Genomic DNA, 57,671 nt, shown 5'->3' with positions numbered 1-57,671 from the left:
CTCTTTACCCGCAGGAAGCTGAGTCCACGCACTGACAATTGGTTTGTCGTTGCTGCCTTGCACATCGATAACGATTTTATGAGGGACTGTCGCTCCTGTTGAATCGGTAGCGGTGATCCAGAATGATTCAGACTGATGTTCACCAGCCGCGAGTTTATCTGCCGCGCCGCCGGTTGAATTGTCTAGCTGATAGTGCCAATGACCATGCTGATCAATCGACAGCGTTCCCCATTGGCCTTGAGGTTGATTGATTGCCCAGGTAATTGTGTCTGACTTATCTATATCAGTTGCGATTAAACTCCCTGTCGCATCGGGGTTTCCTGCCGTACTCAAACCTTGTTCGATCACTGCGCCACTTGAGGTTCCTGAGATAGTAGGGCGGTCATTGGTGCCGTTAATTGTGACGGCAACTTGATGTTGCGTGCCGTCTGCCGAATGAACGGTAATCGTATCGGTGGCAGTGGCGCCTTTACCCAAGGCTTGCACTTTAGGATTGGTGTTATCGAGATCGTAAGTCCATGCTCCATTATCTTTGAGGTGTAGAGTACCGAGTGTGCCAACTACATCAGTATTGGAGAAGTGTGCTTCACCGGTATCGACGTCAGTAATCGTCAATGCACCGGACGTTTGAAGTTGAGTTTCTTCCGTTACTGCGCCGGAACTTGTGCCACCAATGACGGCTTTGTCGTTGGTGCCATTGATAATGATAGTAATTTGATGTGGCGTACCGTCGGCAGAGTGGATGGTCATGATGTCTGTTGTTGCTGAGCCTTTGCCCAAGGCCTGTACTGCTGGATTCGTGTTATCCAGATCGTAAGTCCATGCACCATTGTCTTTGAGGTGGAGTGTGCCTAGGGTACCTGCAACATCGGTATTGGAGAAATGCCCTTCTTTTGCATCGATATCACTGATGCTTAATTTTCCTGAAACTGTGAGCTTATGATCTTCAATAACTTGATCTAAGTGGGGGCTTTTTCCAACAACGAAGAATGAATTTGGTGAACCTCCTGTGTTGTTGGTGATCACAGCTGAGTCATTGGTACCATTGATAGTAATAGTGACTTGATGTGCAGTTCCGTCAGCGGAATGAACCGTGATAATGTCTGTTGCAGTCGAGCCTTGGGCAAGCCTTTGCACGTAGGGGTTATAGTTATCTAGATCGTAGGTCCAAGCTCCATCCTTAGTGATAGTTAATGTCCCAAAATGACCATTAACTTGAGACGCTTGAAAATGATCTTCTCCAAGATCTGGGTCAGTTACCGAAAGCTGGCCTTGTACTTGTGTGGTTAGATCTTCTATAACCGAGCCTGCATCCACACCGGTGATAACCGCATTGTCATCGTTACCACCAATGGTCATATCAATGGTTTGTGGGGTGCCATCTTTTGTGTGGATTGTAAAACTTTCATGTAGTGACGTTGCTCCGGTTAACGCTTGAACGTTGGAAAGCGAGTTGTCTACTTGGTACTGCCAGTGTCCATCAGCGTCTATGGTTAATGAGCCATATTTACCTGAGATAACTTCTGGCGTTACCGAACTTTCATCTTGGTCAGGGTCAATGACGTCAATCTTACCGTTTGCATGGAGTAAACCTTGTGAATCGATATTGTGATCTTCGGTAACGACCCCTGTTAAATCACCAGAAATACTTGGCAAGTCTTGCTTACCCGTTACCGGTATCTGAACAACGATGCTCGCACCATTAGATAGGTGTAACGCAAAGTGATCAGTACCTTGTTGGTGTTGATTCAGCAAGATGTATTGAGGTGAGTTGGGGTTTAGAACGAACGTGTATTGGCCGTTTACATCGACATGAAGCTCTCCGTACGTCCCCTTGATCACTTCTGGAATAAAAGTGACGGGTGTAGTTGGTGTAGGAGGCGTGTTTGAATGACTAGGCTGACCGTTACCTCCTGCTGAAATGGTTGGCATGGAGACCGAAGGGATGTAATGAACTTGCGGGTGTGAAAGCGTCGATAGGTGATGAGAAGGAACTAAATGCGTGTTTGCCCCGTGAGGGACCTGACTTTCATTGGTATTAGGGCTTTCTTGGCTCTCATTTGTTTGAGTGTTTGGATGAGTAGCTTCGAAGGAACTTGCACCTGCGTGTTTATCGACGATGGTTTCATCTGCAACAGGAGTTGTCGCCGCTAAATCCATGTCATGGGTAGAATCACCTGACCCCTCGTTAGCTTCAGCGTGCTTAGCCAATGAGGGTAAGATCATCATGAGAGATTGGAAGAGTGGGATGTTAACCCTAAGGTGTGAATGCAGTCTGAGCTTTTTCTTTTTTGTTGTTTCTTTTGGCTTTAGCTCGCTGCTTTTTTTATTCTCTATTTTTGTATTTTTCTTATGTGTTTCGACGTTGTTGTTTTTAGCCATTTTCTCATCCGTGAATCTTGGTTGCATTCTCTTAAGTAAAATACACAGATCGAGGTTTCGCGAGGTAATCAGATAATTTTTAAAGAAAATTTCCTTAAATCAAACGACTCTCTCACTTTAGTGTAAGGCGTGTTGAATAATCCTTGGTCAATTAGTTAAAAATTTCGTCGATTAGTTAAAGATAATGCTCAACTAGCTTGACCTTACCCTAAGGGTAACCTTTATAGTCGTCTTATAAATTTAAAGGTTAGCTATGACAAACACACTCCGAACAACTTGGATTACTGTTTTCAGCATCATCGCGATGTTGATGTCTAGCTATGCTTCAAGCTCATCAGCAATGATGACTGACATTATGATGATGGAAATGAGTTCGGGTAAATCGGCTTGTTACCATAACGACAAGTCAACTAATGACTCAATGGCGGGATGCCATGTGATGAGTCAAGAAGTACACGCCGAACACTCTAATATGAGTGCCCATGATTTGATGGATCAATGCGATATGTCTTCAATGAGCGAAGACGGCAGTCAGACGATGGGTAACCATTGTTCGAGTGCCGACTGCTGCGCCTCAGTGTGCTCTGCGACTTCTTATCCGATTCAGGCTGTTCAAGCCGCCAATCCATTTGTCTCTTCACTAGCTCGTTTTCAATCTGTCATTATTGGGCAGAAAGTCGCACGCGCTCAATCTTTGTTACGCCCACCTACCGCATAAATCTATATCTAAAAACATAGCGATATCAGACTCATAAACCTGATACGCCAATCTTTTATATGCGTTATTTAACGCTAGATATGGACATTCATTGTGAATATAAAACCAACAAACTCCGTGTTTGAAATAAACGCGAGTGTCGTGGTTGCTGCTGCCTTTATTTCAAGCTCTGCTTTTATTTCAGGTAGTGTTTTAGCTGCGGCTCCTGTTTCTACACAAGTTGATAAACAAAGCTCGTCTCAGCAACTCAATACATTGATTGAAATAGCATTGAGCCAAGACAGTAATCGCAAGCAGTACTTTGCTCAGTCGCAAGCGATGAGGGAAACTGGTATTGCGAGCGCCACGCTGATGGATCCGAAACTCAAAGTCGGATTCGGTGGCCTGCCAGTCGATAGTTTTCAATTCGACGAAGACCCGATGACCAATATTTCGGTTGGTTTAATGCAGCAATTCGAGCGTGGCAATACGCTTGATCTTCAGCAGAAAAAGGCAAGTCAGCAAGCCGATGGACTCGCTCTTCAAGTTGAGGCTCGTGAATTGACGGTTGCTAACAGCATGACGCAGCTATGGCTTGAGTTGGGGTACCAGCAAGTCGCAGAAGGTGTGATGCGTGAAAACAGACGCCTTTTGGTTGAATTAGAGAACTATGTGCAAACCAATTACTCGATTGGCAAAAGCGAAGCGCAAGATCTGCTCAATGCCCAGCTTCAAGTCAGCAAACTTGATGAGAAACTGCAAGCTAACCAGCAAGTCCAGCGTCGCTTAATCTCTCAGCTTTCTGAATGGTTGGGTTCGGGTTGGCTAGGGACTCAAGCTGTTGGTTCTCCGGCTACTGATGCTCAAAGCGTACTCAATGCGACTAACCAAATTGATTGGTCGTTATTGGAAAATAAATTAGCAACCAATATTGATTCAACTAAGCACTATCAACTGTTGATGGAGCATCCGCTCGTTAAGATAACAGACGCGACTATCTCGTCCAATCAGACACAAGTTGAATTAGCAGAACAAGCTTACACACCTCAGTTTGGTGTAGAAGTCATGTATGCCCACCGACAAGCGAATAACATGGCAGGTGAACCTGCTTCTGATCTTGTCAGTGCATATCTAACAGTCGATATCCCTTTATTTACGGGTAATCGACAAGACAAAAACTTGTCTGCTGCTCAACACCAAGTTGGCGCTGCTAAATCTCAAAAAGACACCTTACTTGCCCAAATGAATGCTCAAGTGAATGCATTATTGGTGGATAAGACGAATCTCACCCAGCGCCTAGAGCGTTACCAAAGTTCCTTATTACCTCAGACATCGGCGCGAATCCGTGCGGTTGAAAGAGGTTATCAAAACAACACGGCACAGTTTAACGATGTGATTTCAGCAACGACAGATGAGCTGGCTTTGAAGCTAGAGCAACAGCGCTTGATTACTGACCTCAACATCGTGAATAGCAAGCTCGCGTCACTCCTGAGCGGCTTTGATTATCAGGTTGAGCAACCGCAACTAACTGCGACAAACCATCAATAAGGAACGAATAATGAAATCAGTAAAAGTAGCAACAATCGCTTTGTTGGTCGGTGGCGCATTAGGTTTTAGTGCGAATCATTTTCTAATTAACCAGGCACACGATATGTCAGCAATGGCGGGGGCGATTGAAGGAAACTCCTCCTCACAGGCGAGCGATGACCCCTTGTATTGGGTTGCACCGATGGACCCAAATTATCAGCGTGACAAGCCGGGTAAATCCCCGATGGGTATGGATTTGATTCCTGTTTATGCCGATGACTTAAGTGGTGGTTCAGACAAAGCTGGCACTGTATCTATTGATCCGTCAGTAGAGAATAATCTCGGCGTTAAAACAGCAAAGGTTGAGTTGGAGTCTTTGTCTCCACGGATTGAAACCGTTGGTTATGTGGCATTCGACGAGAGTGCATTGTGGCAAACCAACGTTCGCGCTGCGGGTTGGGTAGAAAAGCTGTATATCAATGCGGTTGGTGAGAAGGTAAACAAAGGCGATGTACTCTTCACGCTTTATTCCCCTGAACTTGTTAAGGCGCAAGAAGAGCTGCTGAGTGCCTACAAAACCGGTCGCAAAGGACTGATTAAAGGATCGACTGAACGCTTGGTTACCTTGGGCGTTGATAAAACTCAGATTCGATCTATTACTCGCCAAGGTAAAGCTTCACAAACCATTGAAATCAAAGCGCCTGCCGATGGTGTTATTGCAAGTTTGAATATCCGAGAAGGTGGTTACCTTGCACCTGCACAAGCGGTAATCAGTGCCGGGCCACTAGACGAGGTGTGGGTTGATGCGGAAGTGTTTGAACGACAAGCGCATTGGATATCTACAGGTAGCAATGCCGAAATGACACTTGATGCGATTCCCGGTAAAGAATGGCAGGGAACTGTCGATTACGTGTACCCGATTCTTGATCCTAAAACACGAACCTTACGCGTTCGTTTGAAGTTCTCTAATCCTAATGGTGAGCTCAAACCCAACATGTTCGCCAATATTGCACTGAAACCCATCAGTGACGAACAAGTTCTTACCATTCCTCGATCATCGGTTATCCATTCTGGTGGCATGACTCGTGTTGTGATGTCAGAAGGTTCTGGCAAGTATCGCTCTGCTCGTATTGAGGTTGGTCGTGAAGCTGGCGAAAAAATAGAGGTGCTTCAAGGGCTAGAGCAAGGTGAGAACATTGTCACTTCTGCGCACTTCATGTTGGATTCTGAATCGAGCCAATCCGCTGATCTGTCACGCATCAATGGTGTTGAAGAAGAAGCTGAAACCGTATGGGCGAACGGTGAAATTTCCGATGTTATGCAAGGTAGTCGCATGGTGACGATTAACCATCAGCCTGTTCCAGAATGGGATTGGCCGGGCATGGTGATGAATTTCACCTTTGCGGAAGGCTTGGACATGAGTGACGTCCAACGTGGTAAGGCGATTGATTTTGAGATGAGAAAGACAGAGTCAGGGCAGTACGAGGTTGTTGATTACAAGGTCAACAAACACAAGATCGCTGGTGAAGTTTGGGTGAAGGGCGACATCACTATGTTGATGGCAGATTTTGGCATGATCACCGTAAAACATCAGCCAGTCCCTGAGTGGAATTGGAAAGCGGGTGAAATGAATTTCCAAGCCAGTGATGACCTTGATTTATCTGAGTTTGCCGAGGGTCAAACCATTCGGTTTCTAGTGGCGAAACAAGGTTCTGATTATGTGCTCAAATCTCTCGAACCGACGAATAGCACGGGTGAGGGCGAACTATGATCAATGCAATTATTCGCTGGTCTATTAGCAACCGTTTCTTAGTGCTGGTTGCCACTGTCGCCATCGTATTTGGCGGTTTATACAGCGTTAAAAATACGCCCGTCGATGCCATTCCTGATCTGTCTGATGTGCAGGTGATCATTAAAACCAGTTATCCGGGTCAAGCGCCACAGGTCGTTGAGGACCAAGTAACGTATCCGCTCACCACGGCAATGTTAGCCGTGCCGGGTGCCGAAACGGTACGTGGTTACTCGTTCTTTGGTGATTCGTATGTGTATATCATCTTCAATGACGATACCGATATGTATTGGGCGCGCTCTCGCGTGTTGGAATACCTTAGCCAAGTAGCACCTAACTTGCCACCAAGCGCGAAACCAACGCTCGGGCCTGATGCAACGGGTGTAGGCTGGGTTTATAGCTATGTTTTACAAGACAAAACTGGTAAGCACGACTTAGCCGAACTTCGCAGCCTGCAAGACTGGTTCTTGAAGTATGAGCTGCAAACCGTTGAGGGTGTCTCTGAGGTGGCAACCGTGGGTGGCATGGTGAAGCAGTATCAAGTGCAGATTGATCCTGCCAAGTTACGTGCTTACGACCTGACGCTTCAGCAAGTCAATAAGGCAATCCAAGATGGTAACCAAGAAACCGGTGCGTCTGTTGTTGAGATTGCGGAAGCCGAGCACATGGTTCGTACGACCGGTTACCTGACAAGCATCGAAGACATTCAATCTCTGCCGCTAAAAGTGACCGACAAAGGTACTCCGCTGCTATTAGGTGACATTGCTGACATTAACCTTGGCCCGCAAATGCGTCGTGGTATCTCGGAGCTCAACGGTGAGGGTGAAGCGGTTGGCGGCGTTATCGTGATGCGCTTTGGTGAAAATGCCAGTGAAGTGATTGATTCTGTTAAGAGTAAACTTGCAGAACTACAAGCTGGCTTACCTGATGGTGTCGAGATTGTCGCGACTTATGACCGCTCGACTTTGATAGATTCAGCCGTTGAAAACCTTTGGAAGAAGCTGGCTGAAGAGTTCATCGTGGTCGCCGTGGTGTGTGCGCTGTTCTTGTTCCATATCCGCTCGTCATTGGTTATCGCACTAAGTCTGCCTGTTGGTATCTTAGGCGCATTCATTGTGATGCATTGGCAGGGTATTAACGCCAATATCATGTCTCTTGGCGGTATAGCTATTGCGATAGGTGCTATGGTGGATGGGGCTATCGTAATGATAGAGAACGTCCACAAACACATCGAACGAACGCCTCTGACCGATAAAAACCGTTGGCAGGTGATTGGTAAGGCTGCAGAAGAAGTTGGCGCACCGTTGTTCTTCTCACTGATCATAATTACTTTGAGCTTTGTTCCTGTATTTGCATTAGAAGGCCAAGAAGGCAAGATGTTCTCGCCACTTGCTTTCACTAAAACCTATGCAATGGCGGCGGCTGCAGGTTTGGCTATCACGCTTGTGCCAGTGCTAATGGGTTACTTCATTCGTGGCAACGTGTTACCTGAACACAAGAACCCCGTGAACCGCAGCTTAGTCGCGATGTATAAACCATTGCTCAACTTAAGCCTAAAGTATCCAAAAGTGATGATTGTGATTGCACTGGGTTTGATGGCTTCTGCGTATTACCCAACCAGTAAGCTTGGCAGTGAGTTCATTCCTCCTCTGGATGAAGGTGACTTGATGTACATGCCGACCACTTATCCAGGCATTTCGATAGGTAAGGCGCGTGAACTGCTTCAGCAAACCAACAAGTTAATCAAAACCATCCCGGAAGTTGAAACTACATGGGGCAAAATCGGGCGAGCAGAGACGGCAACCGATCCTGCACCACTCACCATGATTGAAACAGTTATTCAGTTGAAACCTCGCGATGAATGGCGTGACGGTGTCACTACAGAGTCGTTACGCAAAGAGTTCGATGATCTGATTCAGTTCCCCGGTTTAACAAACGCTTGGGTTATGCCAATCAAGACACGTATCGACATGTTAGCGACCGGCATTAAAACGCCAATCGGAATCAAGATAGCAGGACCGGACTTGAGTGTTATTGAGGATATCGGATCTCAACTGGAACCTATCTTGAATGGTGTGAGTGGTACCGCTTCTGTGTATGCCGAACGTGTGGCTGGTGGTCGTTATGTCACGATAGACATCAAACGTCGCTCTGCTGCTCGTTATGGGTTAAGTATCAAAGAAGTGCAGCAGGTGATCTCTACGGCCGTAGGTGGAATGAATGTTGGTGAAACTGTTGAAGGGCTTGAACGTTACCCAATCAACGTCCGCTACCCGCAAGATTACCGTGATTCTGTCGTCAAGCTGCAGAACCTACCGTTAGTAACACCAAACGGTGCTCGTATCGCTTTGTCTGATGTTGCGGATATTCGTTACGAAGATGGTCCTCCGATGATCAAAACAGAGAATGCACGTCCTAACGGTTGGGTATTCGTAGATATTGATGGTCGTGACCTTGGTTCTTATGTGGCAGAAGCACAACAAGTGGTTGCTGAGCAAATCGTATTACCTGCGGGTTATTCACTCGCATGGTCAGGTCAATACGAATACATGGAACGCGCCAAAGATCGACTAAGTGTGGTAGTGCCTATCACCATCGCCATCATTATGTTGCTGCTGTATCTGAGCTTCCGCCGTGTCGGTGAAGTGATGATGATCATGCTGACATTGCCGTTAGCCATGGTTGGTGGTTTGTGGTTGATGTATTACCTCAATTACAACTTTTCCATTGCGGTTGGTGTTGGCTTCATCGCGCTAGCGGGCGTTGCGGTAGAGATTGGGGTAATCATGTTGGTGTATCTCAACCAAGCGTGGCACTTCAAAAAGCTTGATGCCGAACAGAACCAGCAAATACTCCAACAAACCGATCTCACTGATGCCATTCGTGAAGGGGCAGGGCTTCGTGTGCGTCCAGTCATGATGACAGTGCTTACCGTAATCATTGGATTAATCCCAATTATGTACGGAGAAGGTACAGGCTCAGAAGTGATGCAACGAATCGCCGCGCCAATGATTGGGGGAATGGCGTCTGCGCTACTGCTCACTCTATTGGTGCTTCCTGCGATCTTCAAGCTGTGGAAGCAGCGTGAGATCACTCAGATCCAAAGCCGAGACAAGTAAATAACGTACTGATTATAAAAGCCCTTGCTTGCGAGATAGGAGTAGGTAAGGGCGCACCACATAAACATGTGAAACCAACAAAAAATAGAATCAATTTAAGGAAAGACCATGAAAAAGACACTAATTACTATCGCCCTAACAATCACCGCTTCAACAGCGTTTGCTGCAATGGATCATTCAGCTGGTGACCATTCAAATATGGACCATTCAGGTATGGATCACTCAATGATGAACAGCGGAGACATGGACCACTCGAAGATGAATCACAGCATGATGAAAGGTGGAAAGATGGATCATTCAATCATGATGAACATGGACGGTATGTCTGAAGTAGGCATGCCTGCGACGGGCGCAAAGCCGGATAAAGTGGTTCATGTGCTACTGAGTGACGATATGAAAATCACCTTTAAGAACAAAGTGAACATTGAGCCGAACGACGTGGTGCAGTTCGTTGTGATGAACACAGGAAAGGTCGATCACGAATTTTCGATTGGTTCTTCCGAGGAGCAGTTAGAGCATCGTGAAATGATGAAAAATATGGGTAATCATGCTCATGATTCTGGCAGTACAGTGACAGTAAAACCGGGCAAAGCGAAGCAGATGCTTTGGCATTTCCATGGAGACAATCACGTAGAATTTGCCTGTAATATTCCAGGGCATGCAGAAGCGGGTATGGTGAAAAGTGTAACGCTTTAGACGTTAATCATTAGCTCTTTGTTTAATTAGAAATTCAATCAGGGCTAAGAAATCAAAGATAAGTCTTAACTCATACTCATTCGTTAGCTAAGACTTATCTTTCTTGCTCATCACTGTAAAAGAATCGATGTTTCCAGTAGGTGTTGCGCCTCGCCACTTAGATGAGGGAGCTCTGACATGATTCTTTTCAGCTTGTCGTCGATAGACTCCACTTCACTCAAAGAACGAAACGCAAGAATAGCTTGCTCAGGCTCACTGCTCACATAACCTTTCAACGTATTAAGTTGAATTTTGTTCGCGTTTTCGACTTTGGACAGGGCGATATTGATTGTCTCAATATTGATAGTTAACTCATTGCTTTTAAACATTTTTATTATTTTATGGTTGTTTCCAGTTGAGCGCACATTAACACAACGAAGGATTTGAACATTGACCGAGATTATAAAACTAGAACAATTCTGAGAGACAGTAAGAGTAGTAAAGGGGAAACTAAAGATAATTTAAGTAGTTAGCGTACTACTTCAAAGTATGAAAATTATCTTTGAAGATTGAGTTTGATCTAAGGGGATAAACGATGAACTTGAGTTGGAGCGTGCAGCGGGAATCGAACCCGCATCATCAGCTTGGAAGGCTGAGGTAATAGCCATTATACGATGCACGCACACTGTCTTAAGAGTAAGACTGAAGCATTAAGAAGATTTGGAGCGTGCAGCGGGAATCGAACCCGCATCATCAGCTTGGAAGGCTGAGGTAATAGCCATTATACGATGCACGCACATCGTCTTAACGAGTTTGATAATGCCACATCTAACTGAAAACGAAACCTTTTTCTTCCATTTTTATTCTAAGTGCTCGCATAACCACCACTCCGCTAGTTTTTCAATCACGTCTGGTGTTTTGTGGTTGCATAAAGTGTGACTAAACTCTCGTTAAGCGCTCTGTGCTTAAATGTTATGACTACCGCTAGCTTTGGATGAATTTTAACCTTGCTTTATAAACCGCCGCATTGTTTGGTCTTTGTTCTGTATTTGACCTGAATTTTATGAATAATCTCGTTAACACAAGCGGTTTTTTTGAGCAGACTTAACGGTCTGTTTATAACAATATGGATGCATATATTTAACTTGTGAACAATTCTTATTATTCATAGGTTTAATCCTAAATGAGTAGAGTCATTCGTACTTTTGAGTGTTCGGAGAAAAAAGTGACGAATCTAGTTGATAAATTACGCAAAAACCTCGTCATTCCGTCTATCGTCTGGTACATTTGCCGCACATTTTGTTTCCCCTAAAATACCCATGCCTTCTCAGTACCGAATTAACAAAATTGTTGAAATTGGCGATACACTTCACCGCAGTGGTTGTGCTCCTTATAAGCTTGAAAAATACACACAATATTATGCGAAAAAGCATGGTGTAGACGTCATGATTCAGGCAACACCGACCGCGATTAATTATCAATTTCCAGACGATAACAATGCCGTTATTCTCAAACGTCTAAAGCCAGCTTCAATCAACCTGAGTTTGTTGGCAAATACCATTATTCGTATCAATCAACCAAGCAGTGAACCGGTCCCAGAGCCGGTTGGTTATTCTAAATGGATTACTGCACTGGCGAATATGGGGATCCCACCTGCCTATCTGATGTTGGTCGGCAGTACTTTGGAAGCGGTAGGCTTTTCTGCGTTACTTGGCTTGATGGTTTGGGTATGTCAGCAAGTTCTCCATTCACGCCGCGCGATTGCAGTTGAATTCATCTCTGCACTATTAACCGGTATTGCTGTGGCATTTTTGGCAAGCACAGGGCTACCGATCCCTGTCTGGGCGCTGTGTATTGCCTCGATCGTTTTGTTTGTCCCCGGGTTATCCATAGCCAACGCACTAGAGTGTTTGGCCTTTAACGATTTAGTCTCTGGTACCAGCTTGCTAGGGCAGAGTGCCTTAACACTGATAAAGCTGTTCGTTGGCATCATCATGGGGCTGAACATTGGTGAAGCAGTATGGGGGCAAGCGGTATCCATTGATTACACCAATGCCGTGCCGACTTGGATGCATATTTCCGGATTGGTGCTGATTTCTGTCTCTATCGGTGTGATGTTTAATGCGCGCCCAACCGATATTCTATTAGGCTTGCCAGTTGCGGTTCTAGGTATGTGGGGCCCATTCTATCTAGGTTTTGATAGTGGCTGGGTAGTTGGCACTTGGGTAACGACTGTATTGATCACGCTCTATGGAACTTGGATTGCGAAGAAGATGGATCTAACGGGTTCTATCTATATTGTTCAAGGAATCATTATCTTAGTTCCGGGTAGCCGTGTTCTAGTAAGTGCCAGTCAATCGGTATTTGAGCAGTCTATCTTACCGATCCCAAGTATCGGTTTATCGGCACTGTTTATGTTCTCGGCGATCGTCGCTGGTCAAATTACGGCGTATTCCATTTACTCGCCTAAAGTTGAACGTTAAGCCGTTTTACTTATCGGAACCTTCTAAACAAACACAGCTCACTGCTGTGTTTGTTCGTTTTGAAGCCGCTCTTTCTTATCACCAACTCATCTTGATGCAATTGATTCGATTTGTGCTCGCTAACCATGGCAAGAGTCATTAAGATGACACAAATTCCATTTAAATGAAGTAGTAACGTATGTCTTTACCTCCTTGCCCGCAATGTCAGTCTGAATATGTTTACCCGGACCAAAACAACTTAATCTGCCCTGAGTGCGCTTATGAGTGGAATCCAGAAGAAGAACGTTTGGAAAGAGAAGCTGCGCGAGTGAAAGACGTTAATGGCGTTGTGCTAGAGACTGGCGACAAAGTCACCTTCATCAAAGATTTAAAAGTAAAAGGCAGCTCTAGCGTACTAAAAATTGGTACCAAAGCTGTGATTCGACGCATCAATGAAGGAAAAGATCACCAGCTAGATTGTAAGCTTGATGGTGGCGGTGAAATGTTGGTGACTGCGAAATACGTTAAAAAGCAGTAATCGGGATCTCAAAACGATATGGATATAGTCAAAGCTGATTTATCGCATTCAACAGCCTTTCATCATTATGTGAATGAATGTGCTGAAGATGGGCTTGATATCTACACTGGTATTTCTGATAGCAGTGACGCTTATTTAAAAAGACGTATTGCTTATTCTAGAGGTGTAGGTTTGCCAGAAGGTTGGACTCCAGCTTCTACCTATTTCTGTATCGATTGTGGCGAGATCCTTGGTGTGATTCGAGTTCGTCATGGAACGACTGAGTACATCCATGATGTCATCGGACACATCGGCTATGAAACTTTACCTCAAGCTAGAGGGCGAGGTGTTGCTAGCTATATGTTGTCTTGGATACAACATCACGCGTTAACAGAAAGCGCTATCATTACTTGTGAAAGTGGCAATATCGCTTCGAAGAAAGTGATTGAGAAGTGCGGTGGTCGGTTCTTGAGTACATTTTATTCAGAGCACGACAGACACGAAGTATTGCGATATCAATTAGACCCTAAATGAACCTTATTGAAGTAAGAAGCCCTAGTTACTTATGGAGATATTTTGAAGCATTCAACAAGGCCTGCTCAGTCATCAGATTATGAATTCCTGTTCGAGCTAAAAAAGGCGGCTGAATTTGAGCCAATCAAGGCTGTTTTTGGCTGGGATGAGCAAGTTCAACGAGACATACACGCCGAAGAGTGGGAAGAAGAAAGACCTGAAATCATTGAATATCAGGGCAAAGCGATTGGCAGTGTGTTGTTGCAAGACAAAGGTGATCACTTCTACTTTTGCCGGTTTTTCTTGCTGCCTGAATATCATGGTAAGGGGATTGGAAGCCAAGTCCTAACCGATTGCTTAGCTCACGCAGATAAGCTCAGTAAGCCAGTTGAGTTATGTTACCTGCAAGGTAATCGAGTTGGAGAGCTGTATCTCCGATTTGGTTTTGAAGTCACCACGCAAAACGACCAGTTTGTATATATGTGGCGTAAATAGACATCCATTCAAAATGATCACACTGTGTCTGTAACTTGATAGGCACCTGACACCCATCTAACGTAAAACCTTGTAAAGCTCCCTATGCTTGATGACTAAGCGATTACACTTAGAACAGATCGAGCGTAAGGGAGTGTGCAATGAATTATTACCCAACTTCAAAAATAGTGGGTGAGCAAAGGTTTGGTTTTGGGCCCAGATTAGGTCAAACAGCCTATTATTCACCTTTAGAACAGTTGGATAAAAAGCCATTTATTCATCAGTCTATTCAAGCTCTACCCACAACCGAATCTATTCTCATAACTATTGGTGAAAATCGTGAACAGCGAAAGAAAGCCAAGGGTGATGAGCAAAAGATGCAAGCAATGAAGAAAGAGGCACAGTCGTTTCTTCGAACTCATTATCGACAACAATCTCAAGCTCGCCACCTGCAAAGCGTTGAAACGCCATATGGTTTCCAAGAACGCATCATTCAGTTTTGGAGCAATCACTTTGCCATTTCGGTCGATAATCGAAAATTGATGCCCTTAGCCGCAAGCATTGAAAACGATATGGTTCGCAAGCATTGGAATGGCAACTTTGGCGACATGTTGATGGCATCTTCAAAGCATCCAGCCATGCTTTTGTATCTTGATAATTAACTCTCCATTGGACCTAACTCAAAAGTTGGTAAGCGCCTTGATAAGGGGCTCAATGAAAACCTCGCTCGTGAAATTCTAGAGCTTCATACTCTTGGTGTTGATGGCTCCTATACCCAACAGGATGTGATTGCCTTGGCAAAAGCGATTTCGGGGTGGGGTATTAAATTCCAATCCCCAAATGCTGGTTTTCGATTCGCCAATAACCTGCATGAGCCAGGCCGCATACCTTACTTGGAAAATCCTACTCCCAGTCAGGTGTCTTGCAAGGGGAGTCGTGTTTACAAGCCCTAGCTACCCACCAAGACACAGCCAAACATTTGGTTGATAAGCTTTGCCTGCATTTTATTGGTGACACACCTAAAGCTCTCTCAAAACAGATGGTTGCTGCATACTTAAAAGGTAATGGTGACTTGCTGCCTGTTTACCGCTTGTTACTGAGCAGCGAGCAGGCGAGTGAGCCTAATCCTAATCGATTTAGACCTCCGAAAGAGTGGCTATTTGCCGTCCTTCGTAGTGCCGATATTTCTTAAACCAACGACTGACATGCGAGGCGTAATTAAAGGTGTGCTTGGCGAGCACCTATCTATAAATACGAAGCAGTTAAACACCATCTTCCCTGATAGTGAAATGGTAAAGCCACTTCAAATGATATGAAGTGGCTTTGAATTTTAGATTGTGGTCTTAGGGGCACAGTTTTGCATGTGGTTTAAGACTTAGCCGCCAATAATGCCCCGAATGTTAAAAGGCCAAATCCACACGCTTGATTGAGCCTTTTCTTGGCTTTCAACAAGTGTTTTTGGAGCGTATTTGAAGTAAATAACACTGCAACAATTCCAAACCACAAGCCGTGAAGGACAATCATGTAAAGCCCGTAACCGAGTGCGATATGTTGGTTTTCAGCGTCAGGTGAAATGACCTGACTGAAGATGCTCAAGAAGAACAACATGGTTTTAGGGTTGAGTACGTTACACAAAAAGCCTTGGGCTAAATAACGCCAAACACTGATGCTCTGCGTCGTTCCTTCCATAGGGGCAAGTTTGTTGTCTGCGCTTATAATTCCTTTAATCCCTAAGTAAACAAGGTAAGCGGCACCTGCGTATCGAATGATGTCGAAAATCTGTTCATTCTGTGAGATTAAGTAACTAATACCTAGCATCGAATAGCTAATGTGAACGCAAATTGCTAGGCTAACCCCTAATGCTGTCCAAATACCGGCTTGTCTTCCTTGGTTGACGCTGTTCTTCAAAACCAAAACGAAATCAGCACCAGGACTTATAACAATTAATAGCCCTAACACCGCTAAGCTCAACCATTCCATAAATACTCCAATTCTCTTATTTGATGAGCGGCCATTGTATGGTTTTTATTTGCTACCTATAATCGAAATGAATTCCATTAACCTGTGAGAAATAATCACACATGAGGCATCTTAAAGCATTTCATGTTTTTCATGTCGCCGCGCATTCGATGAGTTACAGCGAAGCGGCAGAAAAGCTCAATATTACCCATGGTGCGGTGAGCAAACAGATCAAGGTTCTGGAAAATCACCTGGCTCATACTCTGTTTTATAAGCAGGGGCGTAATGTATGTTTGACCAAAGAGGGTGAGTTACTCAAGGGCTACACAGAGCAAGCGTTTCAGGCTTTGGATACAGGCGTAACAAAGCTTAACCAACTGAAAAACCATGCGCTCGAGGTGTCGTGTGAACCAACATTAACCATGCGTTGGTTGATGCCTCGTTTAGGCGACTTTTACGCTGAGTCAGGTATTGATGTTCGTTTGTCGACTGCTGGTGGGCCTGTGAACTTGAATGCGACAGGACTCGATATGGCGATTCGCCGAGATGACTTTAAATTAACCGAGCGTTACGAACAGATACCGCTAGTTGAAGAGTGGGTAGGCCCTGTGTGTTCCCCGGGTTATTGGCATCAGGTAAAAGATAACTTAGATGATGTGAAATTACTGCATAGCAGTACACGGCCAGATGCTTGGAGTCATTGGGGTGCTATCACTAAAGATAAAGTTAATGGTGGAGAGTGGTCTAATGCTCGAGCGAACCAAACATTTGCACACTTCTACTTTTGCTTTCAGGCGGCTGTCGATGGGTTAGGCATAGCGCTTGGGTCTTATCCACTTGTCGCCGACGATCTTGAAAGAGGTAACTTGATCGCGCCGTTTGGCTTCGTACCTTCTGGTCACCAGTACATATTGCTCACGCAAGATAGCAATCAGGATGAGTCAGGCAATTCATTCGTAGCTTGGTTGAAGAGCGAGTTATCGCAGTGTGTTCCAGTTATTAAAAACAAATAGATTCTTTACGTCAGAAGCTAATTCCCCCTTGATGCAGAGTGTTTCGCAAGCGCATGAGGCGGAACACCGAACGCTTTCTTGAAAGCATTGGTGAAGTTTGAAGGGTGCTGATAACCCGCTTCATAGGCGGCTTCGGTTACTGATACCAAGCCTCGTTCTAAGTGTTGTCGCGCGATATCTAAGCGTCGGTGTCGGATATAGCCGTTGATCGTCAGGTTGTAAGACTGCTTAAATCGACGTTGTAAGTTGGAGATACTCATCGAGAATTGACCTGCGATGCTTTCAAGGCTGAGTGGCTTATCTAGGTTGATTTCAATGTAGCTGATGATGTCTTCAATCTTGGCATCGAACCCTTTTTCAGCCGACACTTGGTTATCGTTTTGGTCCAAACCAACGTTCATATCCGTGCCATTTGGACTCGCGTTAATGTCCTCAGAAGTGCACTCTTGGCAGCATTGAATCGGCATCTGAGACAAGGTTTGAGCAAGCAACTGCTGGGTTAACGTCTCTACGACAAGCTTGGCTTGAAAGTTGGTCGGTGTAGCTTGGCTAGTGAGTGTATTGGCGAGTTGAATGATGTCAGCGTTGAACTGCACATCGTAAAACGCCTTGTGTGAATCTAAGAATGATTTGCTTGAACAGTGGTCACTTAAACGTGGTTTTACCCATTGTGGCTTAACCAAGATGTTGATCTTGTTCATCTTGTTATCTTGAATTAACGAGCGCCTAAAGTTGGCAGGTTTAGCTAAGTTTACCACCACGCCTTGTGGTCCATTGCTGGCATCGAGATCGAACTCAAGATCATCGTAGCCAAAGGTGAGTTTTCCTTCGAGAATAATGGTAATCAAGATCGCTGAGTGGGCTGTTGAGACGATGTTGCTGTCGACCAATTCAATACAGCGGCCGCCATGCACGAAAATTTGGTCATTGTATTGATAAGAAAGGAATTTACCTTCAGCGAGCGAGGTCTGCTTGGTTTGACCTTGTGTCACAATGATCTGCTTTTCAGTCTGTTCTAGCTTTTTGGTTAGAGCGACTTTTTTCGTTAACACTGGTTTATTCGCTGACACAGCTTTCTTGTTTAACTCGACTCTTCCAGTCATAGCCGTTTCGGCAAGTTTAGTTTGCTCTGACGCTACTTCACCCATTTGACCTTTCCTCATAACAGCTGTGCGTTTTCGCATAAGCAAATCATCTGTGCATTTATAAATTACAACTCTATCATGTTTGCGAATTATTATCATTTACATCTAGGATTGAATTTATGGAAAGCCCAGTCAGCTCAACAATCAAGCTTTCAGCCCTCTGTATTGCAATAGCCAGTGCGGTTAGTAGCCCTGTGATAGCAGAAGAGAACACATCGCACTTTGACGAAGTGGTGGTGTGGGGAACGAAGGTATCTAGTAACACAGAATCGATCATTGCCGATGATATGTCACTCAAACAAGCTGACCATATGTCGGATCTACTGCGTGAGATTCCGGGAGTTGATGTTGGGGGAACGCACTCGGTGAATCAAAGAATCACGATTCGTGGCTTGAGCGAAACGGATCTCGATATTCGACTTGATGGAGCATCTCAGCACGCCAACATGTTTCACCACATTGGCAACCTCACGCTTAACCCAGATATTTTGAAATCGGCCGATATTCAAGTAGGTAACAACTCAGTCACGCAAAATGGACTCGGTGGTTCTGTGTTGTTTGAAACTAAAGATGCAAAAGACCTGCTTCGTTACGACGAGAGATTCGGAGCTCGTGTTTATGGAGGCTATGCCACTAACGCAAGTCAGCAAGGCTCTTTAACTGTGTATGGCTTACTATCGGATAACGTTGATGCCATGCTCTACAGCCACTACATGAGCCGTGACGATTTTAAGGATGGCGATGGCAATGAAACCTTTGGTTCAGAAGGGGATGTATACAATATTCTAGGTAAGATTGGTTTTGAACCGAGCGACTTGCACCGTTTTGAACTCGCTTATGATCTCTACCGCGATAGCGGCGATTACAGTCCGCGCCCGGATATGTCGGGTGGCGCGAATGAAGGCCTGTCTAACGATATTCTGATCCCAACCGATTACGACCGTGACACCGTCACTGCAAGCTATGAGCTTCGTGGCGATACTCACCAAGGGGACGTGACGCTTTACAACACTCAAACTGAAATTAAGCGCGATGAAAGTGTCATGGCACCACGCTGGCCGTCGAATCGCTTGTCTAACAACACGGCGAAGAACCAAAACTTTGGCTTGAATGCTAAGTTCCAATCGGACTATCGCTTGATGTCGTTTGATAATGTTGCGACCTACGGTTTTGATTACATGGACAAGTCATCAAGCAGTTATTACGGCAGCAGTAAGTTTATGGATGAGTCGGCCATTTCTACCGCGCTTTTTGTTGAAGACCAGTTCTACTTTACTCAAGCCTTCTCGATCACAGCGGGTATTCGCTTTGATGATTATCAGCGTAAAGCAGAGACAGGAAATGACGATTTCGATGACGTAACTTGGTCTCTAGCGACGCAATGGGACGTTACACAAGATTGGACGCTGTTTGCGAGCACACGTTCGTTATTTAAAGGCCCAGAGTTGATGGAGACCTTTATTGCGTATCAAGATGCTGCGTACTTAGCGGATGATATCAAAGCTGAAACAGGGCAGAACACACAAGGTGGCGTGCGTTTCGACAAGCGTATTGATGATCACTTTGTTGGCGCGAACCTAACTGTATTCCAAACCAATATTGATGATTACATTGCCGAAGAGTACCAGCGTGCTAGCCAAAGTTACTTGATTTACAACTTAGGCGACGTGGAGATCAAAGGCTTTGAAGCAAGCTTGTCTTACGGCTACGAGATGTTTAACAGTAAACTTTCTTATGCACGTTCAGATACTAAAAACAAAGACACAGGCGGCGCTGTCGCAGGTGGAAATGGTCGTAGTATTGATATGGGCGATAGCATCACTTTAACACTGGACTATCAATCTGAAGCGTTGGAAACGATTTTTGGTTGGAATTCGATGTTTGTTAAGGATGAAGACAACGTATTTGATGGTCAGCCAATCAAAGAAGGTTACGACGTGCATAACCTTTACGCACAATGGGTGCCATCTACCGTGGACGGATTGTCTGTCACCTTTGGTATCGACAACGTGTTTGACGAGCAATATACCTCACACGCATCTCGTTCAGGTACGGCGAGGGGCTTTACCCTCGATGACTATGAACCTGGTCGTAACTACAAGCTTTCTGCCGCGTATCAGTTCTAGGAATGAGGAACGAAATAGGTTCAGTCAGAGTGACAAACCAGCGGTCGTAGGGAGCCGCGAAGTTTATAATCTGAAGCTGAAGCTATCCGTTTAAGCCATTCGTTGAAGTGAATAGTGAAAACTAAAGCGCCTCTCGAGCAAGGAATCGAGAGGCGCTTTAGTTTTTGATTGCCAGAACGGTTACTCAGGCTCCAAAACACTACTCAATGGGCAGGGATAACACACCACCATTTAGCTCGACTTGCTTAAGCCATTCTTTTGGAATCGCACCGTCTTCTTCGTAGAAACAAGCCGCTAATACTGCGCCAATCACTATTGCCCGCCCACAGCTGTCACCGCCACATAAAATGTTATCTCGAATACCTTGCTTAAAGCTCTGAGCGCCAGCAATGATGCGAATCAGCAAGGGGAATGCGGCACTCAATTCACAATGCAATCCAAATTTCTTTGCCGCGTCAGTTATTGAAAGCTCAGGCTCTGCGAGGGCTTCATCGATTTGATCGTGTATAAACCTGCTGCAGGTCTGTCTTACCATTTCTACGGATTGTAATGGCGAATTACCTTGTATCGCAGCTTGAATCAGTAGGGTGATGGCTTGTGCCCATTCTACTGCTTTATCGTTGTTATTAGTGACTCGAACCGCGCTTTCAACCATTGCTGGTAAGGTGTGAGACGTATAGGTACAAGCCACTAAAGGGATGATTTTTGAAATTGCAGGCAATTGCGTGTCGTCAGCGCCACACGAAGTAATAGGGGCGTTTGCTAATTCTAATTGATGGATGTTCAGCAAGCTCATGCGCGTCGCTTTATCTATGTAACCTTGCCAACTGCCGCCGAAATCAAACCAGAAGCGGAAATGTTTGATGTAACTTGCTTCATCGTAGTGTTGATTGTCGACTAGGCTATCGACCATTGCTAATAGTTGAGCACCGTATTGCGATTGGTCGCCTGCGGATTTTCCTTGGTGAGCAAAATAACCTTTATCTTGATAATCGGATTCGTTTGGCGAACGAAACTCAGGCTCGAAACCCGCTACCTGTATGATCCTCTCTTGATCATATAACCAATGCAGCCCCATAGAGGCAGCGTCCCCAACTAATGCGCCGACAACGGCATAAAATGCTCTTTCTTTATGATTATCCATGTTGGTTTGACCTTTGAGAGAATCCGATGGGATTTAGTATTCAAAGTATAGTGTTTAAATGAAGGGTTTGCTGTGCTTTAGAAGAGAGTTTTGAAACGATTAATCCTGATTGGTCAATGAGTTAAACCAATCAGGAAAAGCTGATGAATATTATAGGCTAAGGGCAAGCAGAGGTTACTGAAGTACCACAGAAGCAACCGAATGACTAGTGCAAATTAGCGGTTGAGATAAGCACTTGAACGGTGCTCTATGGTTCTGAAAATGCGCGAGAGAGTGAAGCATAACGCGAAGTAAACCGCGCCGACAATCAGCCAGATCTCAAAGATCAAACCGGATGAGTTGGCCATCTCGGTGCCAATGAAGGTCATTTCTTGAATCGAAATCAGAGAGACAATCGATGTATCTTTTACCAACGAAATTGCTTGGCCAGCCAAAGGTGGGGTAATCGCGGTTAATACCTGCGGACCAACCACATATCGATATTTTGAGAAGACGGACAAACCAAGTGAGTCCGCAGCTTCCCATTGCCCTTTCGGAATGCTTTCCAAGCCAGCGCGAATCACTTCAGCGATATACGCCGAAGAGAGCAAACCAATACAGATAACGCCAGAAGCTAAGTTTTCCCAAAGGTTGGCAGGGCCAAATAGAAAAGCTTGCAGTTGGTTGATGTCGCCATTGTGTTCACGCAAAAGGGTTTCTAAACCAAGTAAAGGAATCAGTTGGTTAGAGACAAAAAAGTAAAAGATAAACACAAAAACCAGTGGTGGAATATTTCGAACCAATTGGATGAAAAGCAGCGCCGGTGTTTTGAATAAAGCGATCTTAGAGTGTCTTGCTACTCCTAACAGTGTGCCGAAAGAGAGCGCTAACACCATGCTCCATAAGCTCAAACGCAATGTTGCGACCAAGCCTTGGAAGAAATATGGAATATTGCCTTGAGAAGGTGGAATAAAGATTAACGTGAACGCGTCTTCCCATCGCCACTGATAGTTAATGCCGACAGCAGAGCGATAATAAAGCCAACCTGCGAACGCACAAATGATGGAAAACAACACTCCATCTAATAGATTGAGGCGTTGATACCAAGGCTTGGTGTGAAGGTTGGGCTTGGGCGTTGATAATGCGCTAGTACTACTCACGTCATTCCTGTTTAAACAATGATAATTAATATGCTGTGAGAGTGGCTATGAGTTTATAGCTATCTCGGGTGTTTCTTAAAAGGCAGTACCAGCAAGGTACTGCCTTGATTGGTTATTTAGCGTCTAATTAGCTATCAATTACTGACCTTGAGCAATCTGGTCTTGCCAATCTAGAGTAGAGAACCAGTACTCGTAACGCTCTTTCAACCAACCGTCTTCAGTACGAGCTTTGATCCACTCGTTGAAGAACTCAGCTTTGTCCGTTTCACCTAGGCGAACAGCAAATGCCTCGTTACCTTTTGATAGACGTTCATCAAATGGAATGAATAGCGTGTCAGCGTTCTTGATCGCTTCGTGCTCTGGCTTAGGGCTTGAAGCGATAACCGCGTGTGCATTGCCGTTTAGTACTTCTTGGAAAGCTTGAGCGTCGTCATCGAACTGAAGTACTTTCGCTTTCGGGAAGGTTTCACGAGCCACTTGAACTGTGAAGGCACCACGACGAGCTGCAATTTTCACTCGGCGAGAGTCAAAATCAGAAATCTTGCTGAAGCCTTCTGCTAGCTCTTTGTTAGCCGCCAGTTGAACACCAGAGTGAGAGTATGGTTCAGTAAAAAGAACACTCTTAGCGCGCGCTTCAGTGATCGACATACCGCCAATGATTACGTCAAACTTATTCGATAACAGTGAAGGGATAATGCCATCCCATGCTGTCGGTACAAATTCAACTTTCCAGCCTGAATCTTCAGCAAGGCGTTTTGCCACATCGATTTCAAAGCCGACAAGGTCGCCTTGTTTGTTACGCATTGCCCAAGGAACAAAAGTCGACATGCCAACACGTAGGGAACCACGATCGTTGATTTTGTCTAAGTTAGGCGTTTCAGACGCAAGTGCAGGCAAACTTACGGCAAGCGCAAGTAAAGCAGTGATAGCGGTTTTAAATAGCTTCATGCTGATAAATCCTTATTGTGTTCGCCAGTTGGCTCCGAGCTTATGCTCAAGCCAAGCTGCAACGGCAGAAAGTGAAAGTGTAAGTGCAAGATAAATGATCGCCACAGAGAACCAGATCTCAAATGGCATCGCAGTTTCAGAAACAATGTTTCTGGCCTCGGTTGTCAGGTCGAAAATAGCCATGACACTCACAATCGAAGAGTTTTTGATAAGGGAGATCACTTCGTTGGTAAGAGGTGGCAGCGTACGTTGCACCACTTGAGGAAGAATCACATCCCAATAAGTATAGGTCTTTGATAAGCCCAAAGATTGAGCAGCTTCAAATTGTCCTTTAGAAATACTATTTAACCCAGCACGAAATATCTCAGCGGTGTATGCCCCTTGAAAAAGTGCCAAAGCTAAAACAGCTGTGCTAAAGCGATCCAGACCGATTACAGGGCCGAATACAAAATAGAGCAGGTAAATTTGTACCAACAATGGTGTATTACGAATCAATTCCACATAGCTGGTAGCGAGGGTGCGACCAACCACTGAATTGGAGTTTCGCAATAGGGCTGTGGTTAAGCCAATCACCAGCGTTGCAACTAAAGAAATAAGAGAGATATTGATGGTAACGAGTAGTCCTTCCATCAATTCTGCAGGCCACCATTCACCATCTTCATAGAAAGCGATGTAGTCAGGTACTCGATCCCATTGCCAGCTGTATCCCATCGCCTGAGCACCAGAATCGAGGATCCAAACAACGGCTGCCGCAAGCACCACAATTTGTACCAAGGCAGAGAGGGCGGGTTTCACTATCTTCAGCAGCATCAGTAAGTCAGAATCTGATTTAGGAACGCTTGAGTACGTTCGTGTTGAGGATTTTCGAACAGACTTTGTGGTGTATTTGATTCCACGATCTGTCCCTCGTCCATAAAGATGACTCGGTCGGCAACGCGTTTTGCAAAGCCCATTTCGTGTGTCACGCACACCATGGTAATGCCTTCACTTGCCAGTTCGACCATTACATCCAGTACTTCATTGATCATTTCCGGATCAAGGGCAGATGTCGGTTCATCAAATAGTAGTAGTTCTGGCTTCATACAAAGAGAGCGCGCAATTGCTACACGTTGTTGTTGGCCACCTGAAAGCTGAGCCGGGTACTTATTCGCTTGCTCTGCGATGTGTACACACTCGAGATAATGCATGGCGGTTTTCTCTGCTTCTTCTTTGCTTTTTTTGAGCGTGCGAATAGGAGACAGAGTCAGGTTTTCGAGCACAGTAAGATGAGGGAATAAATGGAAGTGCTGAAACACCATTCCAACTTGGCCTGGTGTGTTGAACTTGCAGGGAAGTGACTGTTCTAACACGGAAAGTTCGCCACTTTCGAACGGTTCTAGCTGATTGATACAGCGGATAAGAGTGGATTTACCAGAACCAGATGGTCCGCAAATCACCACAATCTCTCCCTGTTCAATATTAAGATCGATATCCTTTAGGGCATGAAAATCACCATACCACTTGTTAAGTGACTTAAACTTAACCATTTCCTTAAGATTGTTCAAATCGTTGTTCATACCTAGTAAAGAGACAGGTTTACCTTAACAATATAGAAATATGATTGCACATAAAATTAGGAACTTATGAGAATTTAATAGCATCTTGTAGGGCAAATAAAAAGCAGCGCCGGATTAGGACGCTGCTTGAGGGTATACGCAAGGTCAAAGAATTTGGTTCAGTTTCGCTACATAAATTTTTAAATTATCGCGATTTTATTTAAAAACCTGATTTCTTTGCTTTAATTTTAACCATTAATGGATTGCAGACTCTAGAATCTCGCGAGTTTTCTCTAGCGTGATCGCTTGGTTCTCACCAAGTTGTAGGTAGCCGTGTGATTCTAGCTGTGCAATCACATTGTCGATAGCCGTTTCTTTATTCGCCTCGTAGCCATCAAACATGGTTGCTACGTCAAGGCTGTGATAGAAGGCTTCGATAGCGTCGATAGTGCGCTCTGCTAAATCTGCGCCCGCTTCTAGGCCAAATACGTTACGCCCCATCTGCTCTAGCTTAGTGCGTTTCGCTTCAATCTGGTTACGAAGCAGTGAAGGTTGAACGATAGCTAGAGAACGCGCGTGGTCGACATGCCACAATGCAGTGAACTCATGACCAATCATGTGCGTTGCCCAATCTTGAGGAACGCCAGTACCAATAAGACCGTTTAGCGCTTGGTTAGCCGTCCACATTAGGTTTGCACGCCATGTGTCATTGTCACGCTCGTCGTATTGTTTACCCAGTACAAGAAGGTTTTTCAGCAATGTTTCTGCGTATCCGTCTTGAACCATCGCGTTAGCAGGCATAGTGATGTATTGCTCACACACGTGAACCCAAGCATCAACCAGACCATTCACCAATTGGCGCTCTGGTAGAGACTTCATGACATCTGGGTCCATAACTGCAAACTTAGGTTGGACCGCAGGGTTAAGGAAAGCCAGCTTCTCTTGAGTCGCTTTACGAGTGATTACTGCGCCCATGTTTGATTCAGAACCTGTGGCAGGAAGCGTCAGTACCGCACCGATTGGCGTTGCTTCGGTGACTTGGTGCTTGCCTGTTAGGATGTCCCAACCGTCACCGTCGTATTTCGCTGCTGCTGCAACGTATTTCGAACCATCGATTACTGAACCACCGCCAACAGCGATAATGAATTCTACGTTTTCTTCTTTAACGATAGCGACTGCTTTGTCTAATGTTTCTTTGGTTGGGTTTGCTTCAACACCAGAAAACTCAATCCAAGCGTGATCTTTAAGAGCTGCGACTACTTGGTCGTAAACACCGTTGCTTTTGATTGAACCGCCACCGTAGATGACAAGCGCTTTCTTTGAAGTATCAACGGCTTGGCTGATAGCGTTGATTTGGCCTTGGCCGAAGTGAATAACAGTAGGGTTAACATAGGTAAATTGCATCGTCAGTTCCTTGTGTAAAGCTAAAATTTTTATTTTGTTGTAGTGCTCAATTTCTATATTTGCATATTAGTACACGGAATTAGGGGGGTGAAGGTCAATTTCTCCAAACTAATTGCCTATTTCTACATAATTGATATTCTCTTTGGGCTTTTGTGCAAACCAACATCACCCTTTGAATGGAACATCACCTGTTATGAATACACTCGCTCAGTTACTGCAATCTTACGTTGAACTTAAAGGTTGGGATGATCTTGAAGGGATCAGAGAAACAGAGATTGAGGGTGTGTGGTTGTATCGCAGTAGTGGTGGGAATCAGCGCCAACCATTCACTTATCAGTCAGGTATCATCATGCTTGGACAGGGTAAAAAGAATATCTACATAGGCGACAGGCCCGTGACTTACGCGGCTGGTGATTACCTTGTGGTGGGGGTGCCAATGCCACTGGAATGTGAAGCGTTACCGGTTGATGGTGAGCCGTTATTGGGTTTGTCGATCAACATAGATTCTCAGCGTTTACATAGCTTAGTGAAAAAGCTCGAAGAGCAAGGTTTTCTGGAGAGTTACTGTAACAAGCACAAACAGAATTCGAGTGGCTTAGAGTCCACTCGAATGGAAACGGCGATGCTAGAGAGTTTCACTAGGTTGGCGAAGACACTGCATTGCGATATTGAAGCCAACATCTTGGGTGATGCAATGGTGACGGAGATTGTTTATCGCGCTTTAACAGGCTCTGAAGGCCGCGTACTCTTTGATTTAGCCCATCATGATGGCCATTACGCACGCGTCGCCAAAGCATTGTCTAAAGTGCATGAAGAGTATGACCAAACCATTACTGTTCAATCGCTAGCCGATGAAGCGAATATGAGTGTGTCTGCTTTCCATAATGCTTTCCGCAACGTAACTTTCGAGTCACCACTCCAATATTTGAAGAAGGTAAGGCTCAACAAAGCCAAAGAACTGATCCAGTTAGAAGGTCTGCGAATCAGTGATGCCGCACGCCGAGTTGGCTATTCCAGTCCATCTCAATTCAGCAGAGAATTTAAGCGTCACTTTAATACAACACCAAGAGCTGTATAGTTTTCCTTCCTCGAAAATCTATATTCTGAAACAGGTGGTGTTTTTATTAAACATATTATTAACGTGACCATATAAAACACGTTATTTAAAATAATTAGTTAGATAGCCTAAACATTTATGCATGGATATAAGCCCGTAACTTATAAAACTTATCGGTTAAGGGTATTTTAGTGTGAACAAGTTAACAAACACGATCTAAATTTTAAAAGTTACCCATCATATTTTGTGGGAAAGTATTCAATATTGTTGGATATACTTAAAAATAGAGAGAGATGAGTAGTCCTCCAACCTAAGTTACGTGGATAATTAGTCTTTCGATGACTAATTATCCCATAAGTCAATGAATATTAGTTGAGTGATAGTCTGATGCATGTCACGTTCAACCCAAAGTTATTCACCTAACATGGCGCTACTTTAATTATTCATTCCAATACGATTGTTCAATATAAATACGTATTCTTATTCTATTAAAAGGATCACACCGATGAGTAGCGATATCATTAAAATTTCAAGAAATACTGAAAATGCTCCGCTAAACAATGTATCTACACAAACAGTTGCTTTTTCTCATTATAATAACTTTTCTGCTCAATTACCTATTGACCCTAAAACAGGTGAAATAGTCATCGGTGATATTAAAGATCAAGCAATGCAATGTTTGAATAATATTAAAGCGATTGTTGAAAGCATCGACCATGTAATGGATGATGTGGTGAAAATTAATATCTTCGTTAAGAACATTTCCGATATGGAAGCTATCGATGAAGTTTATAAGGGCTTCTTTAGTAATAGCCTTCCGACACGCACTGTGGTTGGTGTTGCCGCTCTACCAATGAGCGATGTGCTAGTTCAAATGGACGCTCTTATCTCAAATGGTGAAGGTACAACACCACAGGCACCATGTGCGTTAGTTAAGGTATCAAGAAACACGGATAAAGCCCCTCAGAGTGTTTTATCGACTCAGACTGCGGCTTTTTCTCACTACAATAATCTTTCGGCTCAATTACCGATTGATGTGAATACTGGTGAGTTGGTTTCAGGTGGAATCACAGAGCAAACAACTCAATGTTTAGCAAACATTAAAATGATTCTAGAAAGCATTGGCCATGTTATGAATGATGTGGTGAAAACCACGATTTACCTAAATGATATCGAAGATGCAGAAAAGGTAAACGAAGCTTGTGCCAAGTTCTTCCCAAGTTATGTTCCGGCGCGAACGGTTGTACAGGCATCTGAATTACCAATGGGCGCTTTAGTACAAATTGATACCTCGGTTTCACATGGCGATGGCACACCGCCACAACTACCAGAGGATACTTGCTTACTGGTTATTGAAGCAAATAACACTGCTGACGCACCATTTATGCCTTATTCACACACCGTTGCTTTCTCTCACTACAATCATATTTCAGGTCAACTTCCTGTAGATCCGAAAACCAATGAAGTGGTTGCTGGTGGTATTAAAGAGCAAGCTGAACAGTGTCTTAAGAATATTAAGGCGATCATTGAAAGTGTTGAACATTGCATAGACGATACGGTGAAAATCAATATTCAACTTAAAGATATTTCAGATATTGACGCGGTAAACGAGGTCTATGCGACATTCTTTAAGGCTGACTTACCGGCAAGAACGGTGGTTGGGGTTTCTAAGATTCCTATGAATGCTTTAATTCAAATTGATGCCGTCGTTTCTAACTGCGAAGGTACACCTCCACAAGACATTGTTGCTTAAACATCGTTACATACATCGATAACAGTGTTGAAATTTCGGCTCTAGTTCCTAACTTGGAATTAGAGCTGATTCAGTTTGAAGGCCTGCGATCAAACGACATTGTATACCGAATAATTCATCACAAGTTGGGCGCGAATGTAAGCGTCACCTCAATACATCACCACGAGCGGTGTAATGCTTCCTATCAGCAATAAAGGTTGTTAAACATGCGGCACTTCATATAGTGCAATCTTGCGCATAATTTTTGATTGACCGAGAAATCTAAATTTTATAAATACCTGTTACTGGATACTAAGATTCTGGAGGAGGTTCATTTGCTCGATTTGTTAAAGAAAGTGGTGCTTATCAATTTGATGGCTGCAATGGTCGTTTATGTGCTGTCGCAGTTTTTTCCTTTCTTTGCTTCTACTCAACTCGTCGACTTCTTATTTTTTGTCGTTATAGTCATTTGGATTTTGGCAAAACTTCTGTGGGAAGGAGGGGTTCATAGCAAAACAACGCGCTTAGATGATCCTATTACAGACAAAGTCTACAAAATGGTCGACGGGCACGATTTTGCTAAAGACCAACAAGAACACTACCGAATGAATTATCATACGGGCTTAGTGTTATTCATTGCTGGCTTACCGGCGTTTATTGCGTGTTTTGTTCTGCAATTCTTTTAAGTACAGGTAAGAGGCAGTAATGCAAGAATATTTAGAACTGGACGTGATGACATTGGAGTCAATTTCAAAAGAAGCGGGCTTTCCAATAGATAGAGATGTGTATTTAGCATCGCGCACCCAATCGATGGAACAAGGACTGCTTGTCGAATATCGGCGACATAATAAGCTAATTGGCTACACCACGTTAAGTGATTTAGGCGATGGCAAGTGGTTTGTCCCTATGTTTGTGGTGCACCCAGACTACAGAAGTAAAGCCGCTTTTCTTGCTCTATTTCGTGGCATTGTAAACATACTGAAAGATCGTGATTCAAGGGTATTAGTAAGCAATGTTTTACGCTTAAATGAACTGTCGGTGCAGTTTCATAAGCGATTAGGGTTTGAAATAACACGTGAGAATCACTTAGGTTATGAGTTTACTCTAGCGTTGACTCCCGAAGTCAAAAGAAAATGGTCTAATTTCGTCGCTGTTACCTAGGGGCCATAAATAATTGTGGTTCGAGTTTGACCTCAAGTATGTGGTGGTTAATATCACCTTTCTATGAATCGCTTCACTATTAACGCTTCTCATCTATCGAGAGTAATCAACAAGGGCATGTATTATGTACAAAGTCGGAATCGTATTATTTGATGACTTCACCGATGTAGACTTCTTCTTGATGTATGACTTATTAGGAAGAACGACAGACTCTTGGGAGGTTAAGGTTCTTGGAACCAAGCCTGAGCATCGCTCACATTTGGGGATGACGGTGAAAACCGATGGCCATTTGAGTGAGGTTGCGCAGCAAGATGTAGTGCTGATCACAAGTGGTTATCGCGGTATTCCGGCTGCATTGAAAGAGCCGGAGTTCATGAACTCATTACAGCTGGATCCGAGCGAGCAGTTAATCGGGTCGATTTGCGCGGGATCTTTTGTGTTGCACGAACTCGGTTTACTTAAAGGTAAGAGGCTTACAACAAACCCGCATGCAAAACCAACATTAGAAGCAATGGGTGGCAACGTTCAAGATCTGCCTTTAGTCATCGAAGGCAATATTGCTACAGCTGGTGGGTGTCTTTCTCTGGTCTACTTAATCGGCTGGGTGGCAGAGCGGTTATTTGATTCAAACAAACGTAGGGCGATACAAAATCAACTCATCCCCGCAGGGCAGTTAGATCTCTTCGAAGACCTTATCTCTGGAACCATCCAGTCCGCAGAGGCTGACAACTTACACAATAAATCACTAGAAGCTGAGCTGAAAGGCGCAGTGGTTTGAATCATCGTCATGGTATTTTTACAAAAAAGCGTTTAACGAGAGAACGAAAAACAAGTTTATGCAATTTCGAATTATTTTAATGTTGTGCCTAGCTCTAATGGGCTGCGCGTCCAATGAAGCTATACAACCTGACCCAACAAGTATCACGTTGTTTTATGGCGAGACATCCATCTCCGCAGGCGTATTAGAAGATAAAACATTTAATTCAGTACTCGCCGATAGGGCTGAAAGTGTGACTTTTTCGGGCTTAGTACGAAAGCAAGACTCTGGCTACTTGGTCGATATGCTTGTGATTCGAGAAACGAAAGAGCCACGTTCGACTCGACAATTAAACACGTCAATTCATATGAAAACTGGAGAGTTAGTAGATGTGGGTGGCGTGAACAACGACATTTTTAGGGTGATTTTGGAGTAACTCGTTTAACGATGTGAATTAACATGATTTTTCGCTTTACCTCAACCTAACTTCAAGTCTTAAGCTTCTCTTAGTTATTCAGAAGGAGCTTATTATGCAAAGTAATTACGTTAAGGAACTCTCCGTTAAAACTTACCAAGAAGCGATTGAGAGAGAGGTCGTTAAATCAAAAGTTCGACCATTTCATACACCGAGTTTTTTCAGTGGTGCTTTGTTATCTATGGCGGTAATGGGATTGCTTTTGGTCACGCCAATACTCTGAGCGATGGTTAACTCCCATCAACCTAGATAGAAACACAGAGAGTTCGAAATCTGAAAAACAGTACTTTAAGGGAGCCTTGTAGAGTTATTTATGGATATATCTATACACTTACTTCAACCAAGTGATGTTGGTCCTCTTTTCGAATTTGAAGTCGAAAATAGAGAGTGGTTTAATCAATTTGTTCCTGCTAGGGATGACAGTTTCTATTCTGATTCAGGGGTTGCCGACCAAGTTACGCGCTTCCTCAAGGAATACCAAAATGGTGAGTTGATCCCAATGCTAATTAAGGACGCTAACGGCGTTATTTGTGGAAGAATCAACGTTCGCGATATCAGCAAAAATGGTGAAAGCGGGGAGCTCGGCTATCGGGTTGGTCGAGCTTTTGGTTCTAAAGGTGTCGCCTCTAATGCGGTCAGAAAGCTGCTAACCTACTTGTCTAAGCACTCATCCCTAAAATATATTGATGCTTATGCATTAGTAGGTAATGTCGGTTCAAATAAAGTACTAACAAATACGGGTTTCGAGCTAGTTGAGCGTGTCCAAAATTACGCAGTATTCAAAGGACAACAACAGAATGCCAACTATTACCGCCAGGCAATATCCGTGTAAGTGGGTATTTGATATCTATTATTTTTCCTATAATCAATGAGATAATAGGCTCGGAAAGATGAGCTCACACCATTGTGGTGCGAAACAATACAGAGGTCAGTTTATGAACATTGTGACAGTCTATAGTGGTAATCAGCAGGTATACGCGAATTTATATCAGGGCTACGCGGCTGAGTTTTCAAAGATTATCGGAGACAAACCAGACGAGTATGGCTTGTTTGAGATTTACCCGACGCTTGGTGATGCCGTAACGGGTTATTTACTCTACATTGATGGAGTTCCTGCTGCATTAACCGCCATTGAAACCAAAGCGCCAAACGAGTTTGAGATTTGTGATTTCTATGTGGTGCCTTATTTTCGAAAAAATAAAGTCGGGAAGCAGTTTATCTCTGAACTGTTTGAACACCTAAAAGGCAGTTGGGAGATTAAGCAAGTATTGGGCGCAGATCATGCTGTTAAGTTCTGGAGAGAAGTCGTTAATGACTACACCTCAGGTAAATATGTGGAAGACCAGTACCAAGACGAAAAGTGGGGCTTGGTAACAAGACAATGTTTCAATCATGATGGTATTGAAGAGTAAAACCTAATGATGAGGTAGAGGTTTGGGACATATATCTTGATTCTAACCTATTAACTTTATAAGTATTACAAGGTGTTATGTGAAATATTTAATGGGCGCTATCTTAGGTGTTCTGTCTTTGCCTACGTCGGCGGAATCGATGGTTATTGTTGACTCGGAAAGAGATCGCCATATACCTGTAGAGATTGTTTTACCTCAGGACTCTGAAAGTTGCACAACGACAGAGCAGTGTGACGTGGCTTTTATTAGTGCTGGTAATCGAGTTCCATTCACCAAATATAGTTTTGTTGGAGAAATGCTCAACGATAGGGGTTACATGACCATTTATGTCGATCACGAACTACCAAGTGATCCTCCTTTATCGAAGACTGGTGACTTGTATGAGACAAGAATTGAGAATTGGACGCGAGGGGCAAAGACTCTCAATGTCCTCCAACATGAGCTAGCGAGTCGTTTCCCTGCTTATGATTTTGACAAGTTAACCTTAGTCGGGCATTCGAACGGAGGCGACATTTCTACATGGTTGAGTAACGAAAATAAAAGTTATGTTTCTCAGTTAATTACGCTCGACCACAAACGAGTCACTTTACCCAAAAGTGAAAATATCCGAGTGCTTTCCATTCGAGCAACTGAATATCCTACCAAAGAGGGTGTACTACCGACTGAATCAGAGCAAAAGCAATATGGTAGTTGTGTTGTTGAGATTCCAGACTCTAAGCATATGGATTTAAGTGATTATGGCTCTAATCTCGCGAAGCAAAGTACGAATGACATTATTGTTGGCTTTTTGGATGGATTAGAGTGCGAAGAGTTGAGAGTAAAAATTGAGTAGAAACATCTAATTCATTAGGGCTTGATATCTGTATTCGGAATAGACGACCGACTTAATCGATTATCGACTTATATATAAGAAGCTGGCAGCGTCCTTCTAGCCAGCTTCGAGTCTTTTTATTTCAAGGTTTAAGGTTACTTCTAGTTACGGCCACTTATAGATTTACGGTTACTTCTGAGGTTTGTTACGTTCGATTACGCTAATCGCGATAGCCAAAAACAGGACATCTTTCACTAGGAAGAAGTTAGTGACTAAGATGCCATCCGATACTTTCCAAGCATTTGGCGTTGTAATCAGGAAGCTAAGTGTCACAACAAAGATAGCCGTCGCAGCAATGCCAGAATAAAATGCGACTTGCGGTTTCTTAAATCCAATCATCAGTCCGATCGCGACAATGATTTCAGCACCACCAACCATATTAGACACGGCTTGGACTGAGAATAAATTGTAAAGCCAGTTCATTGCTGGGTGGTTTGCAATTAAAGGCTCAATCAACATCGCCTCGGTAGGCGTAAACTTATAAATTCCAATCCAAGCTAACACCAACGCGACACCTATCACGCCAAGGTTGTATCCGAAGTTGCTTTGTTTTAAATCATAGGTTTGAACATGCATAAAAGTACTCCATTAATAAGTTCTACACATGACCGCACTAGTGCAAAATTAATTTCACTGTGAGAGTATTACTTCTGTTTATGAATCATTACACTTGGCATTTCAATGTTATATGTATCAATGGTTTATTTGAAGAAAATGAAATGATAGTTTTTATTAAGAGCTTAATACGACGGTACAAGGAGATAAGTTATCAAAGCACTTATATATGATGTATTTAGTGGAGAGTCGGCGAAAGGGAACCCTTGTGGGGTTGTTGAATTAGAGCAATGGTTAGCAGATTCAGAGCTACTAGAAATAACACATCAACTAGCACAGCCTATTACTGCTTTTGTGAAGAAATCGGGAAGTCAGTTCTACATCCGTTGGTTTGGATTAGATGGTGAGATAAACCTGTGTGGTCATGGTAGTTTGGGTGCTGGTACTGATTTGATCGAGCGGTATAAGTTTGAAGAGGTTACTTTAAACAGTGATTATGGACAGGTCGTGATTTCTAGAAAAGACGGATTATCTCGATTGGAACTGCCAAGCTGGAATGGTAAATCTTATGTTGAGCGGAGCGATGCTCCAATTGATTTGTCGGCATTGAATCAGACCGTTGTCGATGTATTCTCGACAAGAGACTTAGTGTTGGTTTTAGATTCAGAGGAAGCTGTAAGGAATTTTGCTCCTGATTTTGAACAGTATAAAAAAATCAATGACCTGCATGCTGTGATGGTGACCGCCCAAAGCTCGGATGACGGTTATGTACTTCGTTATTTTGCACCGAAGATCGGCATTTCAGAGGATTTAGCAACCGGATCTGCGCAATGTTCACTGGCTCCATATTGGTTCGATAAGTTAGGAAAAGACAAACTCTCAGTTCGTCAGCTTTCGAGTGCTGGTGGTTATTTTGAAGTCGAGAAGGGAGCCAACTCTTCGATTGTCGTCTCTGCTAGAGTTGAATGCCGTCAGTGAAAGTGTGTTGAACCTAAGACCGATAGCACGATCTAGTTTTTGTTTTCAATATTAGGGATTTGGATTAGATTACCCTGATGTAGATCCTAACAATAAGAAGAGAATAGCAAGTGAAGATTCATAGAATTAACCCGACCAAGCGTTGGTCTGATGTGACTGTTTTTAATGGTATTGCAAGCTTTGTTGAAGTTGCTGAGTCAGACACATCTGCGGGCATTAAGAGTCAGGTTCAACAAATCTTTGAGCAAGCTGAAGAGATGATGAGCCTGGTAGATAGCGATAAATCTCGCGTATTGTCGGTCACTATTTACCTAACGGATTTTGCTAACTTTGATGCACTCAATGAAGTGTGGGAAGCATGGTTTCCTGAAGGGTGTGCGCCTAGCCGCGCATGTGTGAAAGCTGAACTGGCAAATCCTGAACTGTTGGTTGAAATGTCATTCATGGTTGCCGCTGGGGAAAAGTTTCAATAAGCCGAACTATCGGTAGAAATAAGCTTCGCCGATACAAGTACCGAGCAGATAAAACAAAGCCACTCAGGTGATTCACTTGAGTGGCTTTTTTGTTCGAAACACTAAACCGAGGTTAGTTGGCTTTGGTATTAAGCGATGCCTTGCTCTTTTGCCATCTGTGTCGCGATCTTAGGAGCATGCCATAAACATGGTAGTAAGATGAATGACACAGGAACGGCAGTAATCACTATGAACGACTGCAACGCAGAAATACCGCCAGAGCCCATTGAGATAAGCGCAATGGCTACAGCACCCATGATGATGCCCCAGAAGGTGCGAACTGCTGCGTTTGGCTCTGTGGTGCCTGTCATAACTACACTGATGGTGTAGGTCATTGAGTCACCCGTTGTTACGATGAACGTGGTGGTCAGGATGAGGAACAGAATTGCAATCAGAGTTGGGAACGGCAGTTGCGCAGTAATAGCAAGTAATACCGCAGGAAGGTTGAAGCCTTCGAACGCACTAGAAATTACGCCAGGGTTTTCTAACTCAAACGCTAAACCGCTACCACCAACGATGCTGAACCAGAAACAGGTTACTAGCGGAGCAACGATACTGATAGACACGATCATTTGGCGAATTGTTCGGCCACGTGAGATGCGAGCAATAAAGATTGCCATCATTGGGCCATAACCTAAGAACCAACCCCAGAAGAATACCGTCCAACCACCTAGCCACGCTGAATCTTGTCGGTAAAGCGCCATTGGGATGAAGTTATCGATCATTTCACCCATGCCTTGCAAGTAGCCATCAACGATGAAGCTTGTTGGACCCACAAGAAGGATGTAGCCGATCAGGCATACAGACAAGATGATGTTGTAACGGCTAACCAGTTGAATGCCTTTGTTCACGCCGCTCAATGCAGATAGGGTATACATGGCGATGGCGAATAGAATAACGATGCTCTGCGTAGCAAAGCTGTCTGAGATGCCAAACAGTTCACTTAGCGCATAACTGATTTGAAGACCTAAGAAACCAATTGGGCCGATAGTGCCTGCTGCAACAGCAACAATACTACATGCGTCGACTAAGTTACCAATCCAGCTATTGATCGCTTTGTCGCCCAGTAGCGGGTAAAGCAGAGTACGAGGTTTAAGAGGGAGCCCTTTGTCGTAGTGTAGGTGCATCAGTACGATAGAGGATAAGCCACCTAAGATTGCCCAAGCAAGAAAGCCCCAGTGCATGAAAGACTGAGATAGGGCGTTGAATGCCATTGCTTGAGGATCAGCGTTGCCGTATAGAGGCGGAGCAGAAACGAAGTGAGCAATAGGTTCTGCTGCTGCCCAAAATACACCACCGCCTGCGAGCAACGTACATAGGACAATCGACATCCATTTGAAGGTAGTCATTTCTGGAAGGGCAAGTTTACCCAAACGAACGTGACCTGTGCGTCCTAGTGCAAGCACTAAGCCGATGATGAAGTTGAGTAGTAACAGAACCTGCCAAAGAGCACCGAACCATTTAGTTGAGTAACTAAAGCCGATGTTTACAAGTTCTGACAACACCGAGGTGTTGGTGAAGGCAAGAATGACAAAGAGAGTTAAAAAGCTCCCACTTAGCCAAAATACTGGATTTCCAAGCTCCAGTTTTTCACCCAAAGATTGGGCTTTAGTGAAGTTAATAGAAGTAGATTCTGCGTTGATGTTTTCGTTGGCGACTTGCGTCAAGTTGGACATTATTTCTTCGCTATATTTGGCTCTTTCGAGCCTATGTATTTCTCCCACACTTGCATTGGAAATGTGAGGTTCGTCAAAAAAAGCCGCGATACTATCACAATTGTTAAGAAAAAGTGGGCAAATTTAGAAAAGAAATCAGTTCTACGGCGAAATCACTCCCTTTTGGTTAGTTTTAAAACGAAATTTCAGAACGAATAAATAAAGTAGATATGAATAGAGTTTTGTAATTAAGGATGCGAATTAGGCGATATTTTTTAGCGTACCGAAATAAATTTAATATTAGTTGTTCGTGCAAAATAAGTGTCGACTCATTGCATGCTATAAACAAATTATTGCGAGTCATTTTATAAATATCGAATATTTTAGGTGTTAAATTGGCACTGTTACCTACAGTTGTTTTGCGAAGAAATTTAAGTGATGAGATATATGACACTTAAATTAAGCATCTTGAAACAATAACTTAAGGGACAGCTAACATGCACCTAAACCAAGGAAGAGTGGCCAAGAAGGTTTTTACACTCAGTACTCTCACCGCGTCATGCTTAATGGCGTTCAACAGCTACGCGGCTGTTGATTGTTCAACGTTAGAAGCGTGGGATTCCGCCACGGTGTACACCGGTGGTGATCAGGTTTCACATGACGGCAGCGCGTACTCAGCGAATTACTGGAATCAAAATAACAACCCAAGCCAATTCGAGGGTGACTATGCACAATGGAAAAAGATTGATGTGTGTAGTGGTGGTGGAGGCGGTGGCACGCCAAATGAAGCCCCAACCGCTTCGTTAACAGCACCTACCGCGTCAGATGTAATCGTTGAGGGCGATAATGTCGTCTTAAGTGCAACAGCACTCGATACTGATGGCAGTGTTGCTTCAGTAGAGTTCTTTGTCGATGGAACTTCAGTTGCTGTAGCTACTGCGGCACCATTTGAAGCGGCTTGGGCTGCAACGTCGGGTAACCATCAGGTTTCTGTTGTTGCAACAGATAATGAAGGCGCGGCAAGTGTCGCAAGTGCAGTATCCATTTCTGTTGATTCACTACAACCAGGTAATGAAGCGCCAACAGTATCAGTTTCACTTTCAGCGGCTTCTGTTGATGTCGGTAGCGTGGTAACACTCACTGCAACGGCTGCAGACAGTGATGGTACGGTTGATAAGGTCGATTTTTATGTAGCAGGTTCTCTAGTCGGAACAGCGGCTACAAGCCCGTACACGCTTGACTACACAACCACTCAAGCAGGTACCTTGTCTGTTTACGCCAAAGCGACCGACGATCAAGGTGCAACAACGGATTCAGCGTTAGCTTCTTTAACGGTGAATGGCGCTCCAACGGTGAGTACATGTCGTCCTGATGGCTTGTATCAAACGCAAGGTGTCGATGTTCCTTACTGTACGATTTATGATGATGAAGGCCGTGAGAAAATGGGCGCGGATCACCCTCGCCGTGTGATTGGCTACTTCACCAGCTGGCGTGCAGGAGACGACCCTCAAGCGGCTTACCTGGTTAATGATATTCCTTGGGAACAACTCACACATATTAACTACGCGTTTGTAAGCATCGGTTCAGATGGCAAAGTGAACGTTGGTGACGTAAACGATCCAAATAATGCTGCTGTCGGTAAAGAGTGGCCGGGTGTAGAAGTCGACCCTGCATTAGGATTCAAAGGTCACTTTGGTGCATTGGCAACCGCGAAGAAAAAACATGGTGTTAAAACGCTAATCTCAATTGGTGGTTGGGCTGAAACGGGCGGTCACTTCGCGACTGACGGAAGCCGAGTTGCTGATGGTGGCTTCTATACTATGACGACCAATGCTGATGGATCTATCAACCACCAAGGCATTGAAACATTCGCGACTTCAGCGGTTGAAATGTTACGTAAATATCAATTCGATGGCCTAGATATTGATTATGAGTACCCAACGTCTATGGCTGGTGCGGGTAACCCATACGACAAAGACTTCATGGAACCGCGTCGTGAGTACCTATGGGCCTCATACCAAGTGCTGATGAAAGTATTGCGTGAGAAGCTTGATGTGGCGTCTGCTGAAGATGGCAATCACTACATGTTAACTATCGCGGCACCTTCTTCTGGTTACCTGTTGCGCGGTATGGAAACATTCGATGTCACTCAATATCTTGATTACGTGAACATCATGTCTTACGACCTTCACGGCGCTTGGAACGACCACGTTGGCCATAATGCAGCCTTGTTTGATACAGGTAAAGATTCAGAACTAGCGCAGTGGAATGTATACGACACTGCGGCTTATGGTGGTATCGGCTACCTGAACACGGATTGGGCTTACCATTACTTCCGTGGTTCAATGCCAGCAGGTCGTATTAACATCGGTGTTCCATATTACACGCGTGGTTGGCAGGGCGTAACAGGTGGTGAAAATGGTCTTTGGGGCCGAGCTGCACTGCCTAATCAATCTGAATGTGCCGCTGGTACAGGTGAAGGTGAGAAGAATAACTGTGGTCACGGTGCGATTGGTATCGATAACATGTGGCATGATACCGACCCTAAAGGAAACGAAATGGGCGCAGGTTCGAACCCAATGTGGCATGCGAAGAACCTAGAGAAAGGTATTTGGGGTTCTTATGCGGACGCCTACAAGCTAGATCCTGTAAATGATCCAACGGATGTTCTAAGAGGTACTTACACGCGTAACTACGACAGCGTGGCGGTTGCACCTTGGCTATGGAATGCTGAAAAAGGTGTGTTCCTTTCTACGGAAGATAAAGAGTCTATCAACGTGAAAGCGGACTACGTTATCGACAAAGAAATCGGCGGCATCATGTTCTGGGAACTGGCTGGCGACTACAACTGTTATGTACTTGATGCAAGTGGCAACCGAACAACGGTTGATACCACAGAGCAAGCGTGTAACAGTGGTAACGGTGAGTTCCACATGGGTAACACAATGACTAAAGCTATCTACGATAAGTTTAAGTCGGCAACGCCATATGGAAACAAAGTCGCGACTGGTGCAATTCCTACCGAAGCACTAGACATCGCAGTATCGGTTGGTGGCTTCAAAGTCGGTGACCAAAACTACCCAATTAATCCTAAGATCACGTTTACCAACAATACGGGGCAAGCACTGCCTGGCGGTACTGAGTTCCAGTTCGACATTCCAGTATCTGCACCAGACAACGCGAAAGATCAATCTGGTGGTGGTTTGACTGTGATTGCTTCGGGTCATACTCGTGCGGATAACATCGGCGGATTAGACGGTACTATGCACCGTGTGGCCTTCACATTACCTGCATGGAAAGAACTGCCTGCTGGTGGTGTATATGAGCTGGATATGGTGTATTACTTGCCAATTTCAGGCCCTGCAAACTATGCCGTTAACGTAGGTGGTGTCGACTATGCCTTCAGCTTTGAGCAACCAGATTTACCTTTAGGTGATATCAGTTCTGGTGGCGGTAACCCTGGCGACGGTGGTACAAACCCTGGTACTTGTGATACTGCAGGCTTAACTGTGTACCCAGATCTGCCTCAGAAAGACTGGGCAGGTAACCCAAGCCATGCAAACACGGGTGACCAAGTGGTTCACAACGGTAGCATTTACCAAGCTAACTGGTGGACAAGTTCTGAACCAGGTAGTGATGGTAGCTGGACCAAAGTGTGTTCGTAACCTCGTATTAGTTAATAGCTGATATCAATAATAGCAGTCATTAAAAGTACATTTTCATAATGATGATGAATGGTAGATGTAAATGGTTTTGATTATATTTATCAGTCGTTTAGTGTAACTTTAGATGACAATGCAAACGCCGAACTGAAAACAGTTCGGCGTTTTTGTTATAAGTCACAGATTGCACATTGAAAGGCTCTAAAATATAGACATTCGTTCAGTAAAAACATCAATCATGATATAAAACAGTCTGCTTATTAGAAAATTATGAGTGTTACCTAAAATTAGAGATGATGGGGTAATCTTGAAAGTCAGACGTAAATACATTCTTAGCTTCTCAATTGTGCTAGCCGTTGTTTCTCTGCTCCTTTCTGCAGTTCAATTTAATCGAACCCAAGAATCACTATTGGATTCCAATCACTTCTTCTTTCGTACTATTGTGAATGCGAGCTATGACATCGTCGACACCACAGTAAACGAAGCGATAAAAACCTATTTAAAAGGTATTACGGACACTGTTGCGTCTCACGTGTGGCATGCGGCCGAAGATCAAGAAATTGAACAGATAAGCCAGATAGCCAGTGAGTTGCACATTGGTCAGTCAGGCTATATCTATTTGACGTCTCCACAAGGTGTTCATCTCTATCACCCTTTTTTGCAAGGAAAAAGGCGAGGACATCTTACCCATATACAAAAACAACTCAGTATTGAGTCTGGTATGATCGAATACTTCCACGCCAACCCTCACGAGATAAGTCGACGAGCCAAAGTTGCTTATTCAATAAGGCTACCAAGTGGCAATACTTTGGTGGCGACGACCTACAAAGAAGAGTTGATGTATTTGGTTGATCTAGATGCATTAAAAGACAAACTAAGAAAGTACTCTTATGGCGATAGCGGTTATGTATACATCGTCGATTTACAAGGTGAACTAGTTCTGCAACCTAGCGTTGAACATGAGCATTTAAAGGCCTTAATTGACGACTCTTCAGAGTTACTTATCAATAAAGTGGGCACTGAACCCGAAGGGCATTTTAGCTACTCGATTTCTGATTCGAATGGAACAACGAGCAAAAACGTATTTTATAAGTTCTACCCATATTTGAATTGGGTGATTTCAGCTGGGGTTTTAGAACAAGAGCTGAACAAGAACCATAGTTTGTTGCTGTTGAGCTTGGTGACGCTGGTTGTTAGTTTGCTCAGCATTATTGTTGTTTTGGTACTTTACTTACGCCATCGCCACTTAAAGGTACTGGATGTTGCGAGCCTCGATTATCTCACTGGTCTTTATAGCCGCCGAAGTTTCATTGAGCAGGTAAAGCTTAAAATATCTGATAACTCGCCATACCCCTTACAAGGTGTTGGTGTCATTTTGTTGGATATAGACCATTTCAAGCGAGTGAATGACCAATACGGGCATGCAGAGGGCGATAGGGTAATCTGTGCAGTAGCAGATACGTTGAAGCATTTGTCTAGCAAAGACAGATTGATTGCGCGTTATGGTGGGGAAGAGTTTATTTTGGTGACCTTTGATTGCGATGAGCGACAGTTGTTCGAACTGTCAGAAACTTTGAGGAAGAGGATTGAGCAAGTTCAGGGGGTCGTTTCACCTGTGACGGTTAGCGCTGGTTGTTGTTATGCTCAAGTGTTATTCCAGATAGAAGGGACAATCGAAAAAGCCGATCAAGCGTTATACAAAGCCAAAGCGAGTGGGCGTAACAATACCCAAATCTATAAAGAGAACGAATATCGAATTGCTTACCTGTGAGATCACTCGTCATATTGAGTCTAAAAACATCTATTTAGAACAACACGAATAAAAAAGCCCAAATAGATCGCTCTATTTGGGCTTTTTCAGAATAGTTTGAAATCGCTAGTCGCTAAATTAAGCTTTTGCTTCTTTCATCGCTTCCGTTTTTTTTTCCTTTTGCATTTTTGCAAGGAAGTAGATGTTTACGCATGCGATGAAGCCGTTGGTTGCAACCACTGGCCAAGCGTCAATCATAACGCCGTATGCTGTGAAGAGTGCACAGCCAATAAAATTAAGGACACGCAGGCGAACGATATCTTTCATTGTTAATGAAATTGCGACCATAATAGACGCAGCGTAACCTAAAATCTCAACCATATTGAATTCCATTGTTTGACCCTCTTAAATTTGCCGATACTTTGTCGGTACCAATTCTTCTCTTCATGAGATGATTGAGGAAGCTCCGTGCCTCGAATGGTCTGGTTATGTTTTACGGGGTAGACTATACCAACTCCGTTTTTGTGATTAAACCCCCAAAATAGGTAGAAGTGAAGGTTAGCGATTACGCAAACGTTTAATGCACTTTCTACTAACATAATTACCATTTATGTTGGTGGTTAAATTGATAGTTATTGGTATATAGGTAAAGGCTCTAACCATGATAAAACGATCCATTTGTGCAACAAAAAGCATAAAGACCACTGTGCTTGTGACCTTGATGAGCATTGGTCTGACAGCATGTACTACCCAAGAACAGCCGCCCGTCCATGATTATGGTGTCGTGATCAGCGGCGACTTTGAGTTCATGAAAAATGGCGTATCAACTTATTCATGGCACCCACAATCGGAACAGGTATTCCTTTCTAAAAAGTACAATGAAACTGTGGTTACCGATATGGTGCGTGACGCAATTGAAGCGCAGCTAACGGAAAAAGGGTATCGCTTGGAGTCGGGGGGTGGCATCGGCGATGTGGTAGTTGGATTTGGACTGGCAGAAGAGTCAGAGCTGAATGACAATTCAATTTTCGAGGCGGTACAGCTTTCTACGGGCGTTCCTTTCTATGATGGCAAAGGAAAACTCACTGAAAAAGGTTCATTATACATAGTATTTTCGCTACCAAATTCTCAGATGATCCAATGGCAAGCGTTAGCTCAATCGGGGATTAAGCCTGACCTAGAAGCAAGCGAGAGCAAACAGCGCATTTCTGGCTTTGTTGAGATGCTATTTAGACGCATACCAAAGATAAATTAAGAATGTTTGAACAAGAGAGTATTTTCCTGGTCAATATTAACAGTTGAAAAAATAGACAAATCGCAGAATATACTTTTTTATTTGTAACTAAAGGTACATTTGCGTAAAGCTACGTAAAGTTCGCGCTTCTTTTGCTGGCATTTGTCTATACTGGTCAAAACGTTAACTTAGGTTTAATTCAATGAAACTGTTCTCAAAATACTCTCTTCCTCTATTAAGTATATTCATTGTAAGTAACGCAGCGATGGTTAGCACAGCAGCTATCGCCGCACCTTCTATCGTACCGGCTCCGCCTAGTTTAGGCGCCAAAGGCTATGTGTTAATCGACTTTAATTCTGGTGATGTGCTCGTCGAAAAAAATGCACATACCAAGCTAAACCCTGCAAGTTTAACCAAACTGATGACCAGCTATGTGGCGGGTCAAGAGATGAAGCGAGGTAACATTTCTGCAGATGACAAAGTAAGAATCAGTGAAAACGCTTGGGCGAAGAATTTCCCAGACTCCTCAAAAATGTTCATAGAAGTAAATACCGATGTGGCGATGATGGATCTATACCGCGGTTTGATTATTCAATCGGGTAATGATGCCAGTGTTGCAATCGCAGAACACGTCGCGGGTTCTCAAGATGCCTTTGTTGATTTGATGAACTCTTGGGCGACTTCTCTGAAATTGGAAAATACCCATTTCGCCAATGCACACGGTTTAGATGCGGAAGACTTGTATTCAACACCTTACGATATCGCGCTACTTGGCCGAGCAATCATTAAAGATCTTCCAGATGTCTATGGCTTATACAGCGAACGTTCTTTCAGTTACAACGGCATCACTCAACACAACCGTAATGGCTTGCTTCGTGATAGAAGCTTGACGGTTGATGGTATGAAAACGGGTTACACCTCTGGTGCAGGCTACAGCTTAGCGAGCTCGGCAACACAAGGTGAAATGAGGCTTATTGCAGTAGTGATGGGCGCATCGAGTGTTAAAAGCCGTGAGTTAGACAGCAAGCAGCTTTTAAGCTACGGTTTCCGATTCTTCGATACGCTTAATGTCCACCAAGGTGGGGACCAAGTGGCTGAAGAGAAAGTATGGTTTGGTGACCAAGACACATTGAAGCTTGGGGTTGCAGAAGACACGTTTATCACGCTACCTAAGTCAGACAGCAAAAAGCTAACCGCTTCTATCGAACTAAACTCGGAACTCAAAGCGCCGATTGCAGAAGGTCAGACTTTAGGTGTCGTTCATTACACGGTTGATGGTGAAGATGTTCAAACTCAGCCTTTGATCGCACTTGAATCGGTTGAGCAGGGGGGCTTGTTCAAACGTTTGATGGACTACATTAAATTGTTCTTCTCAAGTCTGTTCTAAACGAACTGGCACCAGAGAGAAAAGTAAAACGACTGGGCGCTGTGATTTGATCACAGCGCCTTTTGTTGTTTTAGAACGGGACAAAGCGAGGTGAATAACGTTCTTTATTAGCAGTCGCTGATGGTTTCGATTACTATACGCAAAATTTAGCAGTGTAGTTACTTATGACCATAGAGATAAAGAACATCACCGAACCTGAAGTAACTTGCGCCAATTGCCAGGCATGCTGTTGTCGTTTAGAGGTTATGATCATCACAGATACCGGTGTCCCAGAAGAGCATATTGCTTACGATGAGTGGGGCGGTGAAACCATGAAACGTCTTGATGATGGTTGGTGCTCAGCGGTAGATAGGGAAACACTGATGTGTACCATCTATGAAAACCGACCATGGATCTGCCGTGAGTTCGAAATGGGCTCGTTTGAGTGTGTCGACCAGCGTAAAGAGGTGATGGGTTAGGTTGTGTTGGCAGCCGGTTGATCCATATTATTAATATCAATACACGATTTCTTGAAAGTCAGGGCTTTATATCTCGATTTGATATAGAGCCCTGATTCGTTTTACTGATTTAGTTTTGTGTGAGAACGAGTCGATTTAGAACTTAGAAGGCACTTCAAATTCCATCCATTCCCCGGTGGTTGGGTGAATCAGTTTGAGGTAGCCCGCATGAAGGTGCAGCCGTTCGCGCTTATAGCCATATAGGTCATCACCACGAATCGGTACGCCAAGTCCTTGTGGGTGAGCGCAGTGTACGCGTAGCTGGTGGGTACGGCCTGTTTTAGGATACAAGTGCACCTTGGTTTTGCCGTTATTAGTGCTGACGGCTTGCCAGTGCGTTTCTGCGTTACGTCCGTGCTCATGACAAACCAGCTGTCTTGGCCTGTCGGTGATATCGCCACGCAAAGGAAGGCTGATGTCACCAGATTCACCCGTTATTTCGCCATCAAGTAGTGCGGTGTAACGCTTTTCGACCGTTCTATCGATGAACTGCTTTTGGATGTGCTTGTTGGACTCGGCTGTTAGCGCCAAGATCAACAAGCCAGATGTCGACATATCCAATCTATGGATAATCAAAGGGCCTGTAGCATCTGGGTAGCGCGCTTTTATACGCGTATACACTGAGTCTTCGATGAACTTACCAGGAACAGACAAGAACTCTTCAGGCTTGTTCACGATCACGATTTCTTCATCTTCATAAACAATATCAAACGACTTACCCACCGCAGGGTTTACGATAAGCGGATTATCCTCTAGATCAATGCCGTTTAGCTGGTGTTCAAGGATCTCAAAGCTTTTGCTCTGGCAAACTGGGTAGAGGTTCCCGTGTTGTCGAATGATATCTGTTGGCGGTAATCCCCACCAAAACTCAGCTAAAGCCAACGGTCTAAAGCCGTATTCAAAGGCAAAATTAAGCAGCTTTGGCAGGCAGCAGTCGCCAGAGCCTTCAAGCGCGTCTTTACCATCCAACAATTCAACTAGGCTCTTTGATTCTGCCGTTTGGTTGATAAAACGATAGTGAGACAAGCGCTGTGTTTCTAACTCTGCAGAAATGGCCTGGTAGTCGTTCTTACGGCTTTTAAGCTCGCTTTCGATAGCGTCTACTTGTGATTGTTTTTCAGCGATCTTCTGCTTCCACTCGATCCGAAGTGCTTTTAGGTCGCGCTTCTCTTGGCTGCTTTGATTTCCTAACTGCTTAAGTAGGTTGGCCGCAGATTCTGGGTTTCCTAGATCTTTCTCTTGAGCTGCTTGCTCTCTAAGCTCATTACGCTGTGCTTTGTTGGCGGCCATGGTGAGCTGAAAGGCTTCTATTGCTTTGTTTGCGTCGTTTTTAAGCCCGCTTAGCGTTGAAGTCAGTTCATTTAGGTTATGAGTTTGCTCTAGGTTCGTAATGTCGTTAGCTAATGTCGCTTGTAGGATTAAGCCTTGCGTGTTTAGGGCCTGAAACCTCTGCTTATCAAAAGCAGAAGGAACAAAGGCGGTACTCGACACCAGAGGCTCCAAAGACGAATCTAGCTGCAAACCTGAGAACGCAGAAAGGTAGCCCAATTCTTGAGTTTGAGGGTGTTGAACCAGAAGAACGGCATAGAGATTACCTTGTGATGTTTCATTCACACCACAGTCAAGCAGTGACTGTTGAAGCTGCTGCATCGCTATTTCACACAGTGGATGCGGAGTATAGTAATACGGGAATGTAAAACGCTCTGGCAGCGATAAGGTTTGATTCGCTGTTTGGTTTAACGTGTGCAGTGGTGTGTATTGAGCAAGGTTTGCTGACATGAAGATCAAACTCTATGGGTATTCAGTTTAGAGCTCGATATTGTTGTCGAAATGAAGGTAAATGAGAAGCCAAAGCGAAAGATAAATCGGCTTTGGCTTCATTTAGACAGTCATTTTCACGCTATGGAGGCATTGAATAGACTGAAAATCAATTAATTGGAGTGTTCTAACTCGAGTTGCTCTGCCTTTTGGTAAGCAGGGTGGCTCGCCAAGAGCTCACCGTATTTGGCAATGTTAGGGTAAAGCGCAGTTGCACCAAAGTTACCGACGATTTCTACGATGAATGACATCATAAAATCGGCACCAGTGAGTGTTTCGCCTACAAGATAGGTTTTGCCTTCAAGAGATTGGTTTACGAAGGTCAGGATCTTTTGATTTTCGTCATCAGCGTAACCACCAAGGAAGTTTGTTTCGGCGCCGTCTTTCATCACGAAGATCTTAAGCAGCATTGGTAAAATCCCCGAACTTTCGGCAAAGTGTAGCCACTGAGAATACTCAACGTATTCAGCTGTGCCACGTGCTGGTGCAAATTTACCTCCGCCAAACTTGTCGATGAGATACTCAGTAATCGCGCCAGATTCGCTGATCACCACGCCATCATCTTCAATGACTGGAGATTTGCCTAGAGGGTGAACAGACTTCAGTTCAGGTGGTGCTAAAAACGTGACACTGTCTCGTTGGTAAGGTTTGATTTGATAGTCGACACCAAGCTCTTCCAGTAGCCAGATGATGCGCTTAGAACGCGACTTATTAAGGTGATGTAAAGTAATCATAGTTCTGTCTATTCTATCCTTGAGCTATTTTGGTTCGTTAGTTTTGATAACAAGTTTGCCGAAGTTCTGACCTTCTAACAGACCCATGAATGCTTGTGGTGCTTCATCTAGGCCTTCAATTAGATGCTCGCGGTAGTGCATTTTTCCTTGAGACAACCATTCAGTCATTTGAGTTGCGAACTCGTTGTAACGGTGCGCGTAGTCGTCGAAGATGATGAAGCCTTGCATCTTAATGCGCTTAACTAGAAGGGTGCCCATAAGGCTAGACATGCGATCTGGGCCTTCAGGGAGTGACGTTGCATTGTATTGTGAGATAAGGCCACAAACAGGAATGCGAGCGCCTGTATTAAGTAGAGGCATTACTGCATCGAATACCTTGCCGCCAACGTTTTCAAAGTAAACGTCGATGCCATTTTCACACGCTTTCGCCAATTGCTCTGCGAAGTCATCTGCCTTGTGGTCGATACATTCATCGAAACCAAGAACCTCTTTCGCGTACTGGCACTTTTCTTGACCGCCAGCCACGCCAATGACACGACAGCCTTTTAGTTTACCGATTTGTCCTACGGTAGCGCCAACTGGACCAGTTGCAGCCGCTACCACTAACGTGTCGCCTTCTTTCGGTTGGCCGATATCCAGTAAACCCATGTAAGCGGTAAAGCCTGGCATGCCCATGATGCCCAATGCGTAAGAAGGATGAGTCGGCGCTTTTCCTAGCTTGATAAGACCTTCACCGTTCGACACGCCATAATCTTGCCAACCTGTGTAAGCCAATACCCATTCGCCAACTTCATAATTGCTGTTGTTTGATGCTTCGACCTGACACACAGTTGCACCAACCATCACCTCATCAATAGCAACTGGATCGGCGTAAGATTTTGCATCACTCATACGGCCACGCATGTAAGGGTCGAGAGATAGGTAAACCGAGCGTAGTAACATTTCACCATCATTGATTTTTGGTGCGGCAACGGTTTCTAAGCGGAAGTTATCTTGAGTTGGTGCGCCGACAGGGCGAGAAGCCAATACGATGCGACGATTGTCTTGTTGAGTCATTGGATGTCCTTAATTTTATATTGTGTTTATTTAGAATTAGACCAGTCGTCTAGTTTTATTTCCTAAAAATCCCGCCGTCATCAAATTGATAAGAGGGCGGGTGATTTCTTTTGAGCTAAAAAAGTCAATGCCAATAAAACGCAGTGCGCGTTAATGGCTTTCACCTTTTAAAATTTGTTCGGTAAGGCGTAATGCCGATTCTAAGCTATGTGAACTTTGGCTTAACTTGCTTAATAAACTAGCGCCTAGCCACATTGAGTATAGGTTCTGGGCCGCTTCTTGACTGTTTTCTACCGAGATAGAGCCATCTTCAATACCGCCAACAATACATTGTTGAATGGTTATTGTGACTTTCTCAGCACCTTTTAGCAGAGCCTGGCGCATAGGATCAGAAAGGTCAGAAACTTCAGCGCTGAGCTTAACCACTAAACACTTGTGTGCGTTACAGGTGCCATCTTCAGTTTTCGCCCATAGTGAAAAGTAACCCAGAATTCGTTGATAATGGTTGCCTTCACCGTGCACTAAAATGGATTCAATCTTAGTGATGTAGTTTTCAAAATAGTGCTGAATTAACGCCTCACCAAATTGCTCTTTCGATTTAAAGTAGTGGTAAAACGATCCTTTCGGTACTTCCGCTTCTTTAAGCAATTGTGATAAGCCAACGCCATTGAAGCCGTTGTTCACTATTAATTGATAGCCAACATTCAAAATATGCAGGCGCGTGTCATTTGTTTTCTCGTTCATGGTCGATACTATAATTTAAATTAGACCAGTCGTCTAGTGGCTGTGTTTTTACTTGATTATACGTGTCAACTGGATGGTCGCCAGTGATAAGGCGATTTAAAGTAATGACTTACGAATAAAAAGCCCCGGCATGTTCTGCATGTCGGGGCTTAACGTAATGCTCACTTTCAAGCGAGTAGATTACTGGATAGAGATTAACTCAACGTCAAAAATCAGTGTTGCTGATGGTGGGATAGGACCTGTACCACCTTTGCCGTAACCTAGCGTGCTTGGAATGAATAGGCGAACCTTTTGGCCTTCTACCATGTAAGTCAAACCTTCTTGCCAGCCTTTGATTACTTGCTTAAGAGCGAATGAGATTGGCTCGCCACGTTCTACAGAGCTATCGAAAACCGTACCGTCAATCAGAGTACCGTGGTAGTGAACCGTTACTTTGCTGTTTTTAGTTGGGTGCTCTGTACCTGAACCTTCTTCAAGAACTAGGTATTGAAGACCGCTTTCAGTCGTGATCACACCTTCTTTTTTTCCGTTCTCTAGCAGGAACTGTTGACCTTGTTCGAAGTTTTCTGCACCAGACTTATGATTTGTCCAAGTACGGTAAATCATGAAACCCGCCAAAAGAAAGACGATGACCGGGATGACAAATTTAGACATAGTAAAACCTATTGTATTTATTGCTTAGTTTATTGATGAGCTGACTAAAGCCGCGCTTATGGTTGAGTCAAAAGGTAGTTGATCGTTTTTGCGATGCCAGCAACGTCTTGGTGCCCAGCTGTCAGTACTTGGTATTTGCCGTTAACGATAAACGTTGGTACTGAGTTGATCTGACCTTTTACTGAAACTTCTTCTGCTTTTTTAACATAGTCAAAAAGCGTTACCTGTTGTTCTTTGTTCAATTGGTACGGGCTAACCAAACCGCGAGAAGTAAAAGCGGTTTCTAGCGCTTGTTGACGTTGCTCTGGTGTTGCGTCTGCACCCATTTGAACAGCGCCGAATAAGTCGTCCATGAAAGCGTGGTCTGGCGTTGCATTAAGCTGCATCACTGCTGTGTAGTAGATCATTGCGCTGATTTGAGCACTTTCATTGAATGTTACGTGCATCTTGCCAATGGTTTGGTCTGTAAGCGACTCAATCTCTGGAATTGCACTTTCCATTTGACGACAGTGACCACAGTTTAGAGAGAAGATTTCAGTGATCGGAGACAAGTTAAATTCTGTTAGAGCGGTAGGAAGTGCTTCGTATTGAACACCTTTTTGTGGCTCGTCTGTTTCACTACAACCGGCGATAACAAGTACAGCAACAATTGCAGTGATGAATTTAGTAAATGGTTTAAACATGATGTTTACTCTAGCGTTAAGAAGTCGTGAGATTCTAACTATTTAGTCGGAATTGGAAAACAATTATAAGGTAAATAAATGCAAACAGTTCGAACTAGCGAGCGAAGACAGGCTAGTTGACGGTTAACTGTGATCAAAAGCACTTTTTTAAGATGTGTTCTCATTTTGTCTAAAGTTTTTTTCTCGATGCCGATATAGACATTAGTAAATGATTTATCTGCATGAGTGGTTGGTGAAGTAATGAGATATTTAGCGATAATGTTAAGCATAGCTTTGGCTGGGTGTGAGACAACATTACCAACCGGTATGCTAGGTGATAACCTGTTAGAGACGGCACCGCAAACCGACTATGACCTGATGCACCCAGAGTGGGGTGTGGTTCAAACTACAGGTACAGCGAGCAACCGCGGTTACTCAATGCAGAGCCATTCTCATCAAAAAACCATAACTACTAACTATGGTCGTGGTGTGTCGACGAATGATCCGCTAGAAGTGTTTTTAAGACAAAACCGTATCGATTTTGAAGTACTGCCGGGTAACCACGTGATGGTTAAGCTTGAGCAACACGTGAACTTTAAGACAGGGTCAGCCTTCCCAGAGCCGGCTTATAACCAATGGTTGGACACACTTGGTAGTTACCTTTCTCAGCGCCAAGACATCGATATCGTGATTGAAGGTCATACTGATAATACAGGCACAGATCGTATTAATGATCCTTTGTCAGAGCAGCGTGCAAAAGAGGTGAAAGCTCGCTTAGAGAGCAACTATGTATCGAGTCGTTCTATTTACACTCGCGGCTTTGGTGAGTATGTTCCAGCATGTACCAACGCTTCACCGCAAGGTAAGGCGTGTAACCGCCGCGTGGAACTGATGCTTATCGTCGCCAAATAACCTTTAGCGTTTTTGTTCCCAAGTGAAGAATACGCAAATAACAGACATAAAAAATCCCTCACATTTGAGGGATTTTTTGTATCTGACTTTCGCTTAGCTTTTCAGCTTATGCAAACTGCTTTTCTAAGTAAGCAACGATGTCTGAAGACTCGTACATCCACTCAGTTTTTCCGTCTTTTTCAATACGTAGGCAAGGTACTTTCACACGACCGCCGCCCGCTTCAAGCTCTGCACGGTGCTGTTCGTTATTTTTAGCATCACGAAGTTCAAACTGAACCGATTGACGTTTCATCGCGCGGCGCACTTTTACACAAAATGGGCACGCTTCGAATTGGTATAACGTGTGCGTTTTTGCTTGCTCATTCACTTGGCTTTGTTCTTCTTGAGAACGCTTCACGCCACGAGGGGTAAAAACAAAATTTAATAGCAAAATCACACGACCTAAGAACCAACGGATAAACTTCATAACTCTCTCTACATATTTAAAATTAGCGTTACAATTTGCAGCATTATATACACAAGTTTTGTCAGATGCTCGCAACAAACCGCTAATATCTATTTTGTCCGTTCAATCGTGTGAGACTTAGCCACATTTAACCCTAAACGCTTAGACAGTCGAGTCAGGTTTGCTCGGTCTGTTTTCAGAACTCGCCCAGCTTGTGCCCAGTTAAAGTTGGCATCTTCCAACACCTCAGTGATGATACTGCGTTGAAAATCGTCCGTTGCGCCACGTAGCCCTGCAGAAAGGTCGATCGTTGGTGTCGATAACGGTGTGTTCTTCACCTGGGTCGTCGCAATAGGCTGATCTTGGTCGAGTGGACCACAATCTTCTTTAGTAATTGTCACCAGGTTTTTATTGGTGCTACGCGCTAATGCTTTCAATGCTGAGCGACTGATCACGTGCTCAAGTTCACGCACGTTACCCGGCCAACCATAACGGTTTAGGAAAGAAAGAACGTCAGAGCGGAATTTCACTTGGTTGATCCCCAACTTACGACGCGCTTGTTCCAGGAAGAAGCCCGCTAGCAAGCTGATGTCGTCACCACGATCTTTCAATGCAGGAACCGCAATAGGGTATACACTTAATCGGTGGTACAAGTCAGCTCTGAATCGACCGTCTTCCACTTCTTGCTTTAAATCTCTATTAGTGGCCGCCAATACGCGTACATCTATGGTTTGGATATTGTCTTGACCTACAGGCTGAATTTCATTGTTTTGCAGGGCACGCAGTAATTTACTTTGCGCGGCTAACGGCAGTTCACCAATTTCATCAAGGAATAGGGTGCCGCCATCGGCTAACGCAAACTTACCTAAACGGTTTTTGTCTGCACCTGTAAATGCGCCACGTACGTGACCAAACAATTCACTTTCAACTAGGTTTTCAGGAATCGCAGCACAGTTTACGTAAACTAATGGATTACGCTTACGTTGCGATTGATGGTGCAGAGTGCGAGCGACCAGTTCTTTACCTACACCTGTGTCACCGTGAATCAGAATATTGAATTCTGAAGGTGCTACTACAGCGATGTCGTTCTTAAGTGCAACCATGGTGTCACTGTTACCGATCAACTCACCGCCGTCGCGTTCCCAAGCTTCAACGTTCAACTCTTCTAACAACTGTTTGGATTGTTTTGCTTGATGTTCAAGCTGAGAAAAGGTCAATGCCATCTGCATGCTTGACGCCGCAATGGCTGCTAATACTTCAAGGTTACGTGCTGGAATGTTAGCGAAGACGTCTGGTTTTAGGCTGTCTAGCGTCAGAACGCCCAATAGTTTATCGCCAAATAGTAAAGGCAGTCCCATACAAGCGTGCATCGGAAGGTCGCCATCATGGTCGATCAGTAGACCATCAAAAGGATCAGGCAGTGAACTGTCAGAATCGAAACGAACAGGAGAGCGAGATGCACATATCTCCGCAAAGCGTGGGTGCTCTGAAATGATGAACCGACGACCGAACGTGTCGCGACTGAGCCCCTGCATTGCAACGGGGACTAACGTGTCACCTTGAAGGCTTAATAGCGCGACACAATCACACGTGATGGTTTTACGAATGGCATCGATAAGGCGGTTAAAACGATCTTGATCGTTCACACCACTTGCGAGGCCAATGGTCATTTCCATGAGGGTAGATGCGGAGATATCTTGCATAAAAAACTCTAACTGTGTGTGTTTATATACACTATAGAGTCTTATTGACTTAAAAAAAAGGTCTTTTTGACATTTTTATAAAGGCGGTTTTGAGAATAAAGCGAGTGGTGGCGGGGCTCGAAAAAGTTGGCACTGATTGTGCTAAACAGACAGTGAAGCCCAATTATAGCGCTGATTAAACAGACTATTCTTGATCTCAATCAATCAGGTGGCATTAATCAGGTTTCGCGATTTTTTGAAATGAAAACGAGTCAAAATAACTCAGTTTCTAAGAATAACTAAGCTTTCAGAAAATCGATAAGTCATTCTTAATTTTTAAGTAGTCAAAATGACATAATAGGTCATAAGGCTCAGTGTTCGGAGTAAATTCATGCTTAACAATGCACATATCGAAATCATCAAATCTACTATTCCTCTACTTGAGAGCGCAGGCCCAGCTTTAACTCAGCACTTTTATCAACGTATGTTCACGCATAACCCTGAGTTAAAAGATATCTTCAATATGACTCACCAAAGAACAGGTCGCCAAGGCGTAGCACTGTTTGAAGCTATCGCGGCATATGCAAAGAACATTGAAAACCTAGCAGCGTTAACAACAGCGGTTGAACGTATTGCTCACAAACACACAAGTTTTAACATTCAACCAGAACACTACCAAATTGTTGGTTTACACCTGATTGAAACACTACGCGAATTGGCAACAGACGCGTTTACTCCTGAAGTAGAAGAGGCGTGGACAGCGGCTTACCTTTTCTTGGCTCAAGTATTCATCGATCGTGAAGCTGAGCTTTACCTACAACGCAAACAAGCTGTTGGCGGCTGGGAAGCGGCACGTACATTCGTGATTGCAGACAAGATTGAAGAGTCAGCACTAGTAACAAGCTTTATTCTACAACCAAAAGATGGCGGTGACGTTCTAGACTACACGCCTGGTCAATACATCGGTATCGAAGTTAAGCCAGAAGGCGCGCAATACAGTGAAATTCGCCAATACTCACTATCAGACAAGCCGAACGGTAAGCAATACCGCATCTCTGTTAAGCGTGAAGGCCATGGCCAAGAAACACAGGGCGTGGTTTCTAACCACCTACACGACACGGTTGCTATCGGTGATGAAGTAAGCCTTTATGCTCCAGCGGGTGACTTCATGTATCAAGAGCGCAGTAAGCCAGTAACGCTTATCTCTGCAGGTGTTGGTGTAACGCCAATGCAGTCTATGCTTGAGTTCCTGAATACTGAAGAGAAAAATGAGCCAGTACTTTACCTACACGCTTGTGAAAATGAAGGCCAACACTCATTCACTAAACGTGTGAAAGATATCGTTGCCGATAAAGGTTGGGAAGCAAAAACCTGGTACATGAACAAAGAAGCATCTGCGTGTGAGAATACGCACGAAGGTCAAATGAACCTAGCGTCTATTTCTGACACGAAAGGTTTTGAAGAGAGCGACTTCTACATTTGTGGTCCGGTTGGCTTTATGAAGAACATCGTAGAGCAACTAGACGCGCTAAACGTTTGTCGTTCACGAGTTCACTATGAAGTATTTGGCCCTCACGCGAACTTCTAAGAACCACGCTAACTTTTAAGAACTCTAGGGAGTTGTGTTAACACTCGCCTGATCTATTAAAAACCTTGCCTATTCAAAAGGCCTCACAGTGTGAGGCCTTTTTTGTTGTGTAGAACCGCGGATTCAGCGAGTTAGAAAGTGTTTTTGAGTTGATTAAGAACGTTTCACTTTCTTAGACATGTAATCGGGGTCAAAAAGCTCGGGCCAGTACATTTTCACGTAACCGCCTGCGACCCAAATCACTAAGATAGTTGCGATGGTGAGCTCGAAGAAGCCAAACTTGTGTAGCCAGTACCATTGTGGGTATTCTGCACCGAAAAATGTAGTTAAACGATGCATGGCGATGGCACTGATAACAGAAGGGAAGGTGACAGCCGCTATTGAAGGTTGAAACTTCAAGCGCATTAAGCGGATGTAACATAGGTAAATCAACAATGTCATGGTGATGGCGATACCTGACAATGCGCCTGTGAGAATAGGATCTGGATTGTTAAAGTTGACCAAGTACGCGGCTAAAGACAAGTTTACCGGAGCGGCCATGATTGCCAGTGTTGGTCTTGCTCTGCGTGGAAGGTTCCCTTCAAACACCAAGCGATATAGCACCACAGGGAGCATGAAGAAATAGATACCAATACAGGTTGCTGCAAGCGTTTCTGAAAATACGGTGTGGCCAAACTGTGTGCCTGCCAATGAACTACTGATCAAGCCTACTGGATATAGGAACCAACTTGGAACAATGTTCGACATTTTGAAGTTGATGATCTGGAAACTGAAGAACAACACCATCATAGTAAAATGCAGCAATAGAGCACAGAACCATATTGGGTAGGCGATTATGGTGGAGATCTCGGCTAAATAGTCGCACAGGATCAACAGTGCCATGCTCATTGGTGCCATTAGGCTTCCACTAAGCGGGTGACGAATATCATTGATGAAGGTATTAAAGCTGGTGAGATAACGAAGTAAAACTGGCAGTAATAATAGCGCGCCGAATGCGGCGAGATAAGGACGAATGATCTCACCAACCCCCGGGAGATACAGTGCCCACGCCTGTCCTAGCCCAATAACACCAAGTGCTAAAGACGCCTGTGATGGCGGCACATTTTTTACTTG

At 44.1% G+C, this 57,671-nt stretch carries 52 protein-coding genes, 2 tRNA genes and 2 pseudogenes (2 of these 56 cut by a window edge); 32 read left to right on the top strand and 24 right to left on the bottom strand.

Annotated elements, in window-relative coordinates; translation table 11 throughout:
- Positions 1 to 2,382, bottom strand: the 5' end (the start) of a protein-coding gene (locus tag F0251_RS08285; RefSeq protein ID WP_171730758.1) for a VCBS domain-containing protein. Its footprint begins 8,154 nt before the window's first position; the window shows 2,382 of its 10,536 coding nt (coding positions 1-2,382); the start codon lies at positions 2,380 to 2,382; the stop codon falls past the left edge of the window.
- A gap of 253 nt (positions 2,383 to 2,635) precedes the next feature.
- Here F0251_RS08285 and F0251_RS08280 point away from each other — a divergent pair, with 253 nt between their 5' ends.
- From F0251_RS08280 to F0251_RS08260, 5 genes are all read left to right on the top strand, one after another.
- Positions 2,636 to 3,100: a hypothetical protein gene (locus F0251_RS08280; protein ID WP_061030805.1), complete on the top strand. Its 465-nt coding sequence runs from the start codon at positions 2,636 to 2,638 to the stop codon at positions 3,098 to 3,100.
- 99 nt (positions 3,101 to 3,199) lie between these two features.
- Entirely contained in the window at positions 3,200 to 4,627 is a 1,428-nt protein-coding gene (locus tag F0251_RS08275) for a TolC family protein (RefSeq protein ID WP_171730786.1), read from the top strand.
- 10 nt (positions 4,628 to 4,637) lie between these two features.
- Entirely contained in the window at positions 4,638 to 6,377 is a 1,740-nt protein-coding gene (locus tag F0251_RS08270; RefSeq protein WP_171730757.1) for an efflux RND transporter periplasmic adaptor subunit, read from the top strand.
- A complete protein-coding gene (locus F0251_RS08265; protein WP_171730756.1) occupies positions 6,374 to 9,514 on the top strand; it encodes an efflux RND transporter permease subunit in 3,141 nt (1,046 codons plus the stop codon). The genes F0251_RS08270 and F0251_RS08265 overlap by 4 nt, the downstream gene beginning before the upstream one ends.
- Positions 9,515 to 9,622: 108 nt before the next feature.
- Positions 9,623 to 10,210: a cupredoxin family protein gene (locus F0251_RS08260; protein WP_105058299.1), complete on the top strand. Its 588-nt coding sequence runs from the start codon at positions 9,623 to 9,625 to the stop codon at positions 10,208 to 10,210.
- 110 nt (positions 10,211 to 10,320) lie between these two features.
- Here the strand turns inward: F0251_RS08260 and F0251_RS08255 are convergent, their stop codons facing one another.
- The 3 genes from F0251_RS08255 to F0251_RS08245 form a co-directional block, all read right to left on the bottom strand.
- Positions 10,321 to 10,578, bottom strand: coding sequence for a hypothetical protein (locus F0251_RS08255; protein WP_102422966.1), 258 nt, complete (start codon positions 10,576 to 10,578; stop codon positions 10,321 to 10,323).
- 218 nt (positions 10,579 to 10,796) lie between these two features.
- Positions 10,797 to 10,871, bottom strand: a tRNA-Gly gene (locus F0251_RS08250).
- A gap of 39 nt (positions 10,872 to 10,910) precedes the next feature.
- A tRNA-Gly gene (locus F0251_RS08245) sits at positions 10,911 to 10,985 on the bottom strand.
- A 523-nt stretch (positions 10,986 to 11,508) separates the two neighbouring features.
- On the opposite strand from F0251_RS08245, the gene F0251_RS08240 reads away from it, so the two are divergent.
- The 6 genes and pseudogenes from F0251_RS08240 to F0251_RS24635 form a co-directional block, all read left to right on the top strand.
- Complete coding sequence (locus F0251_RS08240) at positions 11,509 to 12,672, top strand: threonine/serine exporter family protein (RefSeq protein ID WP_105058298.1); 1,164 nt, start codon at positions 11,509 to 11,511, stop codon at positions 12,670 to 12,672.
- A 178-nt stretch (positions 12,673 to 12,850) separates the two neighbouring features.
- Positions 12,851 to 13,189 carry a zinc ribbon domain-containing protein YjdM gene (locus tag F0251_RS08235; protein ID WP_008216181.1) on the top strand — a complete coding sequence of 113 codons (339 nt, stop codon included), beginning with the start codon at positions 12,851 to 12,853 and terminating at the stop codon, positions 13,187 to 13,189.
- 18 nt (positions 13,190 to 13,207) lie between these two features.
- Positions 13,208 to 13,702 carry a GNAT family N-acetyltransferase gene (locus F0251_RS08230; RefSeq protein ID WP_171730755.1) on the top strand — a complete coding sequence of 165 codons (495 nt, stop codon included), beginning with the start codon at positions 13,208 to 13,210 and terminating at the stop codon, positions 13,700 to 13,702.
- 42 nt (positions 13,703 to 13,744) lie between these two features.
- Positions 13,745 to 14,176 carry a GNAT family N-acetyltransferase gene (locus F0251_RS08225; protein ID WP_171730754.1) on the top strand — a complete coding sequence of 144 codons (432 nt, stop codon included), beginning with the start codon at positions 13,745 to 13,747 and terminating at the stop codon, positions 14,174 to 14,176.
- Positions 14,177 to 14,316: 140 nt separating this feature from the next.
- Positions 14,317 to 15,347: pseudogene (locus F0251_RS24640) on the top strand (DUF1800 family protein).
- Positions 15,343 to 15,471, top strand: a pseudogene (locus F0251_RS24635) (Tat pathway signal protein); the annotation flags it as partial. The pseudogenes F0251_RS24640 and F0251_RS24635, both read left to right, overlap by 5 nt.
- A 52-nt stretch (positions 15,472 to 15,523) precedes the next feature.
- On the opposite strand, the gene F0251_RS08215 reads toward F0251_RS24635, so the two are convergent.
- Entirely contained in the window at positions 15,524 to 16,135 is a 612-nt protein-coding gene (locus F0251_RS08215) for a LysE family translocator (RefSeq protein WP_105058294.1), read from the bottom strand.
- 101 nt (positions 16,136 to 16,236) lie between these two features.
- Between F0251_RS08215 and F0251_RS08210 the strand changes: the two genes are divergently transcribed.
- Complete coding sequence (locus F0251_RS08210; RefSeq protein ID WP_171730753.1) at positions 16,237 to 17,127, top strand: LysR family transcriptional regulator; 891 nt, start codon at positions 16,237 to 16,239, stop codon at positions 17,125 to 17,127.
- 17 nt (positions 17,128 to 17,144) lie between these two features.
- On the opposite strand, the gene F0251_RS08205 is transcribed toward F0251_RS08210, so the two are convergent.
- Positions 17,145 to 18,371: an AraC family transcriptional regulator gene (locus F0251_RS08205; protein WP_171730752.1), complete on the bottom strand. Its 1,227-nt coding sequence runs from the start codon at positions 18,369 to 18,371 to the stop codon at positions 17,145 to 17,147.
- Between the two features lie 20 nt (positions 18,372 to 18,391).
- On the opposite strand from F0251_RS08205, the gene F0251_RS08200 reads away from it, so the two are divergent.
- A complete protein-coding gene (locus F0251_RS08200) occupies positions 18,392 to 20,398 on the top strand; it encodes a TonB-dependent siderophore receptor (RefSeq protein WP_171730751.1) in 2,007 nt (668 codons plus the stop codon).
- A 199-nt stretch (positions 20,399 to 20,597) separates the two neighbouring features.
- On the opposite strand, the gene F0251_RS08195 is transcribed toward F0251_RS08200, so the two are convergent.
- The 6 genes from F0251_RS08195 to F0251_RS08170 all read right to left on the bottom strand — a co-directional run bounded on the left by F0251_RS08195 (position 20,598) and on the right by F0251_RS08170 (position 26,568).
- Positions 20,598 to 21,542 carry an ADP-ribosylglycohydrolase family protein gene (locus F0251_RS08195; protein ID WP_171730750.1) on the bottom strand — a complete coding sequence of 315 codons (945 nt, stop codon included), beginning with the start codon at positions 21,540 to 21,542 and terminating at the stop codon, positions 20,598 to 20,600.
- A 215-nt stretch (positions 21,543 to 21,757) separates the two neighbouring features.
- Positions 21,758 to 22,681 (bottom strand): amino acid ABC transporter permease, encoded by a 924-nt coding sequence (locus F0251_RS08190; protein WP_171730749.1) that lies wholly within the window; start codon positions 22,679 to 22,681, stop codon positions 21,758 to 21,760.
- Between the two features lie 138 nt (positions 22,682 to 22,819).
- The gene (locus F0251_RS08185) at positions 22,820 to 23,629 is read right to left on the bottom strand and encodes a transporter substrate-binding domain-containing protein (protein ID WP_061030815.1); all 810 of its coding nucleotides are present in this window, start codon (positions 23,627 to 23,629) and stop codon (positions 22,820 to 22,822) included.
- Between the two features lie 12 nt (positions 23,630 to 23,641).
- Complete coding sequence (locus F0251_RS08180) at positions 23,642 to 24,439, bottom strand: amino acid ABC transporter permease (RefSeq protein WP_032553985.1); 798 nt, start codon at positions 24,437 to 24,439, stop codon at positions 23,642 to 23,644.
- Positions 24,439 to 25,185, bottom strand: a complete 747-nt coding sequence (locus F0251_RS08175) for an amino acid ABC transporter ATP-binding protein (RefSeq protein WP_032553986.1) — start codon at positions 25,183 to 25,185, stop codon at positions 24,439 to 24,441. Before F0251_RS08175 ends, F0251_RS08180 begins: the two co-directional genes overlap by 1 nt.
- A gap of 234 nt (positions 25,186 to 25,419) precedes the next feature.
- Positions 25,420 to 26,568, bottom strand: coding sequence for an iron-containing alcohol dehydrogenase (locus F0251_RS08170; protein ID WP_116871457.1), 1,149 nt, complete (start codon positions 26,566 to 26,568; stop codon positions 25,420 to 25,422).
- A 193-nt stretch (positions 26,569 to 26,761) separates the two neighbouring features.
- Between F0251_RS08170 and F0251_RS08165 the strand changes: the two genes are divergently transcribed.
- From F0251_RS08165 to F0251_RS08120, 10 genes are all read left to right on the top strand, one after another.
- The gene (locus F0251_RS08165; RefSeq protein ID WP_105023580.1) at positions 26,762 to 27,646 is read left to right on the top strand and encodes an AraC family transcriptional regulator; all 885 of its coding nucleotides are present in this window, start codon (positions 26,762 to 26,764) and stop codon (positions 27,644 to 27,646) included.
- A gap of 484 nt (positions 27,647 to 28,130) precedes the next feature.
- Positions 28,131 to 29,378: a RidA family protein gene (locus F0251_RS08160; RefSeq protein ID WP_171730748.1), complete on the top strand. Its 1,248-nt coding sequence runs from the start codon at positions 28,131 to 28,133 to the stop codon at positions 29,376 to 29,378.
- Positions 29,379 to 29,692: 314 nt separating this feature from the next.
- A complete protein-coding gene (locus tag F0251_RS08155) occupies positions 29,693 to 30,043 on the top strand; it encodes a hypothetical protein (protein ID WP_105058285.1) in 351 nt (116 codons plus the stop codon).
- Positions 30,044 to 30,062: 19 nt separating this feature from the next.
- On the top strand, positions 30,063 to 30,518 hold the full coding sequence (locus F0251_RS08150; RefSeq protein ID WP_105058284.1) for a GNAT family N-acetyltransferase: 456 nt from the start codon (positions 30,063 to 30,065) through the stop codon (positions 30,516 to 30,518).
- Positions 30,519 to 30,642: 124 nt separating this feature from the next.
- Positions 30,643 to 31,296: a DJ-1/PfpI family protein gene (locus F0251_RS08145; RefSeq protein ID WP_105058283.1), complete on the top strand. Its 654-nt coding sequence runs from the start codon at positions 30,643 to 30,645 to the stop codon at positions 31,294 to 31,296.
- 58 nt (positions 31,297 to 31,354) lie between these two features.
- Positions 31,355 to 31,711, top strand: a complete 357-nt coding sequence (locus F0251_RS08140) for a hypothetical protein (protein ID WP_105058282.1) — start codon at positions 31,355 to 31,357, stop codon at positions 31,709 to 31,711.
- 94 nt (positions 31,712 to 31,805) lie between these two features.
- On the top strand, positions 31,806 to 31,973 hold the full coding sequence (locus tag F0251_RS08135; RefSeq protein WP_171730747.1) for a hypothetical protein: 168 nt from the start codon (positions 31,806 to 31,808) through the stop codon (positions 31,971 to 31,973).
- Positions 31,974 to 32,063: 90 nt separating this feature from the next.
- On the top strand, positions 32,064 to 32,582 hold the full coding sequence (locus tag F0251_RS08130) for a GNAT family N-acetyltransferase (protein ID WP_171730746.1): 519 nt from the start codon (positions 32,064 to 32,066) through the stop codon (positions 32,580 to 32,582).
- Positions 32,583 to 32,685: 103 nt separating this feature from the next.
- A complete protein-coding gene (locus F0251_RS08125) occupies positions 32,686 to 33,162 on the top strand; it encodes a GNAT family N-acetyltransferase (protein WP_105058845.1) in 477 nt (158 codons plus the stop codon).
- Positions 33,163 to 33,241: 79 nt separating this feature from the next.
- Positions 33,242 to 33,994, top strand: a complete 753-nt coding sequence (locus tag F0251_RS08120) for an alpha/beta hydrolase (protein WP_116871463.1) — start codon at positions 33,242 to 33,244, stop codon at positions 33,992 to 33,994.
- A gap of 168 nt (positions 33,995 to 34,162) precedes the next feature.
- On the opposite strand, the gene F0251_RS08115 is transcribed toward F0251_RS08120, so the two are convergent.
- A complete protein-coding gene (locus tag F0251_RS08115) occupies positions 34,163 to 34,609 on the bottom strand; it encodes a DUF417 family protein (RefSeq protein WP_061030823.1) in 447 nt (148 codons plus the stop codon).
- A 192-nt stretch (positions 34,610 to 34,801) separates the two neighbouring features.
- On the opposite strand from F0251_RS08115, the gene F0251_RS08110 reads away from it, so the two are divergent.
- Entirely contained in the window at positions 34,802 to 35,566 is a 765-nt protein-coding gene (locus F0251_RS08110) for a PhzF family phenazine biosynthesis protein (protein ID WP_171730785.1), read from the top strand.
- Between the two features lie 110 nt (positions 35,567 to 35,676).
- Positions 35,677 to 36,039, top strand: a complete 363-nt coding sequence (locus F0251_RS08105; protein ID WP_004737330.1) for a RidA family protein — start codon at positions 35,677 to 35,679, stop codon at positions 36,037 to 36,039.
- A 128-nt stretch (positions 36,040 to 36,167) separates the two neighbouring features.
- Here the strand turns inward: F0251_RS08105 and F0251_RS08100 are convergent, their stop codons facing one another.
- Positions 36,168 to 37,754, bottom strand: coding sequence for a BCCT family transporter (locus F0251_RS08100; RefSeq protein WP_171730745.1), 1,587 nt, complete (start codon positions 37,752 to 37,754; stop codon positions 36,168 to 36,170).
- 476 nt (positions 37,755 to 38,230) lie between these two features.
- Here F0251_RS08100 and F0251_RS08095 point away from each other — a divergent pair, with 476 nt between their 5' ends.
- Entirely contained in the window at positions 38,231 to 41,398 is a 3,168-nt protein-coding gene (locus tag F0251_RS08095) for a glycosyl hydrolase family 18 protein (protein WP_171730744.1), read from the top strand.
- 304 nt (positions 41,399 to 41,702) lie between these two features.
- Positions 41,703 to 43,166, top strand: a complete 1,464-nt coding sequence (locus F0251_RS08090; protein WP_171730743.1) for a sensor domain-containing diguanylate cyclase — start codon at positions 41,703 to 41,705, stop codon at positions 43,164 to 43,166.
- Between the two features lie 117 nt (positions 43,167 to 43,283).
- On the opposite strand, the gene F0251_RS08085 is transcribed toward F0251_RS08090, so the two are convergent.
- Complete coding sequence (locus F0251_RS08085) at positions 43,284 to 43,538, bottom strand: YgjV family protein (protein ID WP_029627241.1); 255 nt, start codon at positions 43,536 to 43,538, stop codon at positions 43,284 to 43,286.
- Positions 43,539 to 43,806: 268 nt separating this feature from the next.
- Here F0251_RS08085 and F0251_RS08080 point away from each other — a divergent pair, with 268 nt between their 5' ends.
- The 3 genes from F0251_RS08080 (at position 43,807) to F0251_RS08070 (ending at position 46,224) form a co-directional block, all read left to right on the top strand.
- The gene (locus tag F0251_RS08080) at positions 43,807 to 44,400 is read left to right on the top strand and encodes a DUF4136 domain-containing protein (RefSeq protein WP_171730742.1); all 594 of its coding nucleotides are present in this window, start codon (positions 43,807 to 43,809) and stop codon (positions 44,398 to 44,400) included.
- Between the two features lie 181 nt (positions 44,401 to 44,581).
- The gene (locus F0251_RS08075; RefSeq protein ID WP_171730741.1) at positions 44,582 to 45,766 is read left to right on the top strand and encodes a D-alanyl-D-alanine carboxypeptidase family protein; all 1,185 of its coding nucleotides are present in this window, start codon (positions 44,582 to 44,584) and stop codon (positions 45,764 to 45,766) included.
- 164 nt (positions 45,767 to 45,930) lie between these two features.
- On the top strand, positions 45,931 to 46,224 hold the full coding sequence (locus tag F0251_RS08070) for a YkgJ family cysteine cluster protein (protein ID WP_080566553.1): 294 nt from the start codon (positions 45,931 to 45,933) through the stop codon (positions 46,222 to 46,224).
- Between the two features lie 135 nt (positions 46,225 to 46,359).
- Here F0251_RS08070 and F0251_RS08065 read toward each other — a convergent pair whose 3' ends face one another.
- From F0251_RS08065 to F0251_RS08040, 6 genes are all read right to left on the bottom strand, one after another.
- Positions 46,360 to 48,042 (bottom strand): RluA family pseudouridine synthase, encoded by a 1,683-nt coding sequence (locus F0251_RS08065; protein ID WP_171730740.1) that lies wholly within the window; start codon positions 48,040 to 48,042, stop codon positions 46,360 to 46,362.
- A gap of 152 nt (positions 48,043 to 48,194) precedes the next feature.
- Positions 48,195 to 48,815, bottom strand: coding sequence for a glutathione S-transferase family protein (locus F0251_RS08060; RefSeq protein WP_171730739.1), 621 nt, complete (start codon positions 48,813 to 48,815; stop codon positions 48,195 to 48,197).
- Between the two features lie 24 nt (positions 48,816 to 48,839).
- Positions 48,840 to 49,871, bottom strand: coding sequence for an NADP-dependent oxidoreductase (locus tag F0251_RS08055; RefSeq protein ID WP_061030831.1), 1,032 nt, complete (start codon positions 49,869 to 49,871; stop codon positions 48,840 to 48,842).
- A 150-nt stretch (positions 49,872 to 50,021) separates the two neighbouring features.
- Entirely contained in the window at positions 50,022 to 50,615 is a 594-nt protein-coding gene (locus F0251_RS08050) for a TetR/AcrR family transcriptional regulator (protein ID WP_008219345.1), read from the bottom strand.
- Between the two features lie 180 nt (positions 50,616 to 50,795).
- Positions 50,796 to 51,269 (bottom strand): FKBP-type peptidyl-prolyl cis-trans isomerase, encoded by a 474-nt coding sequence (locus F0251_RS08045; RefSeq protein WP_061030832.1) that lies wholly within the window; start codon positions 51,267 to 51,269, stop codon positions 50,796 to 50,798.
- Between the two features lie 56 nt (positions 51,270 to 51,325).
- Entirely contained in the window at positions 51,326 to 51,952 is a 627-nt protein-coding gene (locus F0251_RS08040; RefSeq protein WP_061030833.1) for a thioredoxin domain-containing protein, read from the bottom strand.
- Between the two features lie 258 nt (positions 51,953 to 52,210).
- On the opposite strand from F0251_RS08040, the gene F0251_RS08035 reads away from it, so the two are divergent.
- Complete coding sequence (locus F0251_RS08035) at positions 52,211 to 52,843, top strand: OmpA family protein (RefSeq protein WP_008219336.1); 633 nt, start codon at positions 52,211 to 52,213, stop codon at positions 52,841 to 52,843.
- Between the two features lie 106 nt (positions 52,844 to 52,949).
- On the opposite strand, the gene F0251_RS08030 is transcribed toward F0251_RS08035, so the two are convergent.
- Positions 52,950 to 53,309: a glutaredoxin gene (locus tag F0251_RS08030; RefSeq protein ID WP_008219334.1), complete on the bottom strand. Its 360-nt coding sequence runs from the start codon at positions 53,307 to 53,309 to the stop codon at positions 52,950 to 52,952.
- An 89-nt stretch (positions 53,310 to 53,398) separates the two neighbouring features.
- A complete protein-coding gene (gene norR, locus F0251_RS08025) occupies positions 53,399 to 54,991 on the bottom strand; it encodes a nitric oxide reductase transcriptional regulator NorR (protein ID WP_061030835.1) in 1,593 nt (530 codons plus the stop codon).
- 370 nt (positions 54,992 to 55,361) lie between these two features.
- On the opposite strand from norR, the gene hmpA reads away from it, so the two are divergent.
- Positions 55,362 to 56,558, top strand: a complete 1,197-nt coding sequence (gene hmpA / locus F0251_RS08020) for an NO-inducible flavohemoprotein (protein ID WP_061030836.1) — start codon at positions 55,362 to 55,364, stop codon at positions 56,556 to 56,558.
- Positions 56,559 to 56,711: 153 nt separating this feature from the next.
- On the opposite strand, the gene F0251_RS08015 is transcribed toward hmpA, so the two are convergent.
- Positions 56,712 to 57,671, bottom strand: partial view of a TDT family transporter gene (locus F0251_RS08015; RefSeq protein WP_171730738.1) — the 3' portion only. Its footprint extends 21 nt past the window's final position; the window shows 960 of its 981 coding nt (coding positions 22-981); the start codon falls outside the window, past its right edge; it ends in the stop codon at positions 56,712 to 56,714.

It is taken from the genome of Vibrio sp. 070316B (assembly GCF_013114115.1).
Taxonomy (GTDB): Bacteria; Pseudomonadota; Gammaproteobacteria; order Enterobacterales; family Vibrionaceae; genus Vibrio; species Vibrio chagasii_B.
The sequence above is the reverse complement of the archived record's forward strand: the minus strand, read 5'-3'. Positions and strand labels throughout refer to the sequence as shown.

Coding starts and splice junctions, on each gene's coding strand:
- F0251_RS08260 (WP_105058299.1), top strand. CDS start 9,623: ATGAAAAAGACACTAATTACTATCGCCCTAACAATCACCGCTTCAACA.
- F0251_RS08125 (WP_105058845.1), top strand. CDS start 32,686: ATGAACATTGTGACAGTCTATAGTGGTAATCAGCAGGTATACGCGAAT.
- F0251_RS08270 (WP_171730757.1), top strand. CDS start 4,638: ATGAAATCAGTAAAAGTAGCAACAATCGCTTTGTTGGTCGGTGGCGCA.
- F0251_RS08060 (WP_171730739.1), bottom strand. CDS start 48,815: ATGATTACTTTACATCACCTTAATAAGTCGCGTTCTAAGCGCATCATC.
- F0251_RS08065 (WP_171730740.1), bottom strand. CDS start 48,042: ATGTCAGCAAACCTTGCTCAATACACACCACTGCACACGTTAAACCAA.
- F0251_RS08265 (WP_171730756.1), top strand. CDS start 6,374: ATGATCAATGCAATTATTCGCTGGTCTATTAGCAACCGTTTCTTAGTG.
- F0251_RS08280 (WP_061030805.1), top strand. CDS start 2,636: ATGACAAACACACTCCGAACAACTTGGATTACTGTTTTCAGCATCATC.
- F0251_RS08165 (WP_105023580.1), top strand. CDS start 26,762: ATGAATACACTCGCTCAGTTACTGCAATCTTACGTTGAACTTAAAGGT.
- F0251_RS08210 (WP_171730753.1), top strand. CDS start 16,237: ATGAGGCATCTTAAAGCATTTCATGTTTTTCATGTCGCCGCGCATTCG.
- F0251_RS08135 (WP_171730747.1), top strand. CDS start 31,806: ATGCAAAGTAATTACGTTAAGGAACTCTCCGTTAAAACTTACCAAGAA.
- F0251_RS08045 (WP_061030832.1), bottom strand. CDS start 51,269: ATGTCTAAATTTGTCATCCCGGTCATCGTCTTTCTTTTGGCGGGTTTC.
- F0251_RS08085 (WP_029627241.1), bottom strand. CDS start 43,538: ATGGAATTCAATATGGTTGAGATTTTAGGTTACGCTGCGTCTATTATG.
- F0251_RS08095 (WP_171730744.1), top strand. CDS start 38,231: ATGCACCTAAACCAAGGAAGAGTGGCCAAGAAGGTTTTTACACTCAGT.
- F0251_RS08050 (WP_008219345.1), bottom strand. CDS start 50,615: ATGAACGAGAAAACAAATGACACGCGCCTGCATATTTTGAATGTTGGC.
- F0251_RS08075 (WP_171730741.1), top strand. CDS start 44,582: ATGAAACTGTTCTCAAAATACTCTCTTCCTCTATTAAGTATATTCATT.
- F0251_RS08205 (WP_171730752.1), bottom strand. CDS start 18,371: ATGATAATAATTCGCAAACATGATAGAGTTGTAATTTATAAATGCACA.
- F0251_RS08100 (WP_171730745.1), bottom strand. CDS start 37,754: ATGTCCAACTTGACGCAAGTCGCCAACGAAAACATCAACGCAGAATCT.
- hmpA (WP_061030836.1), top strand. CDS start 55,362: ATGCTTAACAATGCACATATCGAAATCATCAAATCTACTATTCCTCTA.
- F0251_RS08255 (WP_102422966.1), bottom strand. CDS start 10,578: ATGTTTAAAAGCAATGAGTTAACTATCAATATTGAGACAATCAATATC.
- F0251_RS08195 (WP_171730750.1), bottom strand. CDS start 21,542: ATGGATAATCATAAAGAAAGAGCATTTTATGCCGTTGTCGGCGCATTA.
- F0251_RS08160 (WP_171730748.1), top strand. CDS start 28,131: ATGAGTAGCGATATCATTAAAATTTCAAGAAATACTGAAAATGCTCCG.
- F0251_RS08140 (WP_105058282.1), top strand. CDS start 31,355: ATGCAATTTCGAATTATTTTAATGTTGTGCCTAGCTCTAATGGGCTGC.
- F0251_RS08040 (WP_061030833.1), bottom strand. CDS start 51,952: ATGTTTAAACCATTTACTAAATTCATCACTGCAATTGTTGCTGTACTT.
- F0251_RS08130 (WP_171730746.1), top strand. CDS start 32,064: ATGGATATATCTATACACTTACTTCAACCAAGTGATGTTGGTCCTCTT.
- F0251_RS08215 (WP_105058294.1), bottom strand. CDS start 16,135: ATGGAATGGTTGAGCTTAGCGGTGTTAGGGCTATTAATTGTTATAAGT.
- F0251_RS08030 (WP_008219334.1), bottom strand. CDS start 53,309: ATGAAGTTTATCCGTTGGTTCTTAGGTCGTGTGATTTTGCTATTAAAT.
- F0251_RS08180 (WP_032553985.1), bottom strand. CDS start 24,439: ATGCTGCTGAAGATAGTGAAACCCGCCCTCTCTGCCTTGGTACAAATT.
- F0251_RS08035 (WP_008219336.1), top strand. CDS start 52,211: ATGTTAAGCATAGCTTTGGCTGGGTGTGAGACAACATTACCAACCGGT.
- F0251_RS08235 (WP_008216181.1), top strand. CDS start 12,851: ATGTCTTTACCTCCTTGCCCGCAATGTCAGTCTGAATATGTTTACCCG.
- F0251_RS08115 (WP_061030823.1), bottom strand. CDS start 34,609: ATGCATGTTCAAACCTATGATTTAAAACAAAGCAACTTCGGATACAAC.
- norR (WP_061030835.1), bottom strand. CDS start 54,991: ATGCAAGATATCTCCGCATCTACCCTCATGGAAATGACCATTGGCCTC.
- F0251_RS08185 (WP_061030815.1), bottom strand. CDS start 23,629: ATGAAGCTATTTAAAACCGCTATCACTGCTTTACTTGCGCTTGCCGTA.
- F0251_RS08200 (WP_171730751.1), top strand. CDS start 18,392: ATGGAAAGCCCAGTCAGCTCAACAATCAAGCTTTCAGCCCTCTGTATT.
- F0251_RS08150 (WP_105058284.1), top strand. CDS start 30,063: ATGCAAGAATATTTAGAACTGGACGTGATGACATTGGAGTCAATTTCA.
- F0251_RS08170 (WP_116871457.1), bottom strand. CDS start 26,568: ATGCAATTTACCTATGTTAACCCTACTGTTATTCACTTCGGCCAAGGC.
- F0251_RS08055 (WP_061030831.1), bottom strand. CDS start 49,871: ATGACTCAACAAGACAATCGTCGCATCGTATTGGCTTCTCGCCCTGTC.
- F0251_RS08145 (WP_105058283.1), top strand. CDS start 30,643: ATGTACAAAGTCGGAATCGTATTATTTGATGACTTCACCGATGTAGAC.
- F0251_RS08175 (WP_032553986.1), bottom strand. CDS start 25,185: ATGAACAACGATTTGAACAATCTTAAGGAAATGGTTAAGTTTAAGTCA.
- F0251_RS08070 (WP_080566553.1), top strand. CDS start 45,931: ATGACCATAGAGATAAAGAACATCACCGAACCTGAAGTAACTTGCGCC.
- F0251_RS08240 (WP_105058298.1), top strand. CDS start 11,509: ATGCCTTCTCAGTACCGAATTAACAAAATTGTTGAAATTGGCGATACA.
- F0251_RS08080 (WP_171730742.1), top strand. CDS start 43,807: ATGATAAAACGATCCATTTGTGCAACAAAAAGCATAAAGACCACTGTG.
- F0251_RS08230 (WP_171730755.1), top strand. CDS start 13,208: ATGGATATAGTCAAAGCTGATTTATCGCATTCAACAGCCTTTCATCAT.